Origin of the sequence: Acetobacter conturbans, from assembly GCF_011516755.1 — a bacterium.
Taxonomy (GTDB): Bacteria; Pseudomonadota; Alphaproteobacteria; order Acetobacterales; family Acetobacteraceae; genus Acetobacter; species Acetobacter conturbans.
On record NZ_WOSY01000010.1, the window covers coordinates 115,344 to 161,485 of the forward strand.

The 46,142-nt window shown below is 60.2% G+C and carries 43 protein-coding genes, 1 tRNA gene and 1 pseudogene (1 of these 45 only partly in view); 13 read left to right on the forward strand and 32 right to left on the reverse strand.

All coding sequences use genetic code 11. The features are described 5' to 3' along the window. The 6 genes from GOB81_RS11620 to hpnC all read right to left on the reverse strand — a co-directional run. Positions 1-1,825, reverse strand: partial view of a glycosyltransferase family 2 protein gene (locus GOB81_RS11620; protein ID WP_173570588.1) — the 5' portion only. Its footprint begins 692 nt before the window's first position; the window shows 1,825 of its 2,517 coding nt (coding positions 1-1,825); the start codon lies at positions 1,823-1,825; its stop codon lies beyond the left edge, outside the window. A gap of 233 nt (positions 1,826-2,058) precedes the next feature. Next, positions 2,059-2,733 carry a phosphorylase family protein gene (locus tag GOB81_RS11625; RefSeq protein ID WP_173570589.1) on the reverse strand — a complete coding sequence of 225 codons (675 nt, stop codon included), beginning with the start codon at positions 2,731-2,733 and terminating at the stop codon, positions 2,059-2,061. 2 nt (positions 2,734-2,735) lie between these two features. Then, positions 2,736-4,712, reverse strand: a complete 1,977-nt coding sequence (gene shc, locus GOB81_RS11630) for a squalene--hopene cyclase (RefSeq protein WP_173570590.1) — start codon at positions 4,710-4,712, stop codon at positions 2,736-2,738. Positions 4,713-4,793: 81 nt separating this feature from the next. Next, a complete protein-coding gene (hpnE, locus tag GOB81_RS11635) occupies positions 4,794-6,098 on the reverse strand; it encodes a hydroxysqualene dehydroxylase HpnE (protein ID WP_173570591.1) in 1,305 nt (434 codons plus the stop codon). A gap of 4 nt (positions 6,099-6,102) precedes the next feature. Next, complete coding sequence (hpnD, locus tag GOB81_RS11640) at positions 6,103-7,005, reverse strand: presqualene diphosphate synthase HpnD (RefSeq protein WP_173570592.1); 903 nt, start codon at positions 7,003-7,005, stop codon at positions 6,103-6,105. A gap of 47 nt (positions 7,006-7,052) precedes the next feature. Beyond that, positions 7,053-7,991 (reverse strand): squalene synthase HpnC, encoded by a 939-nt coding sequence (gene hpnC, locus GOB81_RS11645; RefSeq protein ID WP_173570593.1) that lies wholly within the window; start codon positions 7,989-7,991, stop codon positions 7,053-7,055. 132 nt (positions 7,992-8,123) lie between these two features. Between hpnC and GOB81_RS11650 the strand changes: the two are divergent. Beyond that, positions 8,124-8,608: pseudogene (locus GOB81_RS11650) on the forward strand (NUDIX domain-containing protein). Here GOB81_RS11650 and GOB81_RS11655 read toward each other — a convergent pair. Both GOB81_RS11655 and hpnA read right to left on the reverse strand, forming a co-directional pair. Next, a complete protein-coding gene (locus GOB81_RS11655; RefSeq protein WP_173570594.1) occupies positions 8,609-9,760 on the reverse strand; it encodes a glycosyltransferase in 1,152 nt (383 codons plus the stop codon). It abuts the pseudogene before it with no gap. 11 nt (positions 9,761-9,771) lie between these two features. Continuing rightward, the gene (gene hpnA, locus GOB81_RS11660) at positions 9,772-10,767 is read right to left on the reverse strand and encodes a hopanoid-associated sugar epimerase (protein ID WP_173570595.1); all 996 of its coding nucleotides are present in this window, start codon (positions 10,765-10,767) and stop codon (positions 9,772-9,774) included. 298 nt (positions 10,768-11,065) lie between these two features. Between hpnA and GOB81_RS11665 the strand changes: the two genes are divergently transcribed. Together GOB81_RS11665 and GOB81_RS11670 are read left to right on the forward strand one after the other, a co-directional pair. Beyond that, positions 11,066-12,124, forward strand: a complete 1,059-nt coding sequence (locus GOB81_RS11665; RefSeq protein WP_173570596.1) for a lysylphosphatidylglycerol synthase domain-containing protein — start codon at positions 11,066-11,068, stop codon at positions 12,122-12,124. Between the two features lie 5 nt (positions 12,125-12,129). Continuing rightward, entirely contained in the window at positions 12,130-13,038 is a 909-nt protein-coding gene (locus tag GOB81_RS11670) for a prephenate dehydrogenase/arogenate dehydrogenase family protein (protein WP_173570597.1), read from the forward strand. Here GOB81_RS11670 and GOB81_RS11675 read toward each other — a convergent pair. Next, entirely contained in the window at positions 13,029-14,354 is a 1,326-nt protein-coding gene (locus tag GOB81_RS11675) for a glycosyltransferase family 87 protein (protein WP_173570598.1), read from the reverse strand. The two genes, GOB81_RS11670 and GOB81_RS11675, sit on opposite strands and share 10 nt — an antisense overlap. Before the next feature lie 195 nt (positions 14,355-14,549). Here GOB81_RS11675 and GOB81_RS11680 point away from each other — a divergent pair, with 195 nt between their 5' ends. Next, positions 14,550-15,194, forward strand: coding sequence for a 2OG-Fe(II) oxygenase family protein (locus tag GOB81_RS11680; RefSeq protein WP_173570599.1), 645 nt, complete (start codon positions 14,550-14,552; stop codon positions 15,192-15,194). 42 nt (positions 15,195-15,236) lie between these two features. Here GOB81_RS11680 and GOB81_RS11685 read toward each other — a convergent pair whose 3' ends face one another. The 9 genes from GOB81_RS11685 to GOB81_RS11725 all read right to left on the reverse strand — a co-directional run bounded on the left by GOB81_RS11685 (position 15,237) and on the right by GOB81_RS11725 (position 23,444). Then, on the reverse strand, positions 15,237-15,500 hold the full coding sequence (locus GOB81_RS11685; protein WP_173570600.1) for a hypothetical protein: 264 nt from the start codon (positions 15,498-15,500) through the stop codon (positions 15,237-15,239). 60 nt (positions 15,501-15,560) lie between these two features. Then, a complete protein-coding gene (locus GOB81_RS11690) occupies positions 15,561-17,048 on the reverse strand; it encodes an efflux transporter outer membrane subunit (RefSeq protein WP_173570639.1) in 1,488 nt (495 codons plus the stop codon). A gap of 108 nt (positions 17,049-17,156) precedes the next feature. Continuing rightward, on the reverse strand, positions 17,157-18,068 hold the full coding sequence (locus GOB81_RS11695; RefSeq protein ID WP_173570601.1) for an HlyD family efflux transporter periplasmic adaptor subunit: 912 nt from the start codon (positions 18,066-18,068) through the stop codon (positions 17,157-17,159). 37 nt (positions 18,069-18,105) lie between these two features. Next, positions 18,106-18,300 (reverse strand): DUF1656 domain-containing protein, encoded by a 195-nt coding sequence (locus tag GOB81_RS11700; RefSeq protein WP_173570602.1) that lies wholly within the window; start codon positions 18,298-18,300, stop codon positions 18,106-18,108. Next, positions 18,300-20,561: an FUSC family protein gene (locus GOB81_RS11705; RefSeq protein WP_173570603.1), complete on the reverse strand. Its 2,262-nt coding sequence runs from the start codon at positions 20,559-20,561 to the stop codon at positions 18,300-18,302. The genes GOB81_RS11700 and GOB81_RS11705 overlap by 1 nt, the downstream gene beginning before the upstream one ends. After that, positions 20,558-21,079 carry a MarR family transcriptional regulator gene (locus GOB81_RS11710; protein ID WP_338421358.1) on the reverse strand — a complete coding sequence of 174 codons (522 nt, stop codon included), beginning with the start codon at positions 21,077-21,079 and terminating at the stop codon, positions 20,558-20,560. Before GOB81_RS11710 ends, GOB81_RS11705 begins: the two co-directional genes overlap by 4 nt. A gap of 196 nt (positions 21,080-21,275) precedes the next feature. After that, positions 21,276-21,734, reverse strand: a complete 459-nt coding sequence (locus GOB81_RS11715; RefSeq protein WP_242010220.1) for a cupin domain-containing protein — start codon at positions 21,732-21,734, stop codon at positions 21,276-21,278. Positions 21,735-21,828: 94 nt separating this feature from the next. Continuing rightward, positions 21,829-22,980: a GNAT family N-acetyltransferase gene (locus tag GOB81_RS11720; protein ID WP_173570604.1), complete on the reverse strand. Its 1,152-nt coding sequence runs from the start codon at positions 22,978-22,980 to the stop codon at positions 21,829-21,831. After that, entirely contained in the window at positions 22,980-23,444 is a 465-nt protein-coding gene (locus GOB81_RS11725) for a RidA family protein (protein ID WP_173570605.1), read from the reverse strand. Before GOB81_RS11725 ends, GOB81_RS11720 begins: the two co-directional genes overlap by 1 nt. Before the next feature lie 308 nt (positions 23,445-23,752). On the opposite strand from GOB81_RS11725, the gene GOB81_RS11730 reads away from it, so the two are divergent. The 3 genes from GOB81_RS11730 to GOB81_RS11740 all read left to right on the forward strand — a co-directional run bounded on the left by GOB81_RS11730 (position 23,753) and on the right by GOB81_RS11740 (position 27,057). Next, positions 23,753-24,346, forward strand: a complete 594-nt coding sequence (locus GOB81_RS11730; RefSeq protein ID WP_173570606.1) for a TetR/AcrR family transcriptional regulator — start codon at positions 23,753-23,755, stop codon at positions 24,344-24,346. A gap of 86 nt (positions 24,347-24,432) precedes the next feature. Further along, positions 24,433-25,590 carry an iron-containing alcohol dehydrogenase gene (locus GOB81_RS11735; RefSeq protein ID WP_173570607.1) on the forward strand — a complete coding sequence of 386 codons (1,158 nt, stop codon included), beginning with the start codon at positions 24,433-24,435 and terminating at the stop codon, positions 25,588-25,590. Between the two features lie 75 nt (positions 25,591-25,665). Beyond that, entirely contained in the window at positions 25,666-27,057 is a 1,392-nt protein-coding gene (locus GOB81_RS11740; protein WP_173570608.1) for an NAD-dependent succinate-semialdehyde dehydrogenase, read from the forward strand. Between the two features lie 151 nt (positions 27,058-27,208). Here GOB81_RS11740 and GOB81_RS11745 read toward each other — a convergent pair whose 3' ends face one another. From GOB81_RS11745 to GOB81_RS11795, 11 genes are all read right to left on the reverse strand, one after another. Beyond that, the gene (locus GOB81_RS11745; RefSeq protein WP_173570609.1) at positions 27,209-27,586 is read right to left on the reverse strand and encodes a histidine triad nucleotide-binding protein; all 378 of its coding nucleotides are present in this window, start codon (positions 27,584-27,586) and stop codon (positions 27,209-27,211) included. A 55-nt stretch (positions 27,587-27,641) separates the two neighbouring features. After that, positions 27,642-28,079, reverse strand: a complete 438-nt coding sequence (locus GOB81_RS11750; RefSeq protein WP_173570642.1) for a phosphoribosyl-ATP diphosphatase — start codon at positions 28,077-28,079, stop codon at positions 27,642-27,644. Positions 28,080-28,093: 14 nt separating this feature from the next. After that, complete coding sequence (gene hisF, locus GOB81_RS11755) at positions 28,094-28,873, reverse strand: imidazole glycerol phosphate synthase subunit HisF (RefSeq protein WP_173570610.1); 780 nt, start codon at positions 28,871-28,873, stop codon at positions 28,094-28,096. After that, a complete protein-coding gene (gene hisA / locus GOB81_RS11760; RefSeq protein ID WP_173570611.1) occupies positions 28,873-30,222 on the reverse strand; it encodes a 1-(5-phosphoribosyl)-5-[(5-phosphoribosylamino)methylideneamino]imidazole-4-carboxamide isomerase in 1,350 nt (449 codons plus the stop codon). Before hisA ends, hisF begins: the two co-directional genes overlap by 1 nt. Then, complete coding sequence (gene hisH, locus GOB81_RS11765; protein ID WP_173570612.1) at positions 30,222-30,884, reverse strand: imidazole glycerol phosphate synthase subunit HisH; 663 nt, start codon at positions 30,882-30,884, stop codon at positions 30,222-30,224. The genes hisA and hisH overlap by 1 nt, the downstream gene beginning before the upstream one ends. 2 nt (positions 30,885-30,886) lie before the next feature. Then, positions 30,887-31,336, reverse strand: coding sequence for a hypothetical protein (locus tag GOB81_RS11770; protein ID WP_173570613.1), 450 nt, complete (start codon positions 31,334-31,336; stop codon positions 30,887-30,889). Beyond that, positions 31,333-31,929, reverse strand: coding sequence for an imidazoleglycerol-phosphate dehydratase HisB (hisB, locus tag GOB81_RS11775; protein ID WP_173570614.1), 597 nt, complete (start codon positions 31,927-31,929; stop codon positions 31,333-31,335). Before hisB ends, GOB81_RS11770 begins: the two co-directional genes overlap by 4 nt. Positions 31,930-32,003: 74 nt before the next feature. After that, positions 32,004-34,391 (reverse strand): putative bifunctional diguanylate cyclase/phosphodiesterase, encoded by a 2,388-nt coding sequence (locus GOB81_RS11780; protein WP_173570615.1) that lies wholly within the window; start codon positions 34,389-34,391, stop codon positions 32,004-32,006. Positions 34,392-34,623: 232 nt separating this feature from the next. Next, entirely contained in the window at positions 34,624-35,712 is a 1,089-nt protein-coding gene (locus GOB81_RS11785) for a tetratricopeptide repeat protein (protein WP_173570616.1), read from the reverse strand. A 382-nt stretch (positions 35,713-36,094) separates the two neighbouring features. Continuing rightward, entirely contained in the window at positions 36,095-36,502 is a 408-nt protein-coding gene (locus GOB81_RS11790) for a phage holin family protein (protein WP_173570617.1), read from the reverse strand. Positions 36,503-36,664: 162 nt separating this feature from the next. Beyond that, on the reverse strand, positions 36,665-36,946 hold the full coding sequence (locus GOB81_RS11795) for a hypothetical protein (RefSeq protein WP_173570618.1): 282 nt from the start codon (positions 36,944-36,946) through the stop codon (positions 36,665-36,667). Between the two features lie 105 nt (positions 36,947-37,051). Between GOB81_RS11795 and GOB81_RS11800 the strand changes: the two genes are divergently transcribed. From GOB81_RS11800 to GOB81_RS11810, 3 genes are read left to right on the forward strand one after another with little or no spacing between them, the layout of a single operon-like run. Further along, a complete protein-coding gene (locus tag GOB81_RS11800) occupies positions 37,052-38,164 on the forward strand; it encodes an ABC transporter ATP-binding protein (RefSeq protein WP_173570619.1) in 1,113 nt (370 codons plus the stop codon). A 44-nt stretch (positions 38,165-38,208) separates the two neighbouring features. Further along, positions 38,209-39,288 carry an extracellular solute-binding protein gene (locus GOB81_RS11805; protein ID WP_242010222.1) on the forward strand — a complete coding sequence of 360 codons (1,080 nt, stop codon included), beginning with the start codon at positions 38,209-38,211 and terminating at the stop codon, positions 39,286-39,288. 10 nt (positions 39,289-39,298) lie between these two features. Beyond that, on the forward strand, positions 39,299-39,766 hold the full coding sequence (locus tag GOB81_RS11810; protein WP_173570620.1) for a hypothetical protein: 468 nt from the start codon (positions 39,299-39,301) through the stop codon (positions 39,764-39,766). 143 nt (positions 39,767-39,909) lie between these two features. Here GOB81_RS11810 and GOB81_RS11815 read toward each other — a convergent pair whose 3' ends face one another. Next, on the reverse strand, positions 39,910-42,225 hold the full coding sequence (locus GOB81_RS11815) for a TonB-dependent receptor (RefSeq protein WP_242010235.1): 2,316 nt from the start codon (positions 42,223-42,225) through the stop codon (positions 39,910-39,912). Positions 42,226-42,824: 599 nt separating this feature from the next. After that, entirely contained in the window at positions 42,825-43,100 is a 276-nt protein-coding gene (locus GOB81_RS11820; RefSeq protein WP_173570621.1) for a hypothetical protein, read from the reverse strand. A 78-nt stretch (positions 43,101-43,178) separates the two neighbouring features. On the opposite strand from GOB81_RS11820, the gene GOB81_RS11825 reads away from it, so the two are divergent. From GOB81_RS11825 to GOB81_RS11835, 3 genes are all read left to right on the forward strand, one after another. Next, positions 43,179-43,646 (forward strand): YcgN family cysteine cluster protein, encoded by a 468-nt coding sequence (locus GOB81_RS11825; protein ID WP_173570622.1) that lies wholly within the window; start codon positions 43,179-43,181, stop codon positions 43,644-43,646. Between the two features lie 26 nt (positions 43,647-43,672). Beyond that, positions 43,673-44,374 carry a M48 family metallopeptidase gene (locus GOB81_RS11830; RefSeq protein WP_242010223.1) on the forward strand — a complete coding sequence of 234 codons (702 nt, stop codon included), beginning with the start codon at positions 43,673-43,675 and terminating at the stop codon, positions 44,372-44,374. Positions 44,375-44,441: 67 nt separating this feature from the next. Then, a tRNA-Leu gene (locus tag GOB81_RS11835) sits at positions 44,442-44,526 on the forward strand. A gap of 235 nt (positions 44,527-44,761) precedes the next feature. Here the strand turns inward: GOB81_RS11835 and GOB81_RS11840 are convergent. After that, positions 44,762-46,142: beta strand repeat-containing protein (locus GOB81_RS11840; RefSeq protein ID WP_173570624.1), on the reverse strand; the 1,381-nt coding region annotated here is incomplete at its 5' end.

Consider the following 46,142-nt stretch of genomic DNA (forward strand, 5'->3'; position numbering starts at 1 on the left):
AGAATGCGATCGTGTCATCCTCCATCGACCAGTTATCGACCAGGATGATGTCGTATTTCTTGTAGGCCGTGTGGGCCAGAATACGGGAAATGCACTCCCGGGTGATATTCACCTGATCCCGAAACGGAATGATGATCGATACGGACGGCTGACGACCACAGGGCCACAGGACGTTATAGATCGTGAGATTATTGATGGCCTCCACGCGCGCTTCGTGCCCGACCCTCTGGAGGTGATCCGCCACGCAGCGGACACCAGCATCCACGGCATACTGCTTATTGGCGATGGTCATGGCCGTGGAGTTCGGTGTCTTGCGCCAATGATAGAGGATTTCCGGCACATGCAGGAAATCCTCGCGCGGCACGATCTCCGTAAGACGCAGCATCAGGTCATGATCCTGCGCGCCATCATAGGTAGCGCTCAGATCGCCAGCCCTACGGAGGACATCGGCGCGCACCATCGTGAGATGACAGATGTAATTGCATCCCAGCAGGTAACGATAATCGAAATCCGGCTTGAAGTTCGGCTCCTGAAAATAACCGGCCTGATCGACCTTGTCCTCATCGGAATAGATTACCAGAGGATCAGATCCATGTGCCGCCTGCAACATGCCTTCAAGCGCCACATCCACCATCAGATCATCATGATCGAAGAAGGCTATCCATTCGCCTTTCGCCGCCTTGATCCCCGCATTGGTTGCACCCGAGATACCGGCATTCTTCTTCAGCCGGATAAGTTTTATGCGCGGGTCGGTGCGGCAATAGTCCGCCATCCGGGCAGCAACTTCCAGAGACTTGCCGCCATCATCGACAACGATGAGCTCCCAGTTACTCCAGGTCTGCGCCATCACGGATTCAATCGCGGCGACGAAGTCCGTCATGTCCGGCTTGTAGGTGGGGCAGATCACGCTCACCAGCGGACCTTTACCGATAAAAGCGGGACCCAGCTGCTGACGCCTTTCTGCGACACGCGCTCTCAGCACATTGAAATAACGACGCGCCCAGACATCATAATCCGCCAGATTGAAGCGCTGCTCGGGAAGAAGATTGACGATCTGCGTACGCAGAGAGGCGATCTCACGATGCAGCCGGCCAACGGTTTCATTCAATGACAGCAGATGTGCTTCAAGCCGATCATCGACGAGAGTGGTCGTGACGGGACTACCCTGAAGCTCGACCGCCCCGGGTTCGGCAAAAAAACTGATCGTCTTCTGTCCGGTCTGACGACGATGCCGGGGAATGATCAGTTCAAAACCGCAGTTGGCGTCTCCGCCTACTGCCGCCGCCACATCGCCCCGGAAACGATCAGCCCGTATGCGGGCAAAAGGAACGCCATCCATGAAGACGGACAGTTCGCACTGACCTTTCCTGCTCCCCGTCGCCGGATCAATCTGCTGTACCCACCCCCGCAGGGCGCCTCGTGAAAAGCCGTCCACGAAGGACTCATAGACATAACGCGGCTGGAGAACGGCACGGATATCTTCCTCAAGAAAATCCTCCCCGTCCGTGATGAGCGTGGGCACGATGGAACGATCCGGAAAACGCAGGCCAACGCGATGCTCCCGACCATCTGCCAGCGAGGCAGGAAGCATGAAGGAAAAGCCGAGGTTAGGCGTCATCACGCCTATATTTTCCTGCACATCGGAGCGGGGCAGATCGCACACAACGCTTCCGATTTCCTGACCGTCCAGAAGGACATGCAATGTCACCGGCACGCGGGGAGCGGCAAGATTACAGGCCCACCCTTTCAGTTCCAGGCCATCCATCTGGTCAAAATAGCCAAGAAACCGGGTAACCCGCCGAGAGGTCGGTAATGGGGCTTTCATCAAAATCCTCGTTTCCAATGCCCACTCCTGAAGGAGTGAGTAACAGATCCAAATCACCGTTCGGCAACGAGATCAAAAAATCGCCGTCAACAACATTTCCGCATCAAATGACCTGTGACGGACACAGACGCGAAAGCCTCAACATGCGCCCCTGACGTACCGCACGAACCGCCGGGCGCTCCGCATCCACGATTCTGACACCGAAGCACCCTGCAATGTCAGAAAGATGTCGTCTAATCCTTAACTTTAAGAAAATTCTTCATCGCATGACGGGCGCTGGACGCATCGGTCCCCAGCCGGATGAGTGCCGGAACCTGCAAAGGATTGCGTGCCAGCGATGCCAGCAGCCCTCCCATACCCAGCCCGCCATCTGGAGAAAGTGCGATGCCTGCCGCTGGCGGCAGCGTGCGGTCGGCAGGATCGCAGACGACCCGAAGCACGCCAAAAGGACGCTTCGCCTTCTGTGCCGCGGCCGCCAGAAATCCGCTTTCCATATCCAGCGAGCAACATCCGCTTTCCATTGCGAGGCGTTGCTTGTTTTCCGCAGTCAGCACCACGACATCGCTGTGCAGGAGAGCTCCCCCGACAACACCCGGAACGCGCTCAGCCCCCAGCGCCCTGCGCACGGCGGGTGAACAGGGAAAGAGCTTTCCATCCTTCACCACTGCATCCGGTATCAGGATGGTGCCGGGATGCAGGGCGGGATCAAGTCCCGCCGCCAACCCGAACGAGACGACCGCCGGCACCCCGCACGTCATCAGACGTGCCGCGCCGCGCGCTGCCCCCTCTCGCGTCGCGCCGCTGATGGCAATCGGCGCTTTCGGGAAGAACTGCCGCAGAAGGGAGGCTTCAGCCTTCAGTCCCACGAGGAAACCAATATCACCGGGGGAATGAAGGTCCGAAGCCATGATCAGAATCCGTAGCTCACTTCCCGCGAATTACTGTTCTCAAGATTGCGGTAACGCGACACGGCAAACAGCGGGAAGAACATGCGATAGCCATGATATTTGAGGTAGAAGACTTTCGGGAAACCAACCGCGTTATAGGGCTGCTCATCCCATTCGCCCTTCTCATTCTGATGCGTCGTCAGCCACGCAATACCGCGTGCCACCGCCGGATCATCACGCCGCCCCACCGCCATCAGGCCCAGAACGGCCCATGCGGTCTGCGATGGCAGGCTCTCCTTATAGGCGCCACGGGGACCGTTCTCGTAGCTCTCGCAGCCTTCGCCCCATCCCCCATCCGGACGCTGGGTTGAACGTAGCCATTCGACGGCGCGGCCCACCATCGGCTCGTCATGCGACACGCCAGCGGCGTTCAGCGCGCAGAGAACCGACCATGTACCGTAGATATAATTTGTGCCCCAGCGGCCGAACCACGATCCGTCTTTTTCCTGCTCCGAGCGGAGATAGGCGATTCCCCGTTCCATCACTGGCCGGTCTTCCGCATGGCCGAGCTGCGCGAGGAAGGAGATGCATCGGGCCGTTACGTCCGCCGTCGGTGGATCGAGCAGCGCGCCGTGATCCGCGAACGGGATATGGTTCAGCAGGTCCTTGTCGTTGTCGATATCGAACGCGCCCCAGCCGCCATTGGTGCTCTGCATGCCGATCACCCACTTGCGGGCCCGGTCAATGGCTTCCGCATTGGCCGGATCATTCTGGCGATGCAGCAACATGCCCACGACCGCCGTATCATCCACATCGGGATAATAGTCATTGCGGTACTGGAAGGCCCATCCGCCCGGCTCAAGGTCCGGTTTGTTGATCGCCCAGTCGCCTTTGACGTCGAGAATCTGACGTTCACGCAGCCATTCGGCCGCTTTGGCCATTTTCGCTTTCGTTTTTTCCGCTTCGACGGCGTTCGGCCCGCTGGCCGCTTCCATCATCGCGTGGCCAGCAAGCCCCGTGTCCCAGATCGGGGAGACGCAGGGCTGGCAATAGACCTCGTCACCATGATCGACCAGCAGCGCGCGGACCGATTCCCATGCCGTATTGGCGCGCGGATCGCTGTCCGGCACGCCGAGGGCGCGATACATCATGACCGTATTGGCCATCGCCGGATAAATCGCTCCCAGCCCGTCAAGGCCGTTCAGGCGGGGCTCGATGAAGTCCACCGATGCCCTGATCGCCTTCTCATGGACCTTCTTGGGGATCAGCTTCACGGCGGGGCGCAAAACCTGATCCAGAATCTTGAATGCATGTCCCCACCGTGAGCGATACGGACCACGAATCCAGTCTTTCACCTGATCCGGTGGGGTCACGAACAGTTCCTGCACATGAATCCCGCGCGGATTGACCGCAACCGGCTTCAGCGCGGCGAGAACCAGCAGTGGCGCAATCACCGTCCGCGACCAGTAGGACATGTTCCAGACGGAGAAGAATGCCGAACGGGGCAGCAGCATCAGTTCGATGGGCATCACGGGCGTGCCGTACCAGGGAATCTCCCCGAACAGCGCCAGCTGAAAACGGGTGAAGACGTTGCTGCGTTCCGCACCGCCATGCGCCAGAATCGCCTCGCGCGCCCGTTTCATATGGGGTGCATTGATGTCGTCGCCGAGGCATTTCAGCGCGAAATAGGCTTTTGTCGTGGCGGAGATATTGAACGCACCATCATGGTAGAGCGGCCAGCCACCATGATCACCCTGAATACGACGAAGATACACGCCGATCTTGTCGTCCAGCGTCTGATCGATCCTGTCGAGGAAGTGCTCCAGCAGGACGAACTCGGCCGGAATGGTCGCATCGGCTTCCAGTTCGAACACCCAGTGCCCGTCATCGTTCTGACGACCAGCCAGCGCCGCATGTGCGCGTTCAACCACCCGATCCAGTTCGCTCGTCTCCGGTCCGGCGCTCTCGACAGTGGCAGAATTCGTTACATCGTCCAGCATGGCCTGCAGTCATTCCCCCGAAAAACGGTTTATTCCAGTATGTCCGTAGCGGCAGGACGCCGTCCTGTCATCAGTCTGTCATCAACCGGGCACAGAACCGCGCAGACCAAGAGCCCGTGCGGCCGCGACACCAGATCGTATCGATCCATCAATGGTGGCGGGCAAACCCGTCGCCGTCCAGTCACCCGCCAATGCAAGATTGGAAAGGCCGGTCCGCGCGGGGGGACGCCGTTTGAGCTGAGCCGGTGTGGCGGCGAATGTCGCACGCTTTTCCCAGACGAGGCGCTGCAGGGGCGGTTCCGGGGGAAGCGGCGCATCCAGCAGTCCATCCAGTGCCTTCCGCACTTCGCCCCAGATCTGACGCCCGAGTTCTTCCGGGTCACGGGCCGCATATCTGTTAGCAGCACTTACCGTCACGGAAACGATGTCGTTCTTGAGAAACACCCATTCCGTCACTGCGCCGACAACACCAAGGAAACGGGTCTTCGCAAAAGACCCGAGCGGCATGGGTGCCCGCGCAAGGCGGAAATGGGCGTTGAAAATGCTCTCGAACTCATCGGGAACGACAAGATCCGGCAGCGCATCCTTCAGCAGACCGGCAGCCACCGGCGCGGTCACCGCGAGAATGACCGCATCATCCTCGCCAACCGCAATCCGCTCATCGGGAAACACCAGAGCCGTCACGCGCCCGGCCTGCGTCTCGATCCCCGTGACACGACGCCCGGTGCGGACTTCGCCGTGGAGGACCGCAAGATGTGCCAGCGCCGGATCGACCAGACTTTCCGACAGGCCAACTTTGGGAAAACGCGGCAGGCAGGCCCGTCCCCCTTTTGCCAGCGATTCATTCACGACATGTCCGAGCAGCGCGGCGCTCGCCACATCGCTCGGCGTGTTCAGCGCTGAGATTGAGAACGGATCAAGCAGACGTCGCGAGAACTCGCCCGGCAGCAACCGCTCCGACACGACCTGCGTCGGGCTGGCGTCGATCAGCCGTTTCAAGCTCAGCAGTTCACCGAGTCTCATGCCCGGCACCCGGCGCGTCGCACTGAACACCCACCACGGAATCCGCCCCATCGAAAGATCGAGCGTCCAGTGGCAGGGTTTTTCCAGATCCACGAATGGGAAAATCGGCTGATCCGGGCCTTGCAGCGTGTCCAGCGCGCCGATCAGGCCGAGATAGCGAAAGACTGCGTCGTTCGCCGTCAGCAGCAGATGGTTGCCGTTATCGATCCTGCAACCAAGCTTCCGGTCTTCGTAGGAGCGGGCACGCCCCCCACAGGCCGGTCCGGCCTCGTGCACGATGACATGCTGGCCGCTGCCCGCGATTTCCACGGCTGCCGAAAGACCCGACAGACCACCTCCGACAATATGAACCCGCCGCGCCATTCAATCAGGCCGCGAATGCCTGAAGGACACCAACCGCCTTGCGGATCGGAGACACGGGCGCTTCCGTCCGGACATGATCCCAGCCGCGACGCTCCAGCGCGTTCAGGATGGCGAGGTAGCAGCCGCCCATCATCCGCGCCGGCATCATCGCCTTCCGGTCGCACTTCTTCATGTCCTTGAATGCCTGACGGAAATGATCGCGGGCGCGGGCGGCCAGCACCCTCATCACACCAGCCAGCCCCGGAGCAGCCACCGCCTTCTGCGGGTCCGCCGGAACGTCGAAACGTGCCAGCAATTCCTTCGGCAGGTAGAGACGCCCGATCCGCGCATCCTCGGCGACATCACGCAGGATATTGGTCAACTGGAGAGCGCGGCCGAGGTGATAGGCCACGCGCCCGGCATGCTCTGAACTGTCGCCAAACACATGCACCGACATACGACCGACGGCGGAGGCGACACGGTCACAGTAAAGGTCGAGCGTTTCCTCGTCTGGCGCGACAATGGGACCATCGGCATCCATCGCCATACCGTCGATCACTGCATCGAAATCCTTCTGATGCAGCGAGAAAAACCTGATGGAGGCGTGCAGGACGCGATCCAGCGCATCCTCGGTCTTGTCGTCATAAAGACGGGCAATGCGTTCGCGCCATTCCTGAAGCCGCGCGAGCCGGTCCTTTGTATGCTCCGCCCCGCGCAATGCCGGGGAATCCCCGTCGGCGATATCATCCACCACACGACAGAAGGCGTAGATCGCATACATGCCATAACGGCGATAAGGGGGGAGGATTCGCATGCCTGCGGCGAACGACGTTCCCGCCTGCTTTACGATCGCCTCGACCCGCGCCAGATCGACAGGGTCGCAGCCGAGTGGCGTCGGTTCGTCCTGCGTTCCATAAATATCAGTCATGGCATCTTCTCCCGGACGGCTGAGCCGCCTCTTTCCCGCAAGCCATATCAGTTCGTCCAGGCCTTCAGTGCGGCCAGCCCCGCACGCCCGAAATCACCTCTGGTCAGCGCAACTCGTTCGGCCAGCGGATCGCCCGTGCGCAGACGCGCCGCCAGCCGATGCGCCAGCCGCACGACCGCGCCGCAATACATCCGCATCCGGCGATCGCGCACCTGATGCAGCAGCCCAAGGGATGCCGCATTCAACTGGTCCGCCTCATCCAGCATCCTGTCGAAAACACGACGCAGGGCAGGCGTGGTCACATCGCCGCGCACAGCGTCTACCGTCAGACCCTCCGCCGACAAAAGGTCTTCCGGCACATAGCACCGCCCCAGCTTGCGAAGGTCGGCCTTGCAGTCCTGAAGATGATTCAGGATCTGGAGCGAGGTGCACAGCGCGTCCGAGGCGGGAAAGGTGCGCTCGCTCTCGCCATGCAGACCGAGCAGGAACCGCCCGACCGGACTGGCGGAATAACGGCAGTAGCGATCCAGTTCGGCCTGCGTCGCGTACCGCGCTTTCACCGCATCCTCGCGGAACGCCACCAGAAGGTCGGTCGCCACCGTGAACGGAAGTCCCGTCCGCAGCACCATCTCACGCACGCGCGCCGCCGACCGGGCATCCTTGCGATCCGGGGCCTGCGCCTGTCCGTGAACGATAGCGTCCATCGCGTCGAGCCGGGCCACCTTCTCTTCGGGACTCAGCACGTCGCTGTCCGCCACGTCATCGCTGAAACGGGCAAAATCGTAATAGGCGTGAACGTGGTCACGCATTTCCCGCGCGAAGAGCACCGAGGCGACAGGGAAATTTTCGTCCGTCTGACCTTTCCCCGATGAGACGTCGGGGGCGCGCCACGGGTCGATCCCGTCACGGGCAACCGTGGCCCGAGCGTCCTCGACCGACGGTGACTCAGGCTCCGCACGGAGGGGTGATAAAGAATCCGGAAACATGGCGCGGTGGTTTACACGCTCCCGACGTCAATGCCTACACTTGGTGTTCCCTTCCAGCCGGAGATCGTCCCTGTGTTGCTCTTCTTCACCGAAGGGCACCCGTACTGCCCCGGAGCGCTTTCAGCAGTATGCATCGTCAGGCAGAACGGCCTTCATGACCCAGACACCTCTCCTCGCCTTGGATGCGGTGCCGCTATTTTCCAACATGACCGGTTGCTGCTGGTGCGCAGGAAGCAGATGCCTGAAGCGAAGCACTGGGGATTGCCGGGTGGCAAGGTCGATCCTTTCGAGAAAGTCGCCGCTACTGTCGCCCGTGAGATCGAGGAGGAACTGGGGCTGCGGATCACGCCCCGCACGCTGCTATGCGTGGTGGACCAGATCGACCGCAGCGCCGGGACCCACTGGGTCGTGCCTGTCTTTCTGGTCACGACATTCGCGAACCGGATGCGCTCAGCGAGATGGAATGGTTTGCCCTGACCTATCTGCCGGAGCCACTTACGGAGGCCACAAGGCAGAGGCGATTGCGGCCCTCTCCGAAGGCAGCAGCGCCCCCTGAAGTCAGTCCCTGCGCCTTGTTATGCAGGCGCGACAAGCCTGTTCGCAGGGCGTGGACCTAATCAGCCCGCGTGCGTCGGCTCGGTGTAGGCGCGGTTTTTCCACCGCACACCGCGTCCGCGATGGTGATCGACAGCCGAACCGATCGTCGCCGCCGTGTAGAACACGGCCACTGCGGGCAGCAGGACCGCCCAGAGGGGCGACATGCGGAAACGGCGCAACGTCGGCAGAAAGGACGCCATCGACGCCACCCAGGCCAGCGCACCGAGCTTGCGGGCCGTTCCCTTGCCGAACAGCGCCAGCATCACCGGCAGAATCCACACCAGAATCATGCCCAGCACCGTGCCGACCAGCATCAGCGGCGAGTAGCGCAACTGCACATAGGCCGTCCGGGCGATCATCTGCCAGATGTCACGGGGATGCGGATAAGGACGGATGGAGCGGGCCAGACAGGAATGGCCGAGATAGATCCGGCCACCCGAGCGTTTGACGTGCGTGGCCAGCGTGCAGTCGTCGATCAGCGCACCACGCAGGGCAGAAATACCACCAATGCGGAACAAGGCCGAACGACGGATGAGAATCGTGCCGCCAGCCGCCGCCGCAGTCCGGCTCTTCGGATCGGCGACGCGCGCGAAGGGATAAAGCAGCGCGAAGAAGAACACGAACGCGGGCACGAGCGCCTTCTCGGCAGCAGTGACGCAGCTCAGTTCCACCATCTCCGACACCATATCGAGGCCTTCCCGCTCGGCCTTCTCGACCAGCGTGGCGACATGCGCCGGATCGTGTTCGATGTCGGCGTCGGTGAAGAGGACATAACCGTCTTCGCCCGGACGGTCGGCAAAAGCGCGGGTCACACCTTGCTGCACCGCCCAGAGTTTTCCGCTCCACCCGTCGGGTCGCGGCCTGCCCTCCACAACGGTCAGGCGCCCGTCCGGATCAGCGAGCGATCGGGCCAGAGCGCCGGTACCGTCCTCGCTGCGGTCGTCCGTCAGGACTATCCTGTACTCTCCAGCATAATTCTGCGCCAGAAGCGAAGACAGGGACGAGCGGATCGATTCCGCTTCGTTACGGGCAGGCACCACGACAGTAACCGAAGGGGCGCTGTCTTTCGGGGAGGCGCGTTTCAGGACCGGTCCGCCCTGCCAGAATCGCCCATGGAATCCCAGCAAAGCCACCCACACCAAAGTCGACAGACCCGCAAGAAAAACCATCATCCCCGCCCGTCTTATTTCAGCATGCCGGCCAGACGGAACCAGTCGATGGCATCCCGAACCGCTTCACTCGCCGGGCGTGGGCTGTAACCCAGTTCCCGGATTGCCTTCTCTGACGAGAAGAACATCTTCTTCTTCGACATCGCCAGCATTTCACGCGTCACACGCGGTTCAATGCCAAACTTTCGGGACAGCCATTCCGAGACCACCGCGACGGGCCAGATAACTTCCTGCGGCAGACGGACCTTCGGAGGCGCCACGCCCGCGATGTCGGACACCATCCGAAAGAGATCCCCAAGGAAGTAATTCTGGCCGCCCAGAATATATTTCTCACCCACGGTGCCGCGCTCCAGCGCCAGCACGTGCCCCTCGGCGACGTCATCGACATGCACGATGTTCACACCTGTATCGACATAGGCGGGCATCTTCCCCGCCGCGCAATCGAGAATCATCTGTCCCGTCGGGGTCGGTTTGATATCGCGCGGGCCGACCGGCGTGGACGGATTGACGATAACGGCCTGCAACCCGTTATCGCGCACGAGTCGAAGGACTTCCTGTTCGGCGCGGTATTTCGACTTCTTGTAAACACCGATGACCGAGTGCTCGTTGACGGGCGTTTCCTCGTCCGAAATCGTGCCATCGCCGATCAGGCCGAGCGCCGCGACGGAAGAGCAATAGACGATACGCTCCACACCGGCGGCCTGAGCGGCCAGCATCAGAAGGCGCGTCCCTTCGACGTTCGCGGCCATCATCGGCGCGGGGTCAGGCACCCACAGGCGATAGTCGGCAGCCACGTGAAAGACGTACCGGCATCCTTCGACCGCCTTCGCAAAGCTTGCCGGAGACGAAAGATCACCCTCGACGAGTTCGGCGGGAATGTCGGCGATATTGCGACGGTCGCTTCCTTCCCGAACCATCAGCCTCAGCTTGTGGCCGCGGGTCAGGAGGACCCGCGCCACAGCGGAGCCCACAAATCCGGTAGCACCCGTCACGAGAGTCGGCGCGGTCATGAACTGGAATCCCTCTCTGGCACACAGTTAATACGATATCGTCCTGCTTTATCCTGATGTCGCAAGTTTGCGCCAGTCCCGAGCGGGTATCGAAAGACGTGAGCAGGCTGCACTGGCGCGGGTGGATAGGGTGGTGTAAAGGCTTCGCCCTGTTTAGAGAACGAGCCGCGCACGCCGCGAAAAAGCTCGCATTTTGTCTTTTCCGGGCAGGCCCGCTGCAGGAAGCGTCGCCTGTCACGGACCCCATCCAGGGTCCGACGGAAGGGATGGGCTGAAACTGACGGACGGCACGACGCCCTTGAAAAAGCTCACCATCCTGCTCACCCTGCTCGGTCTCGTCGGCATCACGGCCGCCATGGCCTGGAGCGGCTTCGGTTCAGTCATCGAGGCCGTGACGCGGATTGGTGTCGGCGGCTTCCTGCTGACCATTGCTGCCCAGCTTGTCGTGGACGTCATTCTAGGCACCGCTTGGCATGCCGCATTTCCCAGCATGAGTTTCCGTCATCTGTTCATGGCCCGCATGGTTCGTGACGCCGGTTCCACATGTCTGCCATTCTCCCAACTCGGTGGCATCGTGCTGGGCATCCGCGCCACCTGCCGCACGCATGGCGTCCACGATGCCCGAAGCGCGCCCGTGCAATGGCCCGAAGCCGCCTGCGCCAACGTGGTGGACATCACCACCGAGGTGCTGGCCCAGATCGTCTTCATCCTGCTGGCCGTCACCCTGCTGGCCATCGGCACCACCCAGTCCAACCCGCTGGTCAAACCGGTGATTATCGGGACGCTCGTGCTCGCAGCGGGGGCGGCTGGTTTTATCTGGACGCAGCAGCGTGGTGGAATGGCCGTGAAGCATGCTGTCCGCGTTCTCGGTCAGCTCATTGCGGGTCAGTGGCAGACCACCATGATGGACGGCGCGGGAACGCTTCAGGACCACATGGAAGAGGCGTGGTCCCATCCCGGCCGGATTTCCGCTTCCGCTTCGATTCATCTGATGGGATGGATTACCAGTGCTGGCGTATTATGGCTGACGGTTCACCTGATGGGCGCGTCTCTCACCTTCCCCAATGCAATTGCCATTGAAGGCGTGACCTGCGGGCTCATGTCAGTCTCCTTTCTGATTCCGGCGGGACTGGGCGTGCAGGAAGGGTCCTACATGACGCTCGGCCACGCTTTCGGTCTGGATCCGTCACTCTGCCTCGCCCTTTCCCTCCTGCGACGCGGTCGGGAACTTGGAATCGGCGTGCCTGTCCTTGTCTGCTGGCAGCTTAATGAAATGCGCATCCTGAAGAAAAAGCGTGCGGTCCAGACACTCCCGGATACCCTGCCAAACGCTTTGACAGATACGCCGGAAGGATAGGGCCGATGGTCGACACACCCGCACAGGATGGTCCGCTTTTCGACACGCTGGTCGTGATCGGGCCGGGTTTGATCGGTGCGTCCGTCCTGCATCGCGCCCGGCGTGACAAAACCATCGCCCGCAAACTCATCGCCGTGGATATCAACCCCGCCTTCCGCGACCGGGTTCGTGAACTCGGTATTGCAGATGATGTGACCGGAGATGCCGTGGCAGCCGTAAAGGATGCCGACTGCGTCATGCTGTGCGTGCCGGTTGGCGCGATGGGAGAGGTGGCAGCAGCCGTTATCCCTGCCATGAAGGCGGGAGCGATTCTGACCGACACCGGCTCCACCAAGGTCTCAGTCATCGAGTCGATCCGCCCGTTCCTGCGTTCCGACATTGCCTATGTCCCCGCCCATCCCATGGCCGGCACGGAATATTCCGGTCCTGACGCCGGTTTTGCCACGCTCTTCGACGATCGCTGGTGCCTGCTCACACCCCTGCCCGACAGCACGTCACTCGGCAGTGTCGAAACCGTCACGAAGCTCTGGCAGCTTTGCGGTGCCCGCACGCGCGAGATGGCACCCGAGCACCATGACCGTGTCTGCGCCATCGTCAGCCACCTGCCGCATCTGCTTGCCTTCACCATCTGCGGCACGGCGGATGATCTCGCCGATCAGACGCGCTCGGAGGTGCTTGAATTCGCCGCCAGCGGTTTCCGGGACTTCACCCGCATCGCGGCATCCGACCCCGTCATGTGGCGCGACATCTTCCTCTCGAACCGTGAGGCCATCCTTGAGATGCTCGCGCGCTTTCTGGAAGACGCACAGACCATGGCGCGCGCCATCCGCTGGGGTGATTCGGATTATATCGTGGACTGCATCGAACGCGGTCGCCGCATCCGGCGCAGCCTGCTGGAAAACCGTCAGGCCTGAGCCGGGTTACGGTCAGCAAGCACGTCCTCTTTCTGACCACCGCGAGCACAATATTGCGCCACGCCATGACGCAACCGTAGCCATTCCCGGGGTGCAATCCGCCGCGCCACCACGAACAGCAGCGCCGTGGCCACCAGTGGCGTAGGCCCGATATGCGTCAGTCCCCCGAAGAGTCGGGCTCCCAGAAGATAGGCATAGGTCACAAACAGGACGAATTTCTCGCCCGACCACCAGCCAGTGTCGCGCGCCTGCAACAGCACCCATCCCAGTGGAAAAGCCAGACAGGCAACATCGTAATCCAGCAGGAATGGTGAACAGAACGGCATGGCCGCGATCATGACCGCCATCTCGGGAGCTCCGATCGACCGCGCGTTTCTTGGCAAAGCACGCGAACGCGCCGCCAGCCATCCGGCAAGACTCAGCGCCATGACCGTCGCCATGCCCTGCACCGCGTAGGCCAGCCATTCCCTGCCGCACAGGAGATTGACGGCGGCATACACGCTCTGCATTTTCCATGCCTGTACATAGCCATGTTCGAAGACGACCCGGGCTTCGTGGCTCATATGGAAAAAGCCGTTCCAGCCGCTGGAGCCGAATACCACCCATGATACAGCAAAAATCATGCTACCCGAACAAAGGCCGCCCGCAATTGCCCACCAGCGACGCGCGCAGAGCAGAACCAGTGGAGCCGCGACGAGCAACTGCGGTTTGATCACCAGACAACCCAGACAGAGTCCCGCCAGAAACGGACGCGCCCGCATCAGCACCATCGCCCAGCCGAACAGCGCACCAGTGAGCAATCCGTTCTGGCCGTTCGCCACGCCGATCACGAGGCCCGGAAAGGCAAGAATCGGCATCAAGGCCCATCGCTGGGGAAGCAGCCGCCGCAGAGCGCCCACAAAGGCTATCGCAGTGAGTATGAGAAACACCGCCAGAGACAAGCGATAGGGTGCAAGTGCCAGAGGCAGGCAGACGAGCAGAAAGGTCGGCGGATAATAAAAAGCGAAATTTCCGAAAGAGAAGTCGGAAAAGGCGGCAAGTTCCGCCTGATGATGCTTCACGGCGTCATAAACTTCCGCGGAATGTCCGTGCAGCACTTGCGAAGAGGCGGCCCAGAAACTCACGAAATCGGAGCAGATCGGCAGCCCCTCGAAATTTTTGCCGCCATGCGAGACGACGATGATGGAGAGAAACAGCCCCCATCCGTAGAGCCCGAAAATACGGCAATAGGCCAGTGCCCGTCCACGCGTCAGCCAGTTCGCCTGAAGGAAAACGCGCCCGGCAACAGTCTTCAGTCCTTTCGCCAGCGCGCGCATATCCCGTCCTGCAACCATAAGGGCTGGGGACACCATCCGTCAGATTGGTTAACGAGGACTTTCCGATGTCATGGCTGAGGGCTCGCCTCAATCTCTCTGCGTTTTCAGGGGGCACCCCTATGACAAGCCTGCGCCAAAAAGCCTATGATGCGTAACGCAAGAGGACGGCCACGACCGGCCCGGAGAGACAAGCATATGACGACTGCGACCGTGCATCCCGATTTCACCGCTCTGGAAGCAGCCCCTGTCTGCACGCAGCCGTTCCCGCATGTCGCGGTGGAGCATTTCATCCTGCCGCCGGATCTCGCGGCCATCCATGCGAGTCTGCCGCAGATGGAATCGGGCGGTTCCTTTCCCCCTGAATCGCTTCCTCTCTCGCCGATCGTTCAGGATCTTGTCCGGCAGATGAAAGGACCGGAACTGCGCGATATCATCGCGTCAAAGTTCGGCCTTGATCTGCATGATGCCCCCACCATGCTGACCCTGCGCGGCCGCACGCGGGAAAAGGATGGCCGCATCCACTGCGATTCAACGGCGAAGCGCGTCACGGTGCTGCTCTATCTCAACCCACCCTCGACAGCGTTCGAGCGACAGGAGGGTTGCCTCCGCCTTCTGAATGGTCCGGATGATGTGGAGGATTACACCGTCGAAGTTCCGCCAGTGAATGGCACGCTGCTGGTCTTTCCCAACGGCCCGACAACCTGGCACGGACACCGCCAATATGTCGGTCCACGCTACACCATCCAGCTCAATTACATGGAAACCGGCGCGAAAGCCCGCTCGGAACTGCGCCGCCACAAGCTGTCAGCCCTGATGAAGAAGCTGCCTTTCGCGGCGTGAAGCAGAACGCTTCCCCCTCTCCATGATGGAAGGGAGGTGGCGTCAGGCACCATCCATATTTTCGAGATCGTCACCGGATGTGGCGGGGTCCGCTTCTACCGGCTTACGCAGCAGGACGAAGGCCCCCACGACGCAGCCGATACCCAGCAGGACAGGCAGGCGACGCAGCCCCCAGATCAGCCAGGCATCGGTATCGCCCGGATGGAAGATCAGGTTCCAGCCATCCACGATAATCAGCGTGAAACCGACGAGGAAGCCGCCGAGGATCAGCCCGAGACGACGCAGATAGTTGGGCTGGTCCGACATGGAACGACGCTCCCTTTCAGGCCGGAGAGGATATGTGAGCGTCCGGAACGGACGAAAAACTCACTGCTGGAAAGCCCGTGCCCAGATATTCTGGGTCTCCAGCGACACCGGAAGCGTCGTGTTGGTCAGCGCTACGCCACGCCAGCCGGCACCAATCGCCGTATAGAGATTGACCGCGTCACGCAGCCTCTCCAGACGTGACAACGCTTCGGCGTTCTGGGCGGTCAGTGTCGTCCGCTCAGCGGTCAGCACATCAAGGAAGCCGATCAGACCGGCGGCATAGAGCTTCCGTGCCCGGTCTCTCGCCAGCGCACTGTCTTCCGAGGCTTTTTCCAGTTTTTCCTGATATTCGATGTCATCGTGCCATGCGGCCATGGCGTCCTCGACTTCCTTGAAGCCATTGAGAACGGTCTGACGATAATGCAGCCGTGAAGCTTCCGCGGCAGCCTGTGTCGCACGGATGGTCGCCGTGTATTTGCCGCCATGCATCAGCGGCAGGCTGGCCATCATCAGGAACTGCCAGCTCATGCCGTTTACCTGAAAGGCCTGATACATGGCGGAAGCGTTCGGGTTGAACGTCAGCGGAATGACGAAGTGCGGATAGAGTTCAGCGACTGCCACGCCGACCTCGGCCGTCGCGACCGCATATTCCTTCTCCGCCATCCGGATGTCCGGACGATTGGCGATCACGACAGATGGCAGCGTCGCCGGGAAAGCCGGCACGCGCGGCAGCGGTTTGACGACCTTGAGTTCCTCTTCCATCTCGCCCGGCATCTTGCCGACCAACACGGAAAGGGCATGACTCACCTGCGACACATGTGTCTTGAGCGGTTCACGCGCTGCGATCTGGGAGTCGAGTTCAGCCTGCGCCTGCGCCGTCTGAAGCGTGTTACCCACGCCTTCCAGATACAGGCGGTTTGTCAGATCGAGGTTTTCCTTGGCAACCTTGATGTTGTCGGTCGCGATCTTGATCTGAAGCTGTGTGACACGCAGAACCATGTAATCGTTAGCGAGTTCCGACAGCAACGCCATGAGCAGGGCGCGACGCCCTTCGACAGACGCCTCGACCTCCCGTTCATGGGCCTCGACACCGCGCCGGATGCGCCCGAACACATCGATTTCCCACGTGGCCGAGGCGCCATACGTCAGAATCGACGCTTCAGGGCGGTTGGCCGGATTACCGGGGCGAAGCGGCCAGTTATCGATGTTGAGCGAATAGCGGACGTCGCCCCCGCCCGCGTTGGCGTCCATTTGCGGATACCAGGCCGATGCCGCCTTATCGCGCAGGGCGCGTTCAGCAAGAATCCGCTGACCGGCTTCCTGCAGGTCGTAATTGCCCTTAATGGCGTCCTGAACCAGCTTCGTCAGGATCGGATCATTGAAGCTCGCCCACCACTCGGTCATTTCCTTGTTGGTGCGCTCGATCTCCTCCGGGGTCGCCGGCTTTTCCTCGGCTGCCTCCGTGAATCCGCTGGGTAGTTTCAGCCGGTCCGGCTGAAAATTCGGTCCCACCGAGCACCCTGCCAGCAGAGACCCGCTGAGGAGCATCGGCAGCACGCGCCGCCACAGACACCGTTTCACGCCAGCCTTGCAACCGGAGAGAACCGGTCCGGTTTCAGCAGCCATCATCGTTCCCATCGTCCTGTCCGCTCGCCCTTACAGGTGGTCTTGCAGCCAGCTGGTCAGCTTGCCACGACGGCTCTTCGACTCAGGCCCGACACTGATCGTCGCCGTCATGCCGGCGGAGAGCGTCACGCCTTCAGGGACATAGTCGAGATGGACGCGCACCGGAATACGCTGCGCCAGACGGACCCATGTAAAGATCGGGTTCACGTCCTGAAGGCCGAGCTTATCCGGATTGCCGTTGGTGTCGTTGATGCCTCGGGCGATCGATATGACGTGGCCGGGAATGATCTGCTTGTAGCCCATCAATTTCACCCGGGCGACGTCACCGACATGCACGCCCCACATCTTCGTTTCCTCGAAGTAGCCGTAGACCCAGTAGGAGTCGGAATCGATCACGGCCAGCCGGGGCTGACCCGCCGTGGCGTAATCACCGATCCGCAAGTTCAGGTTGGTGATGTAGCCGTTCACTGGTGAGTAGAGCACCGAACGCTGAAGATTCAGTTTCGCGACGTCGAGAGCGGCGCGGGCACCGTCCACCGCCGCGATCTGCGTCGCCACGTTCGAGTTGAAGACTTCCTGCTCTTCAGCCGAGACGATGCCGCCCAGTCCCATACGACGCTTCGCATCGTTCTGCTTGAGCTTCAGGTCTTCCAGCGCGCCGTCCAGACGGGCCTGCGCCTCGCGGATCGCCAGACGGAAGCGCACCGGATCGAGAACGTAGAGCGGGTCGCCCTTGTGGATGAACTGGTTGTCCACCACCGGGACCTGCACCACCGTGCCCGCGACTTCGGGAGCCACGTCAACGACATAGACGCGGACGCGGCCATCGCGGGTCCACGGCGCAATCATATAGGTATTCCAGAGGGTCACCCCGAGCACGATGGCCAGCGAGACGACTGCCAGGGTCAGGATCACTCGGATCAGTGTGCGAAGCAGTGGCATTGGGGTGACTCGAAAACCTTATATTCGGGGAAAGCGATCAGACATACAGGATGAGCAGGCACAGAACGCAGGTATAGAGCGCAACTTCGAACAGTGCGAAGTGCCAGAACCAGCGCATCAGCCCGCTCCACCAGAGCAGAAAGCGGATGAACATTGTCACGGGAAGGGCAACCAGCGCGTAGACCACGATCGGCGCCATGAAGACGCCGAAGAGATTGAACTCGGTCAGCATCAGGCAGGTCTCGAAGCAGGTCGTGTCACACGAGGCATGGTCAAGTGGCGTAGATCCGCGTGCGCGAGCGGATGGTCCGCTGCTTGTTGCATGGGACCATCCTTATGAAAGAAACCGGGCGCGGCGTCGATAAGCTGGGCCGCCTGTATGAGACAGGCAGCCATGCGTCTGACTGTGCCCAGCCGCGTCGCAGCAGTTGCAGGAGCAACCGGGCCAGGACCCGCCGCACCGCTGATTTCCTCAAGTTCCGGCAAAAGCCGGACCGCCGCCTCGCGCAGATGGGCTGCTGTTGCAATCGGGTCACGCCGAAGATCTTTCAGCGAATCCAGCGCCTCTTCCACGATTCGTTGCTGCGCAGGAGTCGCATTTCCGTCCTCCCGCAGCAGCCAGCGCAATCGCATCACCGACCGGCCAAGCGCCACGGCGGCAAGAGCGGCATCCGTCACATGAAACACACGCGGGGTGGCCTCGACGAAGGAGAGCCGCTGGGTCAGCCGCAGCACACGCTGCATCTGATGATATTCCCAGCTCGGCCAGCTCACCCGATAGCGCAGCGGCAGGGCCGCGAATCGCTGGACGGAACGGCAGAGCGCCCCGATGAGACGAGCCGCATCCAGCCGCTGGTCGGCTGGCAGGATGACCCTGAAGACCAGCACGAGTCCAATGCAGGCAATCAGGAACGCCATCCACGAATTCAGCAACGGGATGTCATGATAGACAACCGGATTGTTCACCTCCGTCATGACGTTGAAGAACACGGCATAACCGAAGCCCCACAACGCATAACGTGGGTGAAACTGAACCCAGATGCCCGGCAGCAGGCAGAGGAACAGCGACATCCACAACAGCGGAAAGCCATCCGTCTGCGGCAGCATGAACGTGCGGAAGATATAGCAGGCAGGCACCGCCATCGCCGTGCCCGAAGCGAGGAGCCATGACGCTCTGGTGGCCGATGGGGCAGTCGACAGAAGGCAGGACGCACAGATCAGGAACACCAGCGCACTGGGACCGGCGGACCAGCGCAGGATGTACCACGCCAGGCATCCCAGCATGGCCACCATCGCGCCACGGGCCAGATTGCGTAGTGCCGCAGGCCATTCGATCAGAGGCAGAAGCCGGACGCCCTTCTCATGCCAGGCGAAGTCGGACAGGTTATCCACCGCCTGTCCGAGCTGGACGACAATGTCGCGCTCCGTATCCACTGCGGCGAGCCCCGCCAGATCAGGCGCTTCCCGGGCCAGCCTTTCGAGTTCCTGAACGGCGATCTGGATCCGTTGCCGGATAGGAACCGAATCACCGTGAAGCAGTTCCTCCATCGGCATGTCGGCAAGCTCGCGCATGAGCTGTCCGGAAATCTTCCGCGCCGCCAGCACCTGCCCCGCATCGTCTGACGGAATGCTGCGCGATGCCGCGTGATGGGCGCTCAGGAGCCCCATCAGACGGCCGATACCTTCATGGAGCGCTGCTGACCGGCGATTCACTTCGTAATCGACCGAGGAGGCGTAATTGATCGCCTCGATCACCGCCCCCGCCTGTGCGAGAAGACGCGCCCGGGCACTATAGGCTTCCGTATCCATCTCGCGGAACGCCCCTGTCTGACCGGCTTCGCCGGGGCGGGGCCGCGCGGCCTCCAGTTCCGTTTCGGTCAGGAAAGCGAACTGCGCCAGCACATCCCGCAGATACTGCTCGATCCGGACCCGCGCCGTGTTGGGGCTTTTCATAGTCGTGATCTGGAACACGATCGCCGTGCTCACGATGCCGACCACCACCACGGACAGGCGCGCCATCGCGCTTTCGAAGATGCGATCCGGATTCTCGAAGGCGCTCGTGGAGATGATGATGATCGTGTAGCCGGTCAGAACAGCCGCATAGGCCCGATAGAAACGCAGCAGCGTCGCGACGAAACAGGCCAGCCCGATCAGCATGGCCAGACCACCAAAAAACAGCACCGGCTGCTGCGGGAAACACGCCATCAACGCGATACCCAGCGTGGTGCCCACCAGCGTGCCGACGATGCGCCACACACTCTTGGAGATCAGGGCGCCGGGCGTGGGATTGGCCACGATCAGCACCGTCGTCACTGCCGAAATCGGGTTTTCCAGCATCAGAAAGCCGGCCATCCAGAGCGCCAGCCCGATCGAAATAAAGACGCGGGAGGCATACAGGACGGTCGGACTCAGCCGCGCCCATTCCAGTCGCCCTTCCCGAAAAGCAACGGAGAAAAACCCTCCCGGAGGCGCGATGATGGCCGCGTCCGTCACCGTTCGTCTTCCGCAACAGAAGGCGCGCCGTCTCCTGAACTTCGCGCCTTCTGTTCCAGACCTGACCAGACCTGATTGAAAACAGCCTGACAGCCTTCAAGCGCCTCATCCGATACGCCTTCCAGAAACCGGGCCGCTACATCATCCGCGACAGACAGCACCGTCTCGCCCATCTCGGCGCCGGCTTCCGTGAGGGAGACCAGCTTGGAACGGCGATCATCGGGATCGACATCGCGCCGGACAAGCCCCTGTCGCTCAAGCGTATCGAGCAGCCGGACGAGCGACTGCGCCTCCACCAGCATCGAGCGGGCAAGATCCGTCTGCCGCACGGGAGACGGAAGGACGCGGAGATAATAGAGCGGACGCCAGGTTGCGTCCGTCAGGTCGAACGGGCGGAGGTCATGATCGATCTCGCGCCGCCACTGCGTGGCCAGACGCGCGAGCCGGTAGCCAAAACGGCGACGCAGAAGAAGCGTCGACTGGGACGGGTGATCCCGATCCTGAATCTCTCCGACCACCTGTCAGGCTCCGCGCTCATGAAATACGAAACACACGAATAGTTCGCATGCTTACCATTCCATGACAGAAGCTTTTCGCGGGCACCAATGCACTGGCGGCATAACCCCATGCACAAGCGCCGCGTTCAGCGTGTTTGCTGGAAAAAATCGACACTGCTTTCAGGCTTTCACCCGGATGTGATGCAAGCGGGCGTCCTCAGTATTCCTTGACCTGCCCGGGGAGCGGCACGGAAGTCGGTTTTCCCTTGATGCCAGCATAGACGAGCAGAAGAACAGTCTTCTCATTCCCAGCAATCCCGTGGTGGGCATCGTCCACGGACTCGGTGAACGCCTCCCCCGCATGGAAAGTCTTTTTCTCGCCGCTCGCCTTGTCCACGATGGTCAGGGCGCCTTCGAGAACATAACCGGCATTGGGAAAGGGGTGCGTATGCCACGGCAACGCTGCCCAAGGTTCGATCGTCAGCTTCAGAACCGTCATTTCAGGCGTGCCAGAGGCGTAGGCGGTATAGGGTTTGCCATTCCACGAGGCAGATGATTTGACGAGAATCTGCGCTGATGCCGTCTTGCCTTCGCTGGCGTGCGCTGCTGGTGGGATGGCCAAAAGCCCAAGAGCAGAAAAGGCCGCATACAGAAAGGCAGGTTTCATGGCAGGCATGGAGCGTATCCCTCAAAGTTCAGGGCAGGGCGCTGAGTCAGATACCGGGTCAGCGCGAGCCTGATTTTTCAACGACGGCCCGGCCAGAAAAGTTTCAGTTTTCTTCCGTCCGGTAAGGCGAGAGTGCAGAAAGGCCAGCCACGTTCTCCAGAACCGCCGTCCGTTCCTCGCCCAGAAATTCCGCCACGGCCTGCCGGAAACCAAGATGTCGGATCTCATGCGCGGAATAAGTCAGGCTCGGCACATAGCCGCGCTGGATCTTGTGCTCTCCCTGTGCCCCGGCCTCCACCCGCGCCAGACCGTTCTCGATAGCGAAGTCGATGGCCCGGTAATAACAGAGTTCAAAATGCAGGAAGGGCCATTCGCCGACACATCCCCAGTTGCGCCCATACAGCGTGTCCGTTCCAAGCAGGTTGAGCGCCCCCGCGACAGGCACGCCACCATGCTCCGCGACCATCAGCACCACCCGGTCGCCCAGCCGCTCGGAAAGCAGGGAAAAGAAGGCGCGCGTCAGATAGGCGCTGCCCCATTTGCGATCCACGGTGGACTGATAGAATCCGAAAAACGCATCCCACAGTGCTTCCGTAATCTCCGCGCCACGCAGCGTGCGGAAGGTCAGTCCGCAGTTATTGGCGTCCCGCCGCTCACGCCGCACCATCTTGCGTTTACGGGAAGCCAGTGCGTCCAGAAAACCGTCGAAGGTCTCGTAGCCGCGATTGTACCAGTGATACTGCAACCCCAGCCGCTGCAACCAGCCATTGCCGCCCAGCGTCTCGTAATCGTTTTCAGAGCAGAACGTGACATGGACTGAGGAAAGTTGCAGTTCGCCGCAGATCTGGATGAGCGCCTGCCCCAGTGTTGCCGCCGCCCCTTCAGGAGCCTCCGGGCGCACCAGAAGGCGCGGCCCCGGAACCGGTGAGAACGGCACCGCGACCTGCAATTTCGGATAATACTCCCCACCGGCGCTCTCGAACGCCCGCGCCCAGCCGTGGTCGAACACATATTCACCGTAAGAATGGGATTTCAGGTAGGCAGGCGCGACTGCGACCAGCCTACCTGTCCCATCGTGCAGGGCCACATGCCGGGGAAGCCAGCCAGTGGCAGGCGTGGCCGAGCCACTGTCTTCCACCGCTGACAGAAAGGCATGACTGACGAACGGGTTTCCCTCCCCGGCGCAGGCGTCCCATTCCTCGGAAGGAATGGCCGCGATCCGGTCGTGAAGGGAAACCGTCCAGTCTGCTGCCATCAGGCGACCTCGAACATTCCCTCGACCTCGACGGGCGCATCCAGCGGCAGAGACGGAACCCCGACGGTCGAACGGGTATGGCGGCCCACGTCCCCGAATGCAGCCACGGCCAGATCGGACGCGCCATTCATCACGCCCGCATGGGCGGTGAATTCAGGCGTGCAGGCAATGAAACCGCCGAGACGCACCACGCGCGTCACCTTCGACAGGTCGCCGACGGCTGCCTTGAGCTGCGCCATGACATTGATGAAGCAATAACGTGCCGCTTCCGTGCCCACTTCCAGCGATACGGCAGCACCGAGCTTGCCGGTCGCCAGCAACTTGCCGTCCCTGAGAGGCAACTGCCCCGAAATAACGATCAGCGATCCTGTACGAACCCACGTCACATAGTTCGCAACAGGCGTGGCGGGCGTGGGCAGTTCGAGGCCGAATGCGGCAAGGCGGGATTCGGGTGTGTCGCTCATAATGCTGTCCCTGTTGAATGACGGTTTACGTAGGGTGCCGCTCACCGGCACGAGGGGCAAGGGGGTTCTTGGTGTCCCCTGAACAAGGAGGCAGATCAGCCATCATCACAGGATATAGAGAGTGACGTTGGCCTTCTTCACTTCAGCGGTATGGCGGTTTTATTTCACAGGCACAAAAGAAAAAACTTCTTTCTTCATAAGGAAAAATCAACTTCAGACGCCTATGGAAGGACGCCCGCTAAAATTTATAGCCGACCGGTCTAATTTTTGTATGGACATCCATTTCCGCTCCGCGTATGCATAATGTCATGAAGATTGCAGAGAAACATCGCGCTGCCCGACAGCATATCCTTGAGGCGGCCAAGCCGCTTATAGGGCAGCGTGGCTTTTCTGCTGTCGGCATTGCGCAGATCCTGGAAGTCGCCGGGATTCCAAAAGGCTCATTCTATCATTACTTCGAATCGAAAGAGGCATTCGGAGAAGAACTCCTCAGGTTTTACGTTGAGGACTATCTGAAAAAAATGGACGATATTTTCAAGAATTCAGACGGAAATATCGCGGACAAAATATTCCATTACTGCCGCTTCTGGCGGGATACCCATCTTGACGGTCAGATCGGAAGCAAATGCCTGATCGTCAAACTTGCTGCTGAAGTCTCCGACCTTTCCGAGCGTATGCGCCTCATTCTGGAAATCGGAACCGGCACCGTCATTGATCGGCTCAGTGCCGCCATCACGCTGGGACAGAAGGAACGTTCTGTAGGCAGCGCGATGGAGCCCAGAATACTGGCATCGTCGCTGTATCAACTCTGGCTCGGCACAACCCTGATGGTGAAGATCACTCACAATTCCCAGCCGTTTGATCACGCCTGGCTGTCGACCAAACGACTTCTCGAAATCTGAATCCAAGGAAAGCTCACGCGCGGCTTTGCTGCGGATTCAATAAGTGACCGGTCTAATAAAGACGACCGGTCTAATTAGGTGTGAAGATGCAGAATTTCGAATTCTACAACCCGACACGGGTGCTGTTCGGCAAAGGCATGATCGCCAAACTTGACGAGCAACTGTCACCCGAAACTCGCGTGCTTATCCTTTATGGCGGCGCGAGCGCGGAGCGGAGCGGTACTCTTGGCGAAGTGCGTGCCGCTCTCGGCAGCCGGACTTTCAAGGAATTCGGCGGCATCGAAGCCAACCCGACCTACGAAACGCTGATGAAGGCCGTGGCGATGGTGCGGGAGGAAAAGCTCGACTTCCTTCTCGCCGTCGGTGGTGGCTCCGTCATGGATGGAACAAAGTTCGTTGCGGCCGCCGTGCCGTTCGAAGGCGAGCCATGGGACATCCTGACGAGCAAGGGTGAAGCCGTGAAGAAGGCCCTCCCGCTGGGCACCGTCGTCACGCTGCCCGCCACGGGCTCCGAAATGAACTGCCTGAGCGTGATTTCCCGTCAGTCAACGGGTGACAAGCTGCTGTTCTCCAACCCGCTCGTCTATCCCCGCTTTTCGGTGCTGGACCCGATGCGCACCATGAGCCTGCCCATGAAGCAGGTGATCAACGGTGTTGTGGACTCCTTCGTGCATGTCATGGAGCAGTACATGACGCATCCGGTCGACGGGATGGCGCAGGACCGGTTCTCCGAAGGGTTGCTGTCCAGCCTGATCGAAATCGGTCCCCGTATCATGGCAACGCCTGACGATTACGATCTGCGGTCAAACCTCATGTGGGTTGCGACGCTCGCACTCAACGGACTGATCGGCGCGGGTGTACCCCACGACTGGACGACCCACATGATCGGCCATGAGATCACGGCGAAATACCACATCGATCATGCCCGCACGCTGGCCGTGGTGTTTCCTGCCCTTCTCAAGGTCTGCCGCGAGGCCAAGCGCGCCAAGCTGCTCCAGTATGCCGAGCGTGTATGGGGCCTGAAGGACGGGACGGAAGACGAACGGATCGACGCCGTCATCCGCAAGACCGAAGGGTTCTTCGAAAATCTCGGCGTTCCGACACGTCTTTCCGCCTACGAGATCGGCGCTGACGGAATCAACGACCTGCTGGGGCAGCTCAAGGATCACGACATGACCCATCTGGGCGAGCACGGCGAAGTGACGCTCGACGTCAGCCGCAAAATTCTGGAAACCGCCGCCTGATTCACAGGCCCTGGTTTCGGGATGCGGCCAGTGGTCGCATCCCAGCATTTTCAGACTGAAATTCACGAGGATTCAATGGCTTACGCTACAACCAATCCATACACCAACGAAGTGGTCGCTACATTTTCCGATGCGACCGACGAGGACATCCAGACCGCTCTGACCGAAGCCCATGCGGCCTTCGAAAGCTGGCGCGACACGTCCTTCGCAGAGCGTGCGAAGGTGATGAATACCGCCGCTGCCATCCTGCGTCGCGATATCGACAAATACGCCCGCCTCGGCACGCTGGAAATGGGCAAGCTTTACGAAGAGTCGAAGAAGGAAGTCATTCTTTCGGCAGAAATCTTCGAATATTACGCGAAGAATGCCGAAGAGCTTCTGAAGGCCGAGCCTCTTGAAGTGGCCGATCCGGCGGAAGGCAGGGCCATCCTCGTGCACGAACCGCTCGGTATCGTGCTGGCTATCGAACCGTGGAACTTCCCGTTCTATCAGGTGGTCCGCATCATCGCGCCGCAGCTTTCGGCGGGCAACGCGGTCCTGCTGAAGCACGCTTCAAACCTTCCGCAGTGTGCGGCAGCGTTCGACGGGCTGATGGCCGAAGCCGGTCTTCCCCACGGGCTTTTCCGCAATCTGTATGCCGCACGTCCCCACACGGCGATGATCCTCAATGATCCGCGCGTCTGCGGCATCGCCCTGACGGGTTCGGAAGGCGCTGGCACCGTGATCGCCGGGATCGCCGGCAAGGCCCTGAAGAAGGCCACCATGGAACTCGGCGGCGCTGATGCCTTCATCGTTCTGGACGATGCCGATGTGGAGAAAGCGGCACGCTGGGCCGTGATCGGTCGGCACTGGAACGCCGGACAGGTCTGTGTCTCCGCCAAGCGTCTGATCGTGGCGGATGCCATCTATGACCGGTTCCTCGCCATCTACAAGGAAGGCGTGGCAGCCCTGAAGGCTGGCGATCCGATGGATCCCACCACGACGCTTGCACCTCTCTCATCGCAGGCCGCAGCGGATGATCTTCGCGATCAGGTCACGCGTGCCATGGATCTGGGGGCGAAAGTCGAAGTGATCGGCGCACCGGTTCCCGAGAATGGCGCATTCTTCCAGCCGCTGCTCATGTCGAACCTCGACGGAAACAATGAGGCGCGTCACTGGGAGTTCTTCGGTCCGGTCACGCAGATCTATCGCGCCAAGGACGAGGCCGATGCCATTCGCATGGCCAACGATTCTCCTTACGGACTTGGCGGATCGGTCTTCACCCGGGACGAGGCACGCGGCGCACGGGTGGCCCGCGCCATCCGGACCGGCATGGTGTTCATCAACCACCCTCTCGCGCCCAAAGCGGACCTGCCCTTCGGCGGGATCAAGAACTCCGGGTATGGCCGTGAACTGATCGGGCTCGGCATCAAGGAGTTCATCAACCACAAGCTCATCAACATCGTCGATATCGACGCAGCGTTCTGATGAGACAACCGGGATCTGGGAAAGATTACTTTTTCAGATCCCGCCCCTGATACAGAAACCCCCTCGCCGACTCTCGTCGCAAGGGGGTTTCTGTTCATTCGGCGTCGTGGCCATTTGAATGCAAAGGCAGCAACGGATTTCGCGTCCTGTCTTACTCCGCGAGCATCGGTCCCAGTGGCCGCCCCCCGAGAATATGCACGTGAAAATGGGGCACTTCCTGTCCTGAATCCTGCCCGACATTACCGATCATGCGATAGCCCGGCTCATCGAGACGGAACATCCGCGCCACATCCCCCACGGCCTTGTTGAACCCGACAATTTCCTTATCGCTCGCACGCTGCGTGAAATCAGCGAAGGAAACATAAGGCCCTTTCGGGATCACCAGCACATGCACGGGTGCTTTCGGGGCGATGTCGTGGAAGGCGAGCACATAGTCGTTCTCAAACACCTTCTTGCAGGGAATCTCTCCACGCAGGATTTTGGCGAAGATGTTCTCCGGATCGTATTTTCCGATGCCGCTTACAGCCATGACGTTTTCCCCCGTCCCATGCGTCGTTCCCTTTCGTCGTCCCGGAATCACCGGGTCACGCCCGGGGGCGAGACGCCTTTTCATCGATGCCGCTGACGCCTTCGCGACGCTGCAACTCCGACCAGACCTCGTCCGGCGTCACACCCGCGTCCACCCACAGCACCATCAGGTGGTAGAGCACGTCAGCACTTTCCCCCACCAGCTCATGCTTGCGGCCCGCGACGGCCTCGATCAGACATTCGACGGCTTCTTCACCGAACTTCTGGGCGATCTTGCCCGTGCCACGGGACAGCAGCCGCGCGGAGTGGCTGGTTGAAGGGTCCGCACCACGGCGGCTCAGCACGACATCAAACAGCCGGTCCAGCACCGAGGCGTCCACCTCACCGACCTCAGCAGTCGGCAGTTCCACTTTCAGGTTTTTCTTGGTCTTGCCGCCCGTCACGCTTGTGACGGCAGGCTTGGAGGTGTTTTTTTTTGTCGGTGTCTTTGCCATGCTCTTCCCGGTCATTACCCGAAATCCAGTTGTTCAAGCGGGGGACGTACAGGCAATCCGGCATCTGCCAGCGCCTGTTTCACCTGCGGCACGGTGAACTGCCCGAAATGGAAAACGCTCGCCGCCAGCAGTCCGGTCGCGCCTGCCTGCGCGCCTTCCACGAAATGCTCCAGTGTGCCGACACCGCCGGACGCCACGACAGGCAGCCGGACCGCCGCATTGACGGCCCGCAGCAGGTCGAGATCGAATCCCGAACGCGTCCCGTCCCGATCCATTGAGGTCAGGAGGATTTCGCCTGCCCCACGCGCCGCGACATCACGGCACCAGTCGACCACGTCGATCCCCGTCGGTGTACGACCACCATGCGTATAGACTTCCCAGCCGCCCTTGCCGTCGGACCGCGCGTCCACACCCACAACCACACACTGGCTGCCGAACTTGTTGGCGGCCTCGCTCACCAGTTCGGGGCGCGTCACCGCCGCCGAGTTCATCGCGCACTTGTCGGCACCCGCCAGAAGAAGGCGCCGCATGTCCGCCGTCGTCCGTATGCCGCCACCAACAGTAAGAGGGAGAAAAATCCGCTCTGCCGTACGGCTCACCACGTCCAGAATAGTGTCGCGGTTCTCGTGGCTGGCCGTGATGTCGAGAAAGGTGAGTTCATCGGCACCGGCGGCGTCATAAACCGCTGCCTGCTCTACGGGATCGCCCGCATCGCGAAGCGAGACGAAATTGACGCCTTTCACCACCCGGCCGTTCTTGACGTCCAGACAGGGGATCACGCGCAGTTTCAGCATCAGGACAGAACCCGGAGCGCGTCGGCCGGTGAGATGCGGCCATCATACAGCGCTCGCCCGACGATCACCCCTTCGATGCCCGACACCTGCGATGCCACGCGACGCAGCGCGGCCAGATGATCCAGCGATCCCACGCCACCGCTGGCGATCACCGGCACTGATACCGTCTGCGCCAGTTCCGCCGTCTGGTTGAGATCCAGCCCTTCCAGCATACCGTCGCGACTGATCTCGGTGAAGATGATCGCCGCCACACCAGCGTCCTGCATCCGAAGTCCCAGATCGGTCGCCTGCATGTCGGACACTTCCGCCCATCCCTCCGTCGCCACGAAACCCATGCGGGCATCGATTCCGGCAACGATCCGTCCGGGAAAAAGGCGACAGGCTTCCCGCACCAGTTCAGGGTTCTTCACCGCCACGGAGCCGAGGATCACCCGCGATATGCCGGCTTCCAGCCAGCTTTCGATCCCTGCCAGATCGCGAAGACCTCCGCCAAGCTGCACAGGCACTTTCGCGTTGGCCACGATCTGCTTCACGGCGTCGGTATTGGCGGAACGCCCCGCAAAGGCCCCATTCAGATCGACGACATGCAGCCAGTTGAACCCGGCTTCGCACCATGCGCGCGCCTGAGCCCCCGGATCGTCCGAATAGACCGTCGCGTCGTCCATCTCACCGCGACGCAGGCGGACACAGGCACCGTCCTTGAGGTCGATGGCAGGATACAGCGTGAGGGCTCGTGCAGTCATGTCGGCAGGTTTTCCATTTTCGAACTCGGAGACGGCGCCGTTCTGCACAAGGCGGCTCTGCTCCTGCAGGCGTTTCACAAAATACAGGCCACGCACCATCCGGCCTTCCACAAGAGCGTAATAGGGGTTCGTCCCCCAGTGCTCGAACTCCATGCTGCGGAACAACGCTATCGCGCCGCCCTGCGTTTCACGAACATCCAGCGTCAGGAACTGATACCCCATCGCCCGCGCGCATTTGAGAATTTCCTCGATCAGCACACGACCGAGACCAATTCCCCGCGCATAAGGGGCAATATGGAACTGCATGGCATTCGCCGTCATCGCCTGCGCTTCGTTGCTGCGCGAGGGACGCACAAGCTGTGCCGACCCGACGATATTACCATCCTGCCGGGCCACGAACAGCATCCGCTCCGGCACGAGAAAGATTCCCCGGAAGTAACGCTCCAGAACCGACCGCCCCTGCGGCTTCACCCATCCGAAACCGCCACCACCGAGAATCGACGCATCGACGCTCTCGCACAGCGCCTGCAGATCGTCCTCGTCCAGCATCTCCGCCCGTTCCGCCATCAGGCCGGGTGTAATGCTGCCTGAGCCCAGCCCGGACATTATGCTTCTCCGCCCGGTGTCCACTGGAGGAAATTCGCCAGAATCTTCAGGCCGACGCTCTGGCTCTTCTCGACATGAAACTGCGTGCCTGCGCGGTTGCGGTGGGCCACCATCGCAGGGACCGCGCCGCCATAATCCGTCGTCGCCAGCAGATGGTCCGCAGACGCCCCGGTCAGAGCATAAGAATGCACGAAATAGCCATGCGGTCTGGACCCCAAACCTTCGGTCAACGGATGCGCACGGCTCAGTGATAGCTGGTTCCAGCCCATCTGGGGCAGACGCAGGCCGGGGGCTTCCATCGGTGCAATCTCGCCACTGATCCAGCCCAGTCCACGGGTTTCTCCATGCTCGAAGCCCCGTTCGGCCATGAGCTGCATGCCGACGCAGATGCCCAGGAAAGGCGTTCCACCCTCCACTGCCGCGTTGAGGGCCGACAGCAGATCCGGAACCGCATTCAGTCCGCCCGCGCAGTCGGCAAAAGCCCCCTGCCCCGGCAGCACGATACGGTCAGCCTCGCGGACGCGGACCGGGTCATTGGTGATTTCGACGGTGACAGCGATGGAAGAGAGCCGCGCCGCCTCTTCGACCGCCCGCGCCGCAGATGCGAGATTGCCACCGTCATAATCGATGACCACAATGGACTGCGTGCACTTGACCGGCATCGTCAGGCCCTCCCCATCCGGGCCGCGACCGCGAAGGGATCTGGAATCGCCGTTATCACGCTCCCGTCTTCACTGACGGGAATGGCCGTCCGATCCATGTAGCGCAGAAGGGCCGAGGCACGATCCGGGCCAACCACCACGCCTGCCCGCACAAAGCCACGGAGGCGCAGTTCCCACTCACTGATCTCGCTGCTGAAGGCGGCCAGAGCGAAACGGGCCGGAATCATCAGAGCAGGGAGGAACCAAGTGTTGACCAGCAGTGCGCCCGCCACGATAGAGGCCGCCAAAGCCAGACCGCCCGTGATGCGCGCTCCGGACCAGATCAGCGCCAGTCCACCGAAAAACAGCACGCTCCACTGAAGTTTCTGCGGGACCAGAACGGGAAGGCTGCCTTTGCGGCGCTGCCGTTCGGGAACACCTTCACCGGGTACCCAGACCGAATACGCCTTCACAGGACCCCCTTTGTGGACGGAATCATTCCGACCGCCCGCTCATCATATTCCACAGCCATCCGCAGGGCGCGGGCCATGGCCTTGAAGGCGCTTTCAGCAATATGATGGCTGTTTCGACCTGTTTTCTGCGTGACGTGTAACGTCATCATGGACGCCATGGCAAAAGCGCGGAAAAATTCCTCGAACAGTTCCGTATCCATGACGCCGATTTTTTCGGAGGGAAACGGCACCGACCACGCAAGAAAAGGTCGTCCGGAAAGATCCACCACGACTTCGGCCAGCGCCTCGTCCAGTGGCACCAGAGCATGCCCGAAACGTCTGATGCCACGCTTGTCGCCGAGCGCCTGTCGCACGGCCTGTCCCAGCGTGATGCCCACATCTTCCACCGTGTGATGGAAATCGACCTCCAGATCGCCCCGTGCGGCAATCGTCAGATCCAGCATTCCGTGGCGTGCCAGAGCCGTCAGCATATGATCAAAAAAACCGATACCGGTGGCGATCTCGGCTTTGCCCGTTCCATCGAGACTGACGGTCACGCGGATGTCGGTCTCGGCGGTCACACGATGCAGGGAGGCGGTGCGTATCTCAGTCATGGACGCCAGTAATACAGGATCAGCGACCGCAGCGCCATCGGTTCAGGTGGCCACATTCACCACAGCGCCCCCCATCAGCCAGCCTGATGGCAGCAGGCCATGCTCTCGATCATGAGGGCAACCTGCGCCTCGGGCATGGGGCGACCGAGCAGGAAGCCCTGCATTTCGTCACACCCATGATCTTTCAGCAATGAAAGCTGGGCGCCAGTTTCGATTCCTTCCGCCGTGACCCGCAGCTTCAGCTTATGGCTCATTACGATGACGGATTCGACGATCGTCCACGCATTGGGATCGTTCGTAATCTTATTGATGAACGACCTGTCCACCTTGACCTTGTCGAAGGGGAAATTATGGAGATAGGCGAGGCTGGAATAACCGGTTCCAAAATCGTCCAGCGCAACGCGCACACCCAGTGCGCGCAGGTCTTTCACCAGAGCCAGAGCTTTCGGTACATCCTCCATCAGAAGGCTTTCCGTCACTTCGAGTTCCAGCCGTGTTGGCGACAGACCCGTATCCAGAAGCACCTGCCGGACGACATCGATCAGATCGACACGCTGGAACTGCGTGGGCGAAAGGTTGACGGCAATACTGACATCCGCAGCCCAGCCAGCCGCAACAGAACAGGCCGTCCGCAGCACCCATTCGCCAAGCGGAACGATCAGGCCGGTTTCCTCCGCCAACGGAATAAAGCGACTGGGCGGGATCATCCCCCGTTCCGGATGAGGCCAGCGCGCCAGCGCCTCGAAGCCAGTAATCTCGCCCCCGATATCGAACAGGGGCTGATAATAGACCTGCAGTTCCTGGCGACCCAGAGCGGCTCGCAGATCCAGTTCGAGATCATGCCGTTCCCGCACCGCCGTATCCATGCCCGACTGGAACTCGCACACCTGCCCCTTACCCTGCAGTTTGGCCTGATACATCGCAATGTCGGCGCTTTTGAGCACCATCTGCGCTGTTTCGCCATCCCGCGGGCAGAGGGCCACACCGATGCTCACGCCGACATACACATCGTGACCGGCAAGAATGAAAGGCTGCCACAAACACGAAATCAGACGTTTGGCCAGTTGCATCGCGTCATCGACGCGTGCCACGGAGCGCATCACGATGATGAATTCATCGCCGCCAAGCCGGGCGATATAATCGATGTCCCGTAGCTGGGCCTGAAAACGGACCGCGACCTCTTTCAGCAGCATATCACCGGCATGATGGCCGAGAGAATCGTTAACCGCCTTGAACCCGTCGAGATCAAGTCCGAGGACCGCCGCCTGCGTCTCGTTCCGCCGGGCGTGTTCAATAACCTGTCCCAGCACGCTTTCCAGCCCACGCCGGTTAGGAAGAGACGTCAGCGTGTCATGCATGGCGAGATAGCGAATATAGTCCTCGGCGGCCTTGCGCTCCGTGATATCGCGAATGGCGACAACCGTGGCCTGCCCTTCGACATACGGCACCTCGCGGGACAGCACCTCCACCGGTACCCGACGCCCTGTTGCTCCCGTCAGTTCAAGCTGGGTCGGCGATTCACCCCGGCTGGCCAGAGCCGCGACGATATCCTGATGTCCCACCAGATGTGAAGCGAACAGATCCGCCACTTTCAGCAGCTTGATCGCATGCAGGTCGAGGCCCGTCATATCGAGAATGCGCTGATTGGCATCCACAACCCTGCCTTCCCGGCTGATCAGGATGCCCTCGAACGTCCCATCCGCGAGATGACGCACGCGATCGCTTTCCTGCTGCTGGGCAATGGCCACCCGAACATCGAGAAGCGAGGCGATGCACAGCACGAAGAAAATCGCCACAACCCCGGAAAGGCTCATGACGGACAAGGGGGAGAACAAGGCGCTGTCCGGCGTCTGCATGACGGCCAGCCAGCGATCGAATGGCAGGATCGAGCCCATCGATCCAAGGGGAAGAACAGACAACGTCAGAGCCAGCAGCATGCAGGCTGTCAGACGCGGCCGGGTAGCAAGAGAACTGCCCAGTTCCCAGAATGAAAAAGCGCACAGGGTCGTGCCGAGTATCAGCGTGATGAGAACGGCCGACAGATCATAGGCGAGAGTGGCCGGACTGACGGTTGCGACGAGGATATAGAAGGCCGAAAAAGCCATTCCGAAGGCCAGCACGCCACCTGCCATGATGACGGTTTTGATGGAACGTCGGGGCCTCAGATAAAGATATGCGGCCCCGGCCGCCGTAGTGAGGGTCATCAGGCCCGCGATTTCGGTTGCGGGCTGCGGGAAATTCCAGAGAAGATTGGGATAGGTGGACCAGAAGGTATCGAAAAAAGTGATCAGCTCCGCGAGAGCCACGACCACGGCAAAACCGCCGATCCTTTTCCACGGGGCCCAACTCTTCTGCGACAGAGCCTGAATGGCCAGAATGGCGAAACAGAACGCCAGCCCCAGCACCGTGATATGGGAACCGAAATGCTGTTCGCTCAGCAGAAAGGTAAACAGCCGTTCCATATGACGCGCGCTCAATCCAGAGGAAACATACTTCAGTCTCCCGTTGAACTAGCCACACACTTCTTAATGATCACATAAAATGAAGCGTCCCGACAGAAATCGTCTCAATTTCTGTTTGCGCAATACCTTGTTTTTCGGCGGTTCCGGAAACATTCGGATTGCAGAAAATCGCGCGAATACTGTGAGCATTTGCCGATGATCAGCACGCAGGAGCGCAGGGCCAGACCCAGCCTCAGTCCGCCATCGTCGAATCCGGTTCGAAAGCCAGAAACTTGCCCGCCTCATGCTGGCGGGTTTTCATCAGGGCCAAAGCCCCTTTGTGACCCGCCCTCGCGGCCTGACGCATCCTGTCCTTCGCGGACCCCTTGGAGATGTGATGCGAGCGACCCGTCAGAACGAGCCGCGCCGACATGTACATTGCACCGGCGTTTCCGAGCAGCACCCCGCGTTCGTACCACTTCATGGCTTCCGGAAGATCAGGCGGCGTCGCCACCGTGGCCCAGTAATCACCAAGCACACAGGCGGCACGACCGTTTTCCGCAGAGGCCGCCTTGCGCAGCAGGGTTTCGCCCCGGGTCAGGCGACGCAGCCGCTCCAGTCGTGCCGTGGCGTCCGCGTCGCCCTCCGGCGCCTTATGGTTCTCCACCATAAGGCATTCGCCCAGCATCCCCATCGCCTGCACATGACCACCATCAGCGGCAATTTCCAGATGATGACGTGCTTTGGACGCATCCTGAGGCAGAAAACCACCCTGCCCATACCAAACCGCCACCATGTAGTGGGCGACGCCCAGCCTCACTTCCAGAGGTACGCGGAGCAGTTCCATCATACGTTCCGGCGAAGCACCTTCCCGTAATTCGATGTCCGCCAACCCGACACACGCAAGCGGCAGACCATGTGCCGCAGCCACCTTCAAAGCCTCTACACGCTCCCGGGATGGGGGAGCCTTGGTGGCATCAAGAAGCCACGCCAGAAAAAGAGAGGCTTCCGGCTCTGCGTGCCCATGTCCAAGACGGGCGAATGCAAATGCATCCTCCTCCCGCCGATCGCCACGGGTTGGAGACTCAAGAACATTCACGTCTGGCACGAAGCCATCCCATGCGAGACGTGCGGCGTGCACACAGGCTGGTGCGCAGCCTGCCCGAGCGGCCTTTTCCATCCACCATGCCGCGTATCCGGCATGCGCGGCCACATCCTGATCGCCGTAAAGATAAGTCTTGCCGACAAGAAACATGTCGTCGGCGTTACCGGCATGCGCCTCTGCCAGATGACGAGGGAGATTGTTTCCACGCTGCGTCAATCTGAACAGTTTACGCCACATTGCCTTCAGTCTTCCGGATCAAAAAAATGGAAAATCCCATTAACAAGACAGGAGTATTTTCCAGAACCTACTCTGTCATTTCATTAGCAGGTCTCCATGAAGAAACCCAAACATTGTTTAAGCGTTCATCTTTGTTAAGCTGAATCAACGGTTACTCCGTGCTTTCAACAAAGCCACGAGACGTTTCTATACCGAGCCAACACCCGGCAGAGCCACCCAATGCCTCGGACTGACGATATACCGGCGTCAAGAAATGTTACCTGGGCCGGGCGGATGTCGCCTCTGGAGAACAAAGGAGCGTTCGCTTTTTCCGGCTCACTATCCGGAAAACAAAAAGCGGGCCTTTCGGCCCGCTCTTTACTTAATCTGTCCGGCGGAAAATTTATTTTTTCCAGACTTTTCTGCCCACGAACCTGCCCAAGGGGCCCGCGAACGTTGTCGCGACTGACATGATCGTGAGGGTCTGCTTCAACTCGTTGATGCGGCGATCACGATTCAGGTGGGCCTCGACCTCAGACGGGTACAGATAGGACCTGCGACCAAAGAACGCGAACACCAGAGCAAGGAAGATATCGACGAAAAACACCAGCGCCGGGGACACAACCGGTCCAAAGCCGAACTCGTAGCGGAAAATTGCCCAAAGCAGAGCGTGACCCGTGATCAGGGAAAAGAAACCAAGGACGGCGGCAACCAGAAGCAGAGCCACCTGACGACCGACCCGCATGGCCTTCTGCTGCAGAAGTTGTACCTCTGCATGAGCAGCGGCCTTGCCGACTTCAAAAATGTGCATTGCGTCCTCGTCTACCTCACATGGACCGGCATCGAGGATGATCCGGCGTCCCAGTTGTCAATTCCTCCACGGCACGGCCGGGACAGGAATCGAACCCCTCATCTCGCGAGGCGGGTCGCCTTCTGGCCCCGGGCCCTCGCCGGAGGTTCCCGGGGCGGAACATTAACGCGACAGGCGGCCGAGGACAAACCCCACCGCAAAAGAAGCCGCGATCGACAGAAACGGCTTCGCACTTACATTAGTAGCAACCGTTTTCTTCTGATGTTCAGCAATCTCCCGAGCATTTGAAACGGCTGTGTTCGCCGCGCCCGAAAGAGGCGGCACAACATGGGCGTTGAGGAAGTGTTCGAGCTGCTTCTTCAGCACTTCCAGCTCGTCGCGCGCACTGGTGGCGGCATCCTCAGCCGCTGCTGCCGCCTGATTTTTGATCTTGTCTGCGGACATAGTCTTGCTGCTCCTTCGAACCGGCAACCCGGCTTTTTGCTCTGTTACAACGCAGAGCCAACACCCAATCTTAACGACTGTCCAGCAGTGTGGTTCCATACAGCTATGAAAACACGTCATATAGCCGACACGCTCGCCGTCGAAGGCCTCTGCCTTGCGGCGGATTCTCCGCCCCTGTCATTCTCTCTGACGGCAGGTGAGTGTCTCGCGCTTCTTTTCCTGAATGACACGCGCAGCACTCTGTCTCTGCTCGCCGATACCCTCGCAGGTCATCGTCATGCAGTCGCCGGTCGCCTGATGATGGCCGATCAGGACATCACGCGACGGAGACCCGGTCATCGGGCTATAGCGACGGTCGGCGCGCGCGACCCGCTGTTCGACCATCTTTCCGTCCGCGAAAACGTCGCTTTTCCCTTGCGGGCCAGAAAACGCCCCTCGGAGGAGATCTCCCACCGCGTCAGCCAGACGCTTGCGCTCCTCGGCCTTGAGAGGCTGGTCGAAGCACGGCCTTCCCGCCTGACGGCCGCCGAACGCATCCGGGTGGCTCTTGCACGCGCCCTTGCAACCGATCCCGCCGTCATCGTGCTGGAAGATGCCTTCACCGGACTGGACAGCGAAACCCGACGCGATCTCCACCAGCGCCTGTTCCGCCTGCAACGCGCCCAGGACCTGAGCCTGCTGCTGCTGACCCGCGACCGGGCCGATGCCCTTGCCGCCGGGCAACGGATCGGTGTGCTGGAAGCCGGAACCCTGCTGCAACTGGGAGTCGCCAATGATCTGATAGAACGCCCCGCTTCGGCCCGAGTGGCCGTCGCCATGGCGGATGCCAACGTGCTTGTCGGCATGGCCCTGTCCATTGACGACGATATCGTCAGAGCCCGACTCGCTTGCGGAGGTGAAATGGAAGCACTCGCGGAAACAGGTGTGGAAGAAAACGAGGTCATCGACCTTTGCATCCGCCCCAATCAGATCGCCCCCATGATGCAGCGCGGACCACATACAGATGACAACGATGGCTTTCTTTCCGCCACTCTCACCGATGTCCGCAATGTGGGAGACCTCCTGATTCTCCGCTTCCGCCTTGAGGACGGAATGGAAGTGACGGTCCACCGGCCACCCGGCACGCTGCCGCCCGGAACCGCCCCGGGACAGGCCGCTTTGCTTGCCTGGAGGCCGACGGGGGCTTTGGCCTTTCCGTCGGTGGGCAAACAGGGTTAATCTGGTCTACATCTGACTGAAGCCAAGGCTGAATTTTGTCTTCCTTGCCCACTACGCCCCGTCATCTGCGACCGTTCGTGCGGTCGAAACGTCGTTCAACCGCACTGCTCGCGGGAGCTGGTCTGACTGCCGTTCTGTCGTTCGCGGCTCTCGGGTCGCCTGCAGCTTCCGCACGGACAGGTAAGCCCCGCTCCACGGCGATCGTGGTCGCCACTCCATCCGGCAAGCTGAACTGCACGCTGAATGAAACCATCTGGCGTCCGTTCACCCAGCTGACACACCAGAAAATCCGCACCGTTTCATGGAACGACGCGATTGCGACCTCCCATCAGGATATTCGCGTAAATTCGCAGAACTGGTCACTCGCGCTGGTTGAGGATGACGCGGCACAGGCAGGGTGCGCCGCAGGCCTGTTTGTCTCCTCCCCTTCCGCGGACGTCGAGGCGCGCGATCCCAACGCCTGCGGCGTACCGGCGCTTTCCCTCGATTTTGCCCTTTCCTGGGACAGTTCACGCTTTTCCGGCCGCCCCAACTGGAGAGATTTCTGGGACGTCGCACGCAACCCCGGCAAACGGGGCCTGCGAGCCGACCCCAGAGGCACTCTGGAAGCCGCCCTGCTGTCCGAAGGTGTGCCGCTCAACGCCATCTACAGCACCCTCTCGACACCAGAAGGCCTCGACCGGGCATTCCGGCGACTGAGTCAGTTGCGGCCTTACATTGTGTGGTGGAAATCACCGGAAGAAGCGATGTACATCCTCACCAGCGGTGCTGCCCTGATGGGGCTCGCGCCGACGGCCGAAGTGCTGAGGACGAACGCAACGCTGCCAGCCCCACGCTTCAGGATTTTATGGTTTCCCCTCCTGCGCATCAACTATGACTGGGTCATTCCGACCGGCGGCACGCGGGATCTGACAACCGCCAGAGCCCTGCAAACCTGGGCCTCAGCCTCGGAACAGCAGAATGCCCTCAATGGCAGACTGATCAGTGCGCCTCCGACTTCCGGCCCGGACGCCCTCCCCAATCCCGGAGGCATCCCTCCCGCGCTGCCGTTGAATGCGACCTTCTGGCGCGAGCATTTTCCCGCCATCGAGGCACGTTTCGACAAGTGGCGTTCAATGCGCTAGGGGCTAGCCCATGCAATCCGCATCTTTTCCACCCGGTTTCATTGCGACCCATGCCCTCCTGACCTTTTGCGCCGCAGTCACGATGTCCGCGCTTTCTCTGGGGATGCAGCGCAACCGGATCTGGTATTTCATTCTGGTCGCGCTCTGGATTCCCGGAACCATCAGCGCGCTATGGCTGCCGTCCCTTCTGCTCTCGCCAACGCTTTTCCCCCGCGAACCAATCCCGACGCTCATTTCGGTCATTCAGGGTTTTTTCATCAGCCCGACGCTGATTCTCCCCTTGATGGGAGCACTCCTTACTGCCGCTCCGGGACTAAGCCGAACGGCGCAAGCCCTCGGAGCCGATCGGTCGCGCCGTGTGGCGCTGATCTGGCTACCCCTTCTGCGCCGCCGGATGATGCTTGGCGGCGTGGCGGTCGCACTACTCGCCACTCTCATGGCCTTTGCTCTCGCGTGGCGACCTGCCGTTTCATTCTGACAGCTTGCTGACAGGCATATGAAAATGCCGTGACGTGCGCTCATAGGGCCAGACGTCAGGGCTGACTGATTCTGCTGGCGCACAGAGCGCCTCCTGCAGCTTGGCCAGCGGGAAGCGCTCTGTGCGGGCAGCAGGAAGGTTTCTCAAAAAGAGGTGGAAACCGTTCCCGTCATATTGAAACGCGGCTCGACCATGAATGAATTTCCGTACCCGGTATAAGCGGCCTGACTGCCACTCCAGACCAGCTGAGAATTCGCGTCGTGCCGACTATAGACAACGCCCATCGCGCCCGTCCGCACGATCGACCCGGTGAGGTTGGCAAAATTCAGTCGCACTGTCGGCGATTTTGCAAAGAAAAAGGGCTTGAAGTGATAGCCGAATGACAGGGTATCGGTCACATAGCCCGGCATACGCTGGTCGCCCGCCACGCTCACCGACTGCGGACCGGTATAGTGAACCGTCGCATTCGAAAAGAAGCCTCGATAAGTATAGCTTAAACCGAAATTAGCCGTCACTCTTGGTGCCATGACAGCCTGCGAGCCCTTGGAGTGCAGCAGCGTGTTGCTATACGGATCCATCACGTTGCTGTCCTGCGTTGCATGGAGATACTCCACAGACGCGTAAGGACTGAACCCATGAATCGGTCGGCCTGAAATGGAGAAATCAAAACCACGCATGGTCTGGTTTCCAATCGAGATGGGCAGGAAACTGTTCATCCCGATATACTGGTTCACGATCCGGTTCGTGACATTGTAATTGAACAGGGACAGGTCGGCCATGATGTAATCATCGTGGTACCTATATCCGAGTTCTTCCTTGATGGAATACTGGTTCTTCAGGAAGTTCGAACTCGTTGGCAACCAGCCCATATCCACAGCGCTTGGCTGACGGTAATCACCAGAGGCATTGATGTAAATCTGGCTGTGTTTGTCGATGTCATAGCCGATGGAAAGCTGCGGCAGCGGTTCCGTCGTATTTTTGCTGTAGCGATTATACGGATCGGATGTCCAGCTGTTGGACATGACAAACTTGAAACCGGCGTGAATGACCAGCCGATCCTGCAAATATTTCGCGGTGTCCTGTACAAATATACTGTGGATTTCATAACCCGCGTTCTGCTCGTAAGGATGTGTCGTCTTGTAATAAACCCACGGGCTGGCTGGTGTACCATCCGCACGGGTCGAACCACTCGGATATGACTGATCCGTGTAGTTGTTTTCATACCAGTAGCCGACAGAGAAGACGTTATGCCGATCGATCTCGTAATTGAGTTTCGCAACGGCCCCCACGCGCTTGGTATCATTCTGCAGGAAGAAATTCGTCTGACTCTGACCAGCCGCGTTATAGCCACCAGGAGCGGCATCCCAGCCCTGACCGAAGTTGAAGTAGGGCTGGATATCCAGGCTCAGTCGCGCAGGCAGAACGATATGAACCGGTGCCGTCAGGAAAATCTGATTCCAGTGATCGTTATTGTTCTTCCAGTAATTGGCACTCGACGCATTACTGTTGCGCCCATATCCCACACCCGTGTGCTTGTAGCTGTAAAATTCCTGCTCGGTCGGATAATTGTCGATCGTGAAATCCGCATTGTTCCATGAAAGAAACAGTTTGGCGTTCGAGCCGTTATCCCAGTCCTTCTGAAGTCCAAAATCAATGTGACGCCGCCCGTTAATTCCGGAACCCATCCAGCTTCTCGCGTGCGTGTTTGAAAAGGATACGTAGCTACGGATGCCGCTGTTTCCAATTTCTCCGGATTCCAAACGGACAAATTCGCGGGACAGATTGTTTGTTCCATAAGAGAAATCCATCAGACCGCCGAACTTATGGGCGGCGGCATGACTCTTTTCTTCCAAGACGCCACCCGCGGCGGACATCACAGGCAGATCCGTTCCTGAACTACCGGGGGTGAGGCTAACCGAATCCAGATTTTCCGAATCGATATTCTCAGCCAGATATTTCGCGGCCGCTGCGGGCGCATTATCAATCAGCAGCCCCATGTCGAGATCGGTCAGACCGCGTGTCTGGATCATTCCACCCTGCATGCCTGCGGAATCGGGGCGTGACACACTGACACTCGGCAGGTTCTGGATAAGATCAAGCGCCGTACTGGTCGGAGAGCGCATTTCGATGAACTGCTTTGTCACCGTCTGCACGGCATGAGGGGCAGTTTCCAGCCGGATCATGCCACCCCCACCATTTCTTCTGTTCGGCGAGGCCTTTACCATGACGGTTTCTGTCTTGGCCGAAACGACATGATCGGCCGGGCGATGGGGCTGCACGGTCGGCCGCCCTGCTGAAGCCGGGCGAGAAGATGTCTGCGCGTTCCGCTGTGCCGCAGCGGCGTGATGACGAGACGTTGCCGCCGCCCATGCAGCGTCACTGGTGACGACCGAACCGGAGCACACCACTGCGGCTGAACTGGCGAGGACAGCGCGTCTCACCGATCGGCGACCTGCCATTTTGAACGGAACAAGCATACTTCCCCCCTTTAATACACGCACAGCAATGCGAATACCTGCGTCAACCACCAGCAGACTGTCTTTTGGACGAACAACCGATTGCCGCAGTCCTTCTCTATTCCACGCAGGAATACCGCACTGAAGGAAAGCATCTGGCGGAAAAATCCGTTCACGCTCCGGGCCATCGGACATATGAATACCCTCGTCCACAGGACCGTGGGTGTTGGAGAACAGCGTTCTCCACGGAAACACCAGAGGCCGCAGTGGGCTGACTTTCCCGATCTTCGGACGTTTCACGTCAGCCTCGCGTCAGATATTTGGACGACCCGGTTGCCACGCCAGCACCCGTTCACACGCTCCAATGGCCTGCGCCCGTGAGAAAAGGATGCACCATGAAAAGTCGTGAACGTGACGCAGCAAAGGTCAGGGAGGGAGGACAGGGGCATCAGATACAGCCTGCCATGCGCATGGAATAACAGCCTATGGATGGCGGAAATATCACGGGAAACCTCATGTCGCGAAAATAACGTTTTCTCTGGCACAGCAAAGGACAGAATAAGACAGTGGAGTATCCGACACGTTGCCGTCCATATCCAAGTTCAGTATAAACCGTTGCCTTTTTGAGAACGAAACGAACCGCCTTTGCAACAGTCCGGTTTGGGAAGAGGCAACGCCGCGTCATAGCCATGACATACCCAGAAGGGAATACCCTCTGGAGCTGCGATCAGCAGCATAAAAAAGGCCAGCGGCGGACTGAATCCAACGGGTAATTGAGACATAACGGCTTCCAGAAGTGCCCTGCGGAAAATGAGTTCATCCGGGCAGGAGGGCTGCCCCTCCCGCAATCTCCGCCTCCATAAGGGATCCTGCTTCAAGTTCCCTCTTCCGCACCCGACCTGCCGATACGCCCGAACACATCTTTCCCCCGCGACGCCTTAAGACTATCTTTCAGCATGACCACCAAGAAACCCTTCTGGGAAACCAAGACCCTCGCGCAGATGTCTACCGAGGAATGGGAATCCCTGTGTGACGGCTGCGGCCGGTGCTGCCTGCATAAGTTGCGGGACGAAGATGACGAGACGCTGCACTATACCAATGTAGCGTGCCGTCTGCTCGATACACATGACTGCCGCTGTAGCGATTACCCCAATCGTCATCGCAAGGTGCAGGACTGCATCACCCTGACGCCGTCCATGCTGGAAACGATAGACTGGCTCCCACCGACCTGCGCCTACAAACGTCTGTCGGAGGGGCTTCCGCTGCCCACATGGCATCCGCTCATCACCGGGACGGCCGACAGCGTCGTTGAGGCCGGGGTGTCCGCAGCAGGTCGATGCGTCAGCGAGCGTAAGGCCGGTATTCTGGAAGACTATATCGTCGCCTGGCCGGCGCTTGATCCAACTGCAGAATCCGATCCATGACAGAGCGGGGACAAAGGTCCGCCGATTTGCTGAGCGGTCTTCCAACCAGCATCCAGCTTTCCGATGGCCCCTTTCCCGTCACATGGCGTCGCTCTGCCCGTGCCCGCCGTCTCTCTCTCCGGCTGGCGCGTTCCGGTGATCATGTCATCGTCACGCTCCCGCCCGGCTTGCCTGCCCAGTCAGGCTTCGCTCTTCTCGCCGCCCATCGCGACTGGATTGCCCGGCAACTTCAACGCCGCCCCGTCCAACTGAATTTCGCGGCAGGGAGCACCATCCCGATCAATGGCGTTCCGCACACCATTTATCATACCCCTGACGGGCATGGTGGCGCGTGGATCGATGGCACGCTCCTGTATGTCAGTGGAGACATCGACTTCCTCCCTCGTCGCGTTCAGGATTTTCTTCAGCGGATGGCCAGCAGGCAATTCGGTCAGCGGGTGCCGACTCTTTCGGAAACAACCCGACTGCTGCCGACGAGTGTTGTCATACGAAACACTCTTTCCCGTTGGGGAAGCTGCACGACGGCCGGTCGGATCATGCTGACATGGCGGCTCATCATGGCGCCTCCGTTTGTGCAGGATTACGTCATTTTCCACGAACTTGCGCACCTGAAGCACCACAATCACAGCGCCGCCTTCTGGCAACTGGTGGACCATATCTGCCCTCGCCGCGCAGAAGCAGAAACATGGCTCAAAACGCATGGACCAGCCCTCATGCGTGCCGCATAAGCTCACAAGTAAGGCGGTTCAGCCTCTTACCCGGGGCATGGTGACATGCTAAGAGCGCCTCCACCACGCGAGCTTGGCGGAATGGTAGACGCACGAGACTTAAAATCTCGAGTCCGTTATAGGGCGTGCGGGTTCGAGTCCCGCAGCTCGCATGTTTTTAATAGTGAAAAGCAGAGTCGCTTTGAAAAAGCTCTCCGTGTTCTGCTGGTCGCTATTCTTTTCTTGAAAACTGAGTCTGGTTGCACCTCATGAAGGGACAGTCTCATTTCAATAAAAAAGAACCTTAAAGCAGATAAACCGTCACAACATTCCAGTAAACACACGATAGAAACGCAAAAAGGGCGGATACTAGCCGCCCTTTTTACTAAGCCTCTCTCAAAATAGCAATCAGACAAGATTGAGAGTGATATTACTGCTACTTGCGTCTCCAACGAATGTCACAGTGTGGCCATCCGTCAGATTGACGACCATGCTGCCATTCACAATGCCTTCTGACGCCACGCCCGTGACCGAGAAATATGCGTTACTGTTCACAGCGCCGCCGGATACAGTCACATCGCCGGTATTGCCACTATTAATAGCGACATGGTCAGTTCCATTTGTAATATCCAGCGTAAGGGCTCCCGCACCGGCCGTGGACAGATCCAGCCCACCAGCTCCGGCAGTAACGGTCATGTCTCCGCCACCTGTCGTGACGTCCAGCTGTTTTGCCCCCCCCACCACAGTACCGGATGCGGTCGAGGATGCGAGTTGCATGATGGACAGGATGGCGTTCCCTGAACCTGTATCCGTGACCGAGAACGTTCCCGTGCCCGTAGCATAGAAAGCGGCGTCACCCGTGCCTGCATCCGTGAAGCTCGTGTCGCCACCCGACATCGAAACAGCCACAGTGCCCTGATCCTGCGCCGTAACGGTGTTCGTCCCGCTGGAAAGCGCCACATTGCCGTTCGAAAGCGTGATGTCGCCCGAACCCGCCTCGCTGCCGAAAACACTCAGAGAGGATGAGCCGGTCTGGGTGACGGTGCCGGTCGTCCCCGCTTCGTTCCAGAGATCAACTTCCTCGGTATCGCTGGATGAACCGCCCGTAATGCTGACAGACCCGTTCAGACCAGCGCCGTTGCCCAGAATAACCTGATTGGCACCACCAGCATTGATCGTGACGTCACTGTTGCCGAGCCAGACCTGATTGCTGCCACCAGAAACGCCGGTGATCGTCCAGTCAGTCGTATCATCGCTGCTGTTGGAAACAAGAATACCCGTTCCGCCAGTATAGGATACGGCGCTCGCGCCCCCGAACACGACGACAGCCGCTGTGCTTCCGGTCGTATCGATCGTCTGCGTGTTCCCGCTTGTATCGATCGTCGCCATGTTGGCGCCCTGAGCCGTCAGATCCAGGGTCGAATTCGCCCCGCTCTGCCCCATCAGGAACGTCAGGGCAGCATTTCCTGCCTGCATGGCAGAAACAACACCGCTGCCAGTCGTTACGCTGCCTGTGCCTGCGGCCGCGCTAATCGTTGCCTGACGTGTACCTGTTGCAGCGTTCCATGACAGAGAAGAACTGGCGGATGAGAGAACACCGATCGTCAGCGTGCCTGTCGAAGCCCCTGTATCCGTGACCGAGAACGTTCCGGTGCCCGTGGCATAGAAAGCCGCGTCGCCCGTGCCTGCATCCGTGAAGCTCGTGTCGCCACCCGACATCGAAACAGCCACAGTGCCCTGATCCTGCGCCGTAACGGTGTTCGTCCCGCTGGAAAGCGCCACATTGCCG

Coding starts and splice junctions, on each gene's coding strand:
- hpnC (WP_173570593.1), bottom strand. CDS start 7,991: ATGTTTCCGGATTCTTTATCACCCCTCCGTGCGGAGCCTGAGTCACCG.
- GOB81_RS11785 (WP_173570616.1), bottom strand. CDS start 35,712: ATGTGGCGTAAACTGTTCAGATTGACGCAGCGTGGAAACAATCTCCCT.
- GOB81_RS11685 (WP_173570600.1), bottom strand. CDS start 15,500: ATGTCGGACCAGCCCAACTATCTGCGTCGTCTCGGGCTGATCCTCGGC.
- GOB81_RS11655 (WP_173570594.1), bottom strand. CDS start 9,760: ATGATGGTTTTTCTTGCGGGTCTGTCGACTTTGGTGTGGGTGGCTTTG.
- GOB81_RS11810 (WP_173570620.1), top strand. CDS start 39,299: ATGCAATCCGCATCTTTTCCACCCGGTTTCATTGCGACCCATGCCCTC.
- GOB81_RS11740 (WP_173570608.1), top strand. CDS start 25,666: ATGGCTTACGCTACAACCAATCCATACACCAACGAAGTGGTCGCTACA.
- hpnE (WP_173570591.1), bottom strand. CDS start 6,098: ATGGCGCGGCGGGTTCATATTGTCGGAGGTGGTCTGTCGGGTCTTTCG.
- GOB81_RS11790 (WP_173570617.1), bottom strand. CDS start 36,502: ATGCACATTTTTGAAGTCGGCAAGGCCGCTGCTCATGCAGAGGTACAA.
- GOB81_RS11725 (WP_173570605.1), bottom strand. CDS start 23,444: ATGAGCGACACACCCGAATCCCGCCTTGCCGCATTCGGCCTCGAACTG.
- GOB81_RS11700 (WP_173570602.1), bottom strand. CDS start 18,300: ATGCTGACCGAGTTCAATCTCTTCGGCGTCTTCATGGCGCCGATCGTG.
- hisH (WP_173570612.1), bottom strand. CDS start 30,884: ATGCCGGTCAAGTGCACGCAGTCCATTGTGGTCATCGATTATGACGGT.
- GOB81_RS11690 (WP_173570639.1), bottom strand. CDS start 17,048: ATGCTCCTCAGCGGGTCTCTGCTGGCAGGGTGCTCGGTGGGACCGAAT.
- GOB81_RS11695 (WP_173570601.1), bottom strand. CDS start 18,068: ATGCCACTGCTTCGCACACTGATCCGAGTGATCCTGACCCTGGCAGTC.
- shc (WP_173570590.1), bottom strand. CDS start 4,712: ATGCTGGACGATGTAACGAATTCTGCCACTGTCGAGAGCGCCGGACCG.
- hpnA (WP_173570595.1), bottom strand. CDS start 10,767: ATGACCGCGCCGACTCTCGTGACGGGTGCTACCGGATTTGTGGGCTCC.
- GOB81_RS11730 (WP_173570606.1), top strand. CDS start 23,753: ATGAAGATTGCAGAGAAACATCGCGCTGCCCGACAGCATATCCTTGAG.
- GOB81_RS11670 (WP_173570597.1), top strand. CDS start 12,130: ATGGTCGACACACCCGCACAGGATGGTCCGCTTTTCGACACGCTGGTC.
- GOB81_RS11750 (WP_173570642.1), bottom strand. CDS start 28,079: ATGGCAAAGACACCGACAAAAAAAAACACCTCCAAGCCTGCCGTCACA.
- hisB (WP_173570614.1), bottom strand. CDS start 31,929: ATGACTGAGATACGCACCGCCTCCCTGCATCGTGTGACCGCCGAGACC.
- GOB81_RS11720 (WP_173570604.1), bottom strand. CDS start 22,980: ATGGCAGCAGACTGGACGGTTTCCCTTCACGACCGGATCGCGGCCATT.
- hisA (WP_173570611.1), bottom strand. CDS start 30,222: ATGTCCGGGCTGGGCTCAGGCAGCATTACACCCGGCCTGATGGCGGAA.
- GOB81_RS11745 (WP_173570609.1), bottom strand. CDS start 27,586: ATGGCTGTAAGCGGCATCGGAAAATACGATCCGGAGAACATCTTCGCC.
- GOB81_RS11795 (WP_173570618.1), bottom strand. CDS start 36,946: ATGTCCGCAGACAAGATCAAAAATCAGGCGGCAGCAGCGGCTGAGGAT.
- GOB81_RS11715 (WP_242010220.1), bottom strand. CDS start 21,734: ATGCCTGCCATGAAACCTGCCTTTCTGTATGCGGCCTTTTCTGCTCTT.
- GOB81_RS11825 (WP_173570622.1), top strand. CDS start 43,179: ATGACCACCAAGAAACCCTTCTGGGAAACCAAGACCCTCGCGCAGATG.
- hpnD (WP_173570592.1), bottom strand. CDS start 7,005: ATGACTGATATTTATGGAACGCAGGACGAACCGACGCCACTCGGCTGC.
- GOB81_RS11735 (WP_173570607.1), top strand. CDS start 24,433: ATGCAGAATTTCGAATTCTACAACCCGACACGGGTGCTGTTCGGCAAA.
- hisF (WP_173570610.1), bottom strand. CDS start 28,873: ATGCTGAAACTGCGCGTGATCCCCTGTCTGGACGTCAAGAACGGCCGG.
- GOB81_RS11815 (WP_242010235.1), bottom strand. CDS start 42,225: ATGGCAGGTCGCCGATCGGTGAGACGCGCTGTCCTCGCCAGTTCAGCC.
- GOB81_RS11780 (WP_173570615.1), bottom strand. CDS start 34,391: ATGGAACGGCTGTTTACCTTTCTGCTGAGCGAACAGCATTTCGGTTCC.
- GOB81_RS11800 (WP_173570619.1), top strand. CDS start 37,052: ATGAAAACACGTCATATAGCCGACACGCTCGCCGTCGAAGGCCTCTGC.
- GOB81_RS11675 (WP_173570598.1), bottom strand. CDS start 14,354: ATGCGCGCGCTGGCGAAAGGACTGAAGACTGTTGCCGGGCGCGTTTTC.
- GOB81_RS11680 (WP_173570599.1), top strand. CDS start 14,550: ATGACGACTGCGACCGTGCATCCCGATTTCACCGCTCTGGAAGCAGCC.
- GOB81_RS11625 (WP_173570589.1), bottom strand. CDS start 2,733: ATGGCTTCGGACCTTCATTCCCCCGGTGATATTGGTTTCCTCGTGGGA.